Here is a 57671-nt window from a genome sequence, read left to right as displayed (position 1 = left end):
TGGTCGTCAGTGCTGCCAGTGGCCAGTTCCGCCAAAGCGCCCTCCACGTCCGTTGCCGTGAAGTTGTCCGCAGCATCCGTTACCGATACCTCCGTCGCCGTTTGGTCGTCCGTGCTCACACCGCTCAAATCCACGGTCTGTGTACCGCCGTTCTCCAGGGTGAGCGTCAATATGTTCGTGGTGTTGTCCAAACTGAACGCCGTGATCTGTTGGTCGTCCGTATTGTCCAGGTACGGGGTCAAATCGACCGTACCGCCGTCTTCCAATGTTAAGATGTTTCCTGCTGCCAAACTCAAGGCCTGGTCGTCAGTGCTGCCAGTGGCCAGTTCCGCCAAAGCGCCCTCCACGTCCGTTGCCGTGAAGTTGCCCGCAGCATCCGTTACCGATACCTCCGTCGCCGTTTGGTCGTCCGTGTTGATAGCTGATAAATCTAAAACCGGATTATTACCTAGTTCATTTGTATAAGTCAATTCATTGGTAGCTCCATTAAAACCTAATGTTGTATTAGTTTCCGATATGGTTACCGAAGCAACGTTCAAGTATAAGGCACCATCCGTTCCCGATGAAATATCGTTATTTGCGTCAGTACTTATCAAATTGACCGATTCTGTTCCTCCTCCATCTGTAATTTGGACACTTCCAGCTGTAATACCACTACCGGTATTGTATTCGTTTCCGATTACTGAATCAGCATCATTTACATTCAGGGTAATAGTATTACCATTCTCAACTGACAAATTTCCGGAAGTACCGTCCGTCGAAATAGTTTGGTCGTCCGTTCCCGCCGCTGCCAGTACCGTGCTGAAGTCGACCGTCTGTGTTCCGCCGTTCTCCAGGGTAAGCGTCAATATGTTCGTGGTGTTGTCCAAACTGAAGGCCGTGATCTGTTGGTCGTCCGTGTTGTCCAGGTACGGGGTCAAATCGACCGTACCACCATCTTCCAAGGTCAAGATGTTCCCCGCCGCCAGGCTCAACGCCTGGTCGTCAGTGCTGCCCGTGGCCAGTTCCGCCAAAGCGCCCTCCACGTCCGTTGCCGTGAAGTTGCCCGCAGCATCCGTTACCGATACCTCCGTCGCCGTTTGGTCGTCCGTGCTCACACCGCTCAAATCCACGGTCTGTGTACCGCCGTTCTCCAGGGTGAGCGTCAATATGTTCGTGGTGTTGTCCAAACTGAACGCCGTGATCTGTTGGTCGTCCGTGTTGTCCAGGTACGGGGTCAAATCGACCGTACCACCATCTTCCAATGTTAAGATGTTTCCTGCTGCCAAACTCAAGGCCTGGTCGTCAGTGCTGCCAGTGGCCAATTCCGCCAAAGCGCCCTCCACGTCCGTTGCCGTGAAGTTGCCCGCAGCATCCGTTACCGATACCTCCGTCGCCGTTTGGTCGTCCGTGCTCACACCGCTCAAATCCACGGTCTGTGTACCGCCGTTCTCCAGGGTGAGCGTCAATATGTTCGTGGTGTTGTCCAAACTGAAGGCCGTGATCTGTTGGTCGTCCGTATTGTCCAGGTACGGGGTCAAATCGACCGTACCGCCGTCTTCCAAGGTCAAGATGTTTCCTGCTGCCAAACTCAAGGCCTGGTCGTCCGTTCCCGCCGATGCCAGTACCGTGCTGAAGTCGACCGTCTGCGTACCGCCGTTCTCCAGGGTGAGCGTCAATATGTTCGTGGTGTTGTCCAAACTGAACGCCGTGATCTGTTGGTCGTCCGTATTGTCCAGGTACGGGGTCAAATCGACCGTACCACCATCTTCCAATGTTAAGATGTTTCCTGCTGCCAAACTCAAGGCCTGGTCGTCAGTGCTGCCAGTGGCCAGCTCCGCCAAAGCGCCCTCCACGTCCGTTGCCGTGAAGTTGCCCGCAGCATCCGTTACCGATACCTCCGTCGCCGTTTGGTCGTCCGTGCTCACACCGCTCAAATCCACGGTCTGTGTACCGCCGTTCTCCAGGGTGAGCGTCAATATGTTCGTGGTGTTGTCCAAACTGAAGGCCGTGATCTGTTGGTCGTCCGTGTTGTCCAGGTACGGGGTCAAATCGACCGTACCGCCGTCTTCCAAGGTCAAGATGTTCCCCGCCGCCAAACTCAAGGCCTGGTCGTCCGTTCCCGCCGATGCCAGTACCGTGCTGAAGTCGACCGTCTGCGTACCGCCGTTCTCCAGGGTAAGCGTCAATATGTTCGTGGTGTTGTCCAAACTGAACGCCGTGATCTGTTGGTCGTCCGTATTGTCCAGGTACGGGGTCAAATCGACCGTACCACCATCTTCCAATGTTAAGATGTTTCCTGCTGCCAAACTCAAGGCCTGGTCGTCAGTGCTGCCAGTGGCCAGTTCCGCCAAAGCGCCCTCCACGTCCGTTGCCGTGAAGTTGCCCGCAGCATCCGTTACCGATACCTCCGTCGCCGTTTGGTCGTCCGTGCTCACACCGCTCAAATCCACGGTCTGTGTACCGCCGTTCTCCAGGGTGAGCGTCAATATGTTCGTGGTGTTGTCCAAACTGAACGCCGTGATCTGTTGGTCGTCCGTGTTGTCCAGGTACGGGGTCAAATCGACCGTACCACCATCTTCCAAGGTCAAGATGTTTCCTGCTGCCAAACTCAAGGCCTGGTCGTCCGTATTAACTCCAGCAGTAATATCAGCAAGCGGAACAGAAACGACATTTCCGTCAACAATACCCAATTCTAAATTTGCGCCGTTGACTTGAAAATTCTCCAGATTTTGATTATCGGTATTTACAAGACTAGCAATATCGGCTATAGGAATAGAAAAACTATTTGAATCACTATCTGTTAATACTAAATTTGTGTTTGAGCCGTCTATCGCAAAAGAAGTAATTGTTGTATTCGTATCTACTTGGGCCGCAATGTCCGCTAAAGGAATAGAAATTATATTGTTATCACTATCCGTAATTACTAAATTAGGGCCAGCAACTTCAATACGATTATTGGTCGTATTCGTATCTACCAAAGTATCCTGCAAGTCAGAAAGATTAACTGTTACGGTTCCACCATTCTGTAAATCGAGACTCAAGATATTTGTAGCTGCGTCAAATGTAAAATTTTGAAGTTGTTGATTGTCTGTATTGGCAGCAGTGGTCAATTCCCATGAATCACCGTCCCAGAAGAATATTGTACCCGTAGTGGTGTTTACATACAAATCACCCAAATCCGCACCGCCTGGTGTTGTTACACCGGGAGCAGATACGTCCGTACCTTGAAGAACCTCGCAATTACATTGATCTTCTAACGTAACCGTTGTTTGGGCAAATGTAAAACTTGATACTAAAAATAGTATCCATAGAACTCTTTTGTCCATATGTAAATTTTTATTAATAATATTCACTTGTGTCCTCTTCATCTTTGTAAATCCTAAGTTCAAAACGTTTATAATCAATTTCATCATCTCATGTTCTAAAATGCCTGTAAAAACCTTACAGCATACTATTACTTTACAAAATTAACTTTAAGCCCTGCCCTGAGAAATAAATGTTGTGTAACCATTTAAAAGTAATGTCTAGTGCGTCAAACATGAGGTTTCTCAATAGTTGCTCGATGAAATACCACACCATACTCCTTAAGGAAAACCAGTAAAAATTAATCTTTGAAACAATTGATTAATTGATAAAAATGACCAATATCTTTAATTAACACATACGATTTTACCCTGTTATTTGCATTATATTCTTGTACGTCAAGAACAATTTATACGAACTCTCCATTACAGTAAACGAATTACTTGCAATAGCCTAATCGTTTAGTAATAGCACCCTTACCTCTACTCCGTAATGGGTCCTACGATAGGCTAAACAAAGGTTTCATTATTATTAAATAGGTACAGGTCTGAACGAAAGGTGTATTTCTTAGGAGTGAATTCAATTGCCAGCTTACGAATTCTATTTCATAATTATTGAATCACTACTTTATGGAGATAATAATATTCAATCTATTTGAAAATTTGAATAACAGATTTTTCTATATAGGAACAGCTTGAAAATAAGATTCAATTGGAGTTGAAAACCAATAGCATAAAGTGTATGATTGGTAGGGCCTTTAGAGTAACTAGAATAAGGTATAGGACAAAACAAAAATCTAAAACCACTTAGCAAATGTGCTTATAGGGCTTTGAGGGCGATTGCATGTGTATGTCGAGAAGAAGAAGAAGAAGAAGAATGTTTTGCGGAGCACACCCTAGAGACAATTAATTTTTCTTTATGCGATAGGTAATCCTGCGATTGGTAATCACCGTAAAGGTCTTTAATGTACTCATAGGTGAGAACTCTGAAGTAGAATTCGCAACTGTGGCTGTAGCCGTAATATCCTTTCCTGAAGTTACTCCCAACGGAATACTAAAAGTAAATGTAAATTGATTGGTATTGTCCGTATTATTATCCAAATCTAAATAAGATGATGTTTTTGAATTCGTATCAGCACCACTACCCTCTACAAAGGAGCCAACAAATACCTGACCCTCACCATAATCCGTTGATAAACCTAGTTGATTAGCTCCAGCAACAGCGGTTCCTTCAGAAATATCAGTTAGAAAGAACTCTATGGTTGCTCCGGGTATAGACCATCCGGTAACAATAATGCTTGTACTGTTAATATTTGCTGTTTCTATAATTGGAAAGTTAATCAAATCATTGGGGCCTGTATCGGAATCATTTAGATCATTGATGGTAACGCCATCTGCCACAGTGCCAGAGGCCACTAAATCAATTCCTAATGCAGCGCCATCTGTTCCATTATTATAAAAGGAATTTTGCGATATTAAATTTCCATTCTCCCCTGGGTTTCCTACCATTACCAAGCCAGCTCCTCCATTATCAAAAATAATATTATTACTTATCTGAGAATCGTTACCTGATAATCGAACGCCATAGTTTTGAACAGTACCGGAACATGCTCCACCGTTTTGACCTGAACCAGTTATCGTATTGTTTAGAATGGATACGTCACCTGATATATTCACTGCATCTATTCCCATAGAGGCAGAATTTTCAATTAAATTATTTTGAATTACAATCCCAACTCCTGATTTAATCTCAATGCTATCGTCACATGCTGTAGCTCCATTGGATAAAAAGTGATTGTCTTCTATTACATTAGAACTACCCCCATTTATATAAACTCCTGCATCTGTGACCGTTGCAATATAGTTGCGGCCTACCAAAATATCCCCGGCTTGATTTTCTACTCCAAAATCAATGCTGCCCGCATTATTGCCCAATGCGTTTACACCTAGCAGATTTTCAAGTATTTGCGCTGAACCACCATTAATGCGTATGGCTGCATTGTTATTGGCATAAACGGAAAGATTTCTAATCGTAACATTATCCCCGCTGGTCCGAAATACATCACCTCCATTTCTATGCACTTGTATTTCCGGTAGATTATAATCAGGTAAGATGATACCAGTAGTCCCAACAGGCGTTCCTCCAGACCCTATTGTTCCCGTATTGGTATTTCCTGAATATGCCGTTTGTGTTCGTCCATCGATTATAGTATTGTCCGAAGTTATGGCAGTTAAAGGATTTCCATTGGAAATAAAAATATCAAAATAACCTGCAACATAATTACTGTCGGCCGGTCTACCTTGAGGATCACTTGTTGTCGGAATCATAAATACAGAGGTATCCATTCCTGGAGCAGGGTCAAAAATAACATTAGCATCTATGTCCAGTCCTGTCTCATCCAAATTGTTTGAATTGACGATAAACTGTTCTAAGGAACCCTGACCATCTTCATTGGTATTTACTATGGTATTGAAGTTAAAGCCAAAATCGACATCAATAATTCCGCTCGCATTGATAAATATAGTCGATACCGACTGGGCACCAGTCAAAGTGCCTAGCGGAGTATCTTCGCCTGCTGGATTCGCTCCGCCTACTTCATCAACAACATCGGTAAGACCAGCACCAGTATCAAATCTTCTAAATGTTTGAACAGGGTAACATGATGAGCATGCAGCTCCACCACCTCTATTTGAAAAAACAGTAGAATTAACCACACGCAATGAATATGTATCGTTAGGAATTCCTCCAAATACATATAGTCCGTTCCCATCGGTTATTTGAGTGTCTACAAGACTGCCGGATGAATTATATAATTCTACGGATACCCCTTCAACCGGTATTCCACCCGCTGTAGTGATATCTCGACCAGTGCCACCTGGATAATTTACATCCTCAAAGACAGTTCCAGTGATCAAATTTGACGGTACCTTAATAACCACACCGTTAAGCAGAACAAAATCTCCTCCCATTTCTACATTCGTAGTTACTGATGACTCAGCTGGGGCAATAAATGAAGATATATCGTAAGTATCTAAATCAAGACCATAGGTAGTGGTATTATTTATATTTGGAAGTACCGTATTATCAAAAATTGTAGAATTGTACGGATTGTCCACGGTTACTCCGTCGTTATCCCCATCGCCTGCGAGCTTATTGGTACCCAAGGAGGTGGTTATAGAAAGTTGTTCTCCGCCGGTAATCGATTGATCTCCCTCCCAAGACAAAATGGTTGTCTTAGCTCCAGAAGCAGCGATTGCATAGAATCCATCAAGTGTAAAACTTACAGGTGTTGTCGTATTTTGGTATCCCTGAAAACCTTGATATAGGTTTAGTGATACCGCAGGTAACGAAGCTTCTTCATAAAAAATCATCAAACTCCATCCACCCAATGTCACTTGACCCGAGCAATAAGAACCAGTATTATCTACGTTCAAACCTGAAAAATCAAAAGTATTGGTACTTATACTACCTATAGGAATACCTTCCACGAGAGTTGTAACATCCGCAATCATCGAATAAAAGGAAAGTGCACCTATGAAGGACTCATTTGCGAAATCTGCATTAATATTCTGCCCTTCAAGCGTAACCTGTAAATCGGGGCTGGTACCAGAATGTGTCCAGAATAAAAAGGCCTGCTCTATCTGTGCGGTGGCGGGCACAGTGGTGGTTAGCGTATTGCTAGATGTCGTTACTATAGAACAGGTATTACCACTATTATCCTGGTCACGCATACTGCCACCAGTAAGAGCATAATCATAATACCCATTATATTCCCTAAATAGTGACAAGGGCGTATTTGACTGCACCTCATTATCTTCGATAGTAATAGTAGCCGTATCCGTAAAATCCACTATTGGGTCAGAACTTGAAACAAATTCAATTCTAAAATCTTCAGGTCCTTCAATAAACGTATCATCTAAAATTGACACGGTTATGGTTTCCGTATCACCTACAGTCCCATTAAAATTCAAAGTCCCGGAAGATAGAGCATAATCGGTTCCCGCCGTAGCCGTAATATCGGCTGTCTGATAATTTACTGTAAAAGGACCGGTAGCAGCATTACTGGAGTGCGTGGCTGTTATAGAGACCATGCCGTCCGTTTCATTAAACGTAACGTCGTTTACGGTAACAGTTGGACTATACTGAGCGGTAAATAGGACGTTATCTACGAAGATGGTTTCCGTATTTCCCCAATCATTATTATCACTAAAAAAAATGATTGCCGGATTAGAAGCAATTTCGTCACTTGTTAAATCATACGTAATTGTTCCCGAATCGGAGGTGTTTATTGAACCTACCAAATTCCAAACAAATGTGTTTGAGTTATAGATGTAAACATCTAATTGTTCATCTCCCCTGGAAGTGGCGTTGTAGTCCAATGTTAATGTTACTGAAGATGCGCCAGCTATAGGAACAAATCTATATATCCACGCATCATCCATATTCCTGAACCTGAGCTGATTGGAATTTATTCTAATATCTCCGTTAGAAGGACTCCCATTATCATTTTGCTCAATCCAGTTTGAACTAAAATTTTGAGTACCGTTATTGTTACTATAAGAAACGACATTAAAATTATCTAGAAACGTATCTTGCGCATTTACATTTGAGATAATGATTGTAGTTAAGACAAAAATTAAAGGATAAATCCTATTCAACATAACAGATTTTAATCGTCTTGGTTAAGTAAAAACCATAAAATCAAATGTAATCTTGAATAAATTGTTAAATTATTTATTGTTGTGAAAGCGGTAAAAGGTATAGGCGAAATAACGGAATTCTGTGGTTGTGAGAAACTTATAATTTCTAAGAACCGGGCTATTAACTAAAAAAAGATTATGATTTTTTTGTTTGGAAAAGGAATTTACTATACTATTCCATTATAATAAACTCAGAACGTCTGTTCAAATCGTGCTTTTCGGATGAACACTTAATTCCATCTTCACACTCATTGATAAGTTTTGTTTCTCCAAATCCTTCACTCGCTAACCTGTCCTTTGAAATACCATTTGTTATCATATAATTAATGGTTGATTCCGCTCTTTTTTGGGATAACCAGAGATTATAAGCTGCAGGCCCTCTACTATCAGTATGGGAGTTGACCTGTATCTTAAGACTCGGATATTTCTCCATGGCAGCGATTACCTTTTCTACCTCTATTTCAGAATCTTTGCGGATATTGTATTTATCAAAATCAAAATAAATAGTACTCAATTGCAGTAACTTGGCCAAATCGTCTCCAAAACCAGCTGTAATCGTATCTCTTTCCAAGTAAAAATCAATTATTTTGGGCTTACCATCAGAGATGCCAACATATTCTTCAAATGGTATATAACCCTCCATCAGGGCCCTTACAAAGTTTCCTTGATTACAATCTAAAACTAAACTATAATTACCGTCAGAGTCCGTTATGGTAGAAAATATCTCCTCATTCTCCTCATTTATGACCTTTACCGTAGCACCTACCAAGACTTCATTTGAAATTTTGTCCCTCACCGTTCCAGTAACTTTTTGCACACATTCAAAAACAAGTGGTTCTTTTTCAACCAATGCGTAAATATCGTCAGCTCCTAGCCCATCTTCCCTGTTCGAAGCCAAATAACCTTTTCTAGTTTCCTCATTGAAGATAAAAGTAAAGTCGTCCTTATTACAGTTCACGGGTTCCCCGACATTCATGACATTACCAGTAAAATCCTGTCGTTTTATTTTCGTAGCAAAAACGTCCAATCCTCCGAGTCCGGGATGACCATCAGATGAGAAATAAAGAATTTCCTCACTAGTCACAAAAGGAAAGGTTTCCCTTGCTTCCGTATTGATATTGGATCCTAAATTTTCTGGTGTTCCAAACGTTCTATCATTATTAATGGATGTTTTAAATATATCCGACTCTCCAAGCGTACCCGGCATGTCTGAAGCAAAGTACAAAGTCTTCTCGTCGGGACTTAGCGCTGGATGCGCCACGGAATAGGAATCACTATTAAAGGGAAGTTCCTCAATTTCAGTCCAATCACCATCAATCAACTGTGCCCTGAAAATTTTCAATCGTATAATCCCTTTTTCGTCCTTCTTGTACTTTCCTTCTACAAAATTATTCCTGGTAAAATATATTGTTTTACCGTCTTTGGTAACTATTGACGTTGACTCATGTAAGCGCGTGTTAATCCTATCCTTCCGTTTTCCCAAATCATCGGAAGTAGTTGTATTCCCATTATCTAAAGGAATTGATTCTTTTTTTCCTTTGAGGTCTATTTTTACTACATTATTAAGCGATACACTATCCGCATTTACCCTATATAAGTCTAAAAAATCCTTGGAATTCCAAGTATGTCTATATCGTGCAAAGTTGCCGGTATCCCTATCCGATGAAAAAATAAGCCCTTCTTTATAATAAGACGGAGCAAATTCCGAGTAAACCGAGTTATATTCAAAAGGCTTTAATTCATACCGCCCGGAGTTAGCCTTAATCTCTGCCAAATAGTCTTTTTCACTCTTGAATACCGAAGCTCTGTTATCTCCCGAGGTAAGCATGGTGAATTTGGACATCACTTCGTTAGACCCATCATAATCGCCGAGCGTTTTTAGTGTCTGAGAGTACTTAAAATAATCCTCAGGGGTGATATCATTTGGGTACTCCGAATCTAATTTCTTATAGGTTTCAGCGGCTTCCTTGTACTGCGCGTTATAGTAATAGGAATTTCCTAATTTTTTCAATAAATCCGCTGAAGTATATCCCTTCTCAATTACTTTTTTATAAATATCAATGGCCGGACTAAAAGAATACTCTTCATACTTCTCATTTCCTTTATTGATAAGCCTTTCCTGCGCTTGGGAAAATTCCAAACCACATATCATTAAAAGCAGAACCAAAAGCTGTAATTTTTTCATCATGGTTTGTCTGTTTTAGAAGAATCGGGGAGATACTAATCTTTGGAACGATTTTACCAATTCAAATCGTAAAAATACTTCAAAAGACCCATCGTTGAACTGTGTTCCGCCCAAATCAGTAGTCTCTTTATCGTAGGCTAGGCCCAACATAAACTGGTCAGAAATCTGGAAACCGGCCATAGCACTTAAGGCGGCATCCCAACGATAAGCCGCTCCAAAAGTAAATTTCTCATTGAACATAAAGTTAGCTGAAAAGTCAACTTGTAACGGAGCTCCGCCCACCATCTTGGTCAATAATGCAGGTTTGAACTTTAGATTGCCATTTAAATCAAAAACGTAACCGGTTATCAAGTAGAAATTAATACGCTCCTTGGAAAGAAACTGTACCGTATTCGCATCTCTCTGGGAATTATCAAAATGCTCTGTTTGTAATAAGTTAGGAGCGGATAGGCCCGCGTAAAACTTGTTGGAATGATAATACAGTCCTAAACCCACATTTGGCGAAAACCTATTCTCTATGTTATCTGAATTTACAGGCTCTGCATCAAAATTCCTTAACTTATTAAAATCTAGATTTAATAAATTACCTCCTGCTTTTAATCCAAAAGACAATTTACCCTCTCTGGACACATCAATAGTATATGATATGATTCCGTCAAAATAAGTTTCTTGAACTACCCCATCCCCTATTTCGTCATTTACTATGGACACACCATAGCCTAATTTACTATTCCTGATAGGAGAGTGAAGGTTTAGCGTTTGCGAAGTCGGAGCGCCATCGAGACCGACCCATTGCGCCCTGTACAAAGCAGCAATACTAAGTTGCCCACGAGAACCTGCGTAAGCCGGGTTGACACTCATGGTATTGAACATATACTGCGTATACTGAGCGTCTTGCTGGGCATTGACCAATCCAATAAAAACAAAGGATAATAGCGTAACAATAGTAAACTTATTCCTGATATTCATATGGTTATAGTATTATCTGCTGATGTAAATATACTCACTATCAACTTTATTTTCCCCATCCAAGGTAGTATAGTCAAATATATAATAATAGATACCCGAAGGGAGATAGTCTTCAACACTTAAGGTTGATCTTCCTCGTGAGCGTCCATCAAAAACATTATTTTGATTGTTATAATTCTCTCCCTCGTACACAGCAACTCCCCATCTGTTGAATATTTTTAAAGAACTGGTTCTAATACCTTCCACTCCTCTTATAAACAAGAAATCATTCTTTCCATCTGCGTTTGGAGTTACCATTTGGTTGACCTCAATCTCTAATATTTGAGGTTCATTGACGGTCACAGTTATGATTGCCGTATCGCAAGTGCCTGCTGCATCACATACGGTGTACTCAAAAGTGTCCGTACCACTAAATCCTGTATTAGGAGTATAGGTAAAGAAATCATCAGTAATATCGTCGGGTGTTCCTCCGTCATTTAGTACCACTGTGCCGTTGGAAGGGTCAGTGAAAGTGATAGTTCCATCTGCCGGAATATTACTATCATTATCTAACATTGTAATATCTACGGAAATTTCAGGGTCCGTTGTAAACGAATCATCTACCACATCCAAAACAGGAGGAGTTCCCACTGTTATAGTAACTATAGCCGTATCGCAGTTTCCAAGCGCATCACAAACGGTATACTCAAACGTGTCCATACCATTGAATCCGTCCTCTGGCGTGTAAACCAGAAAGTCGTCCGTGATATCATCCGGAGTACCGCCGTCGTTCAATACCAGGGTACCGTTGGAAGGATTGGTGAAAGTGAGTGTTCCGTCTGCCGGAATACCAGTGTCATTGGCAAAAATATCAATATCAACTGGGGTATTCTCAAGTGTGGTAACGCTATCGTCTATTGCATCCAAAACACCACTATCAGGATCAAGGTAGTCGGGGGTGCCGTCACCGTCCGTATCATCATTTGTCGGGTCGCCGTCGTTGTCCAAATCCTCGTCGGGAGTGTCGATGCCGTCTCCGTCGTCGTCAAGGTCACGGTAGTTAACGTCCTCCGTACCGTCCGTATCCGGTAAATCGTTCTCTGGGTCGTCTATCTCGTCGTTCACGTCGAAACCATCATCGACATCGCTACCCTCGTAGCCGTCGTCAAGACCGTCACCGTCCGTATCCACTCCCGTAAAGGTCTGGTCCGGTACTCCGTCGAAATTGAAATCGTTACCCTCGTTGTTGTCAGGGACCGTATCGTTGTCACTGTCGTCGTCCAGATAGTCCGGACTGTCAGTACCGTCCGTGTTCACAGGGGTAAGACCGCCGATGTAGGCACTGTTCACCCCATCGTTCGACGCGTAGGTGGCCGCATCGTCGTCGTTGGGAGCTATATAACCTGCCGTCGTTTGACCTTCAACATTGTCCGGAATACCGTCGTTGTCGCTGTCTATGTCCAAATGGTCGGGCTTGCCGTCACCGTCCGAATCCAGGGGATCCGTCAACGGGTCGTTGTCACCATCCACGTTCGGGTCCTCCGTCGTATCCAATATACCGTCGTTGTCGTCATCTAGGTCAACACTATCGGGTACGCCGTCGCCGTCCGTATCGGGATCGTTATCGTCCGGGTCAAGGTAGTCGGGGGTGCCGTCACCGTCCGTATCATCATTTGTCGGGTCGCCGTCGTTGTCCAGATCCTCGTCGGGAGTGTCGATGCCGTCTCCGTCGTCGTCAAGGTCACGGTAGTTCACGTCCTCCGTACCGTCCGTATCCGGTAAATCGTTCTCTGGGTCGTCTATCTCGTCGTTCACGTCGAAACCGTCATCGACATCGCTACCCTCGTAGCCGTCGTCAAGACCGTCACCGTCCGTATCCACTCCCGTAAAGGTCTGGTCCGGTACTCCGTCGAAATTGAAATCGTTACCCTCGTTGTTGTCAGGGACCGTATCGTTGTCACTGTCGTCGTCCAGATAGTCCGGACTGTCCGTACCGTCCGTGTTAACAGGGGTAAGACCGCCGATGTACGCACTGTTCACCCCATCGTTCGACGCATACGTGGCCGCATCGTCGTCGTTGGGAGCTATATAACCTGCCGTCGTTTGACCTTCAACATTGTCCGGAATACCGTCGTTGTCACTGTCTATGTCCAAATGGTCGGGCTTGCCGTCACCGTCCGAATCCAAGGGATCCGTCAACGGGTCGTTGTCACCATCCACGTTAGGGTCCTCAGTAGTATCCAATATACCGTCGTTGTCGTCATCTAGGTCAACACTATCGGGTACGCCGTCGCCGTCCGTATCGGGATCGTTATCGTCCGGGTCAAGGTAGTCGGGGGTGCCGTCACCGTCCGTATCATCATTTGTCGGGTCGCCGTCGTTGTCCAGATCCTCGTCCGGAGTGTCGATGCCGTCTCCGTCGTCGTCAAGGTCACGGTAGTTAACGTCCTCCGTACCGTCCGTATCCGGTAAATCGTTCTCTGGGTCGTCTATCTCATCGTTCACGTCGAAACCGTCATCGACATCGCTATCCTCGTAGCCGTCGTCAAGACCGTCACCGTCCGTATCCACACCCGTAAAGGTCTGGTCCGGTACTCCGTCGAAATTGAAATCGTTACCCTCGTTGTTGTCAGGGACCGTATCGTTGTCACTGTCGTCGTCCAGATAGTCCGGACTGTCAGTACTGTCCGTGTTAACAGGGGTAAGGCCGCCGATGTACGCACTGTTCACCCCATCGTTCGAGGCGTACGTGGCCGCATCGTCGTCGTTGGGAGCTATATAACCTGCCGTCGTTTGACCTTCAACATTGTCCGGAATACCGTCGTTGTCACTGTCTATGTCTCTGAAATCAGGTTTTGAATCGGTATCGCTATTAATTGGTATCAATCCATCACCTCCATATACACTATCTAGCCCATCATTATTTCCATCCACCCCAGAAGGAATTATGAAATTATCGATTGACTGAGCTTCCAAATTATCGATAAGACCATCGTTATCACTGTCAATGTCCTGAAAGTCAGGAATACTATCACTATCCACATCAATTGGATGTAATCCTTCTTCGTAAGAATCATCGATTCCATTTCTATCACTATCACCACTAGGAGGAACATAATCCTCCGAAGTTTGGGCTTCCACTTTATCCTTTATACCGTCATCATCAGAATCAAAGTCACGGAAATCAGGAAATTCATCCATGTCTGAATTTATGGGATCTATTCCAAAACCAAAACTCCCTTCATAAGCATCATCCAAACCATTTTGGTTTAAGTCAATTTCCAAGGGAGATACATAATTTAAAAAGGGTTGGGATTCTACATTATCTCTGATACCGTCTAAATCCGAATCCAAGTCGATATAATCAGGCAAAACCGACCTGTCAGAATTAATTGGCATTATTCCAAAACCATACGAACCTTCATAAGCATCATCAAGACCATTATCATTATTATCAACTCCTGAAGGACCGACATAGGCAGACGTTAATTGACCCTCAACATTATCAAGAATACCGTCATTGTCTGAATCAATATCCAAATAATTGGGAATGGAATCACCGTCGCTATCGGTGGGATTTGTCAAATGATCGTTATCACCGTCCAAATTAGCGTCTTCTGTAGCATCTAGTATGCCATCATTATCGTCATCAATATCGTCTATATCTAGAATACCGTCGCCATCCATATCCTGAAAAACAAACGCATATGAAAAATTATGAGCATCTACCCTATTAACCGATATAATGAAACAAACTAAAAATCCGAACAGAACCTTATCGAGCAAAGAAGTTAAACTTCTACTTATTAAACAGGTACTTTTTTCCATAAATGATAGTTTTTATTGAACTATACACCATGGCGTGTAGGAAATTACAGTAGTAAGACGTGGGGCTATCTATAAAATACTATGCAAGATAATTTTAAAATTGCAATACTCAAATTCTTAACTACATATTAAAGCTCGAATGCCTTTAAATTCATAATTAATCGATGAACTGCAATTGTCATGACCGTTATCTTAGCATTTTAGACACAGAAAACAACACCAAGTCACAAAACTATGATTGTTATTTTTAAGTCTAAACAGACTCTAGTTTTAGACTGAGCAAGTTATTTGACTTATTTTTGTTCAAATTTTTAGTATGAATTTTAAAGATGAAATTGAGAGACGAAGAACTTTCGGTATTATTTCTCATCCCGATGCGGGAAAGACGACACTAACAGAGAAATTGCTGTTGTTCGGAGGTGCAATTCAAGAGGCGGGGGCTGTAAAGAACAACAAGATAAAGAAAACGGCAACCAGTGATTTTATGGAGATTGAGCGGCAACGAGGAATTTCAGTAGCTACTTCTGTTTTGGCGTTTATTTATAAGGATAAAAAAATTAATATACTTGATACTCCTGGACATAAAGATTTTGCGGAAGATACTTTTAGAACTTTAACCGCGGTAGATAGTGTCATCGTGGTAATCGACGTTGCCAAGGGTGTGGAAGAGCAGACAGTAAAACTTGTTGAAGTTTGTCGTATGCGAAATATTCCAATGCTGGTTTTTATAAATAAGCTAGATCGCGAGGGTCAGGATGCCTTTGATTTGCTAGATGAATTAGAACAGAAATTAGGACTTTCCGTTACCCCTCTGAGCTTCCCTATTGGTATGGGATACGATTTCAAGGGTATATATAACATTTATGAAAAAAATATAAACCTTTTCAGTGGGGATAGCAAAAAGAATATTGAAGAAACCATCGCATTTGACAATATAGATAGTCCCGATTTAGAAAAAACAATCGGGTCTAACGCTGCAGAAGAACTACGTGAGAATCTAGAATTGGTTCAAGGAGTTTATCCGCAATTCGATAAAGAACTATATCTGGAGGGTAAACAACAGCCTGTTTTCTTTGGTTCTGCTCTTAATAATTTTGGAGTAAGAGAATTACTGGATTGCTTCATTGAAATAGCACCGTCTCCTAAATCCAAGAACGCGGAAGAAAGGCTTGTTAAAGCTAATGAGAAAGAGCTCACGGGATTTGTTTTTAAAATTCATGCCAATATGGACCCAAAACACAGGGACCGTTTGGCTTTTATAAAAATAGTCTCGGGCACTTTTGAGCGTAACAAACCTTATTTACATGTACGCCAAGGTAAAAAACTGAAATTTTCTAGTCCAAATGCTTTCTTTGCCGAAAAAAAAGAAATCGTGGATATCTCCTACCCAGGCGATATTGTTGGCCTACATGACACAGGTAATTTTAAAATTGGTGACACACTAACCGAAGGTGAGTCTTTACATTATAAAGGCATACCAAGCTTTTCGCCAGAACATTTTAGGTACATCAACAATGCGGACCCTATGAAGTCCAAGCAGTTGTACAAAGGAATAGACCAGTTAATGGATGAGGGTGTAGCACAGTTATTCACGCTAGAATTAAATGGGCGGAAAATCATCGGTACCGTTGGCGCCTTGCAGTTTGAGGTCATTCAATATAGGTTAGAACATGAATATGGTGCTAAATGTAGTTACGAGAATTTCCCTGTTTATAAGGCTTGTTGGATAGGCAACGAAAATAGAAAGACTGATGAATTCAAGGATTTCGTGAGGGTCAAACAAAAATTTCTAGCCAAAGACAAAAAAGGTCAGCTGGTGTTCTTGGCAGATTCTCAGTTTTCGCTACAAATGACACAAGCAAAATATCCTAAAGTAAAGCTTCACTTTGTATCGGAGTTTGAATAAAAAAAGCCCAGCATAATAATTTTAGCTGGGCTTTTTTTTACGCTTCTCCTGTTGGTCCAAAATTTAATGGAATTGGAGGTTGTTCATAATCCTTTATGGTTCCATGAGCTTTTTCAAAGCGTTGAACGTTATCATTTAAGGCCTTTAAAAATTTCTTGGCATGTTGTGGTGTCAAGACAATTCTGCTCTTGACTTTAGCCTTAGGCGCACCGGGCATCATACTAATAAAGTCTACCACAAACTCTGAAACTGAATGATTGATAATGGCTAGATTGGAATAAATTCCCTCTGCGGTCTTTTCATCAAGCTCTATATTAATCTGTTTTTGCTTTTGATTCTTGTTGTCACTCATTGAACTAAAATTATAAAAAAACCCCCAATGATTGGGGGTTTCTAAATTAAAATCTCAAGGCCTCTTTTCTGGCCATAATCTCATCATATTCTTCTTTGGACCCTACGATTATGTTTTCATAATCACGCATACCGGTACCAGCCGGGATTTTATGACCTACGATAACATTCTCTTTAAGTCCTTCTAAAGTATCTACCTTACCACTTACAGCGGCCTCGTTCAACACCTTAGTTGTCTCTTGGAAAGAAGCAGCGGAGATAAACGACTTCGTTTGAAGCGATGCTCTTGTAATACCTTGAAGTATTGGAGTTGCAGTTGCAGCAACGGCATCCCTGGCCTCTACTACATTTTTATCATTACGCTTAAGAAGTGAATTCTCGTCTCTAAGCTCTCTTGGTGTTACTATTTGACCTGCTTTCAGGTTTTCAGATTCACCAGCTTCCATGACAACCTTCTTACCGTAGATTTCATCATTCTCTCTGATAAAATCATCTTTATGTATTAATTGGTTCTCCAAGAAGATAGTATCTCCTGGATCTACAATCCTTACTTTACGCATCATTTGCCTAACTACCACTTCAAAGTGCTTATCATTAATCTTCACACCTTGTAGACGATATACTTCTTGAACTTCGTTCACCAAATATTGCTGTACGGCAGATGGGCCTTTTATCTTTAGAATATCTTCTGGAGTTATGGATCCATCGGATAAAGGCATACCGGCTCTGACATAATCGTTTTCTTGAACAAGAATCTGATTGGATAGTTTTACCAAATATTTCTTTATCTCACCTAGTTTAGACTCGATGATAATCTCACGGTTACCTCTTTTGATTTTACCAAAGGAAACTACACCATCAATCTCAGAAACTACAGCTGGGTTCGATGGATTACGAGCTTCGAATAATTCCGTTACTCTCGGAAGACCACCGGTAATATCACCCGCTTTTGCAGATTTACGAGGTATCTTCACCAAGATTTTACCTTCTTTTATCTTATCACCATCATCTACCATAATGTGAGAACCTACAGGTAAGTTGTAGGAACGTAATGTCTCACCCTTGGCATCTTGTATAAGAAGTGTTGGTATCAACTTCTTATTTCTAGATTCAGAAATCACCTTTTCTTGGAAACCGGTTTGCTCATCAATCTCTACTTGATAAGTTACCCCTTGTTCAATATTCTCATAAGCGATTTTTCCAGGGAATTCTGAAACAATAACACCGTTATAAGGATCCCATGAACAAATCACATCTCCCTTAGCTACCTTAGCGCCATCTTTAATGAACAATTGAGACCCATAAGGAATGTTATTGGTACTCAAGGTAATTCCGGTCTTAGCATCTACAATTTTTATCTCTGATGTTCTGGATATAACAATATCAGCTGGCTTCCCTTCGGAATCCTCGCTTTTCACCGTTCTCATATCCTCGATTTCAGCAATACCCGCAAACTTAACCTCTAACTTGTTCTCTTCAGAAATGTTACCTGCAATACCACCCACGTGGAATGTACGCAAGGTCAACTGAGTTCCAGGCTCCCCAATAGACTGTGCGGCAACTACACCTACAGCCTCTCCTCGTTGTACCATTTTGTTGGTAGATAAATTTCTACCGTAACATTTGGCACAAATACCTTTTTGAGCTTCACAAGTCAGCGCTGAGCGTACTTCAATACTCTCCACAGGTGACGCCTCTACCCTCTTTACATCAGACTCCATTACTTCCTGACCAGCGGATAGTATTAATTCCTGTGTTAAAGGGTTATAAACATCGTGTAGGGAAACACGTCCTAAAATACGTTCCCCTAATGTCTCAACTATTTCTTCATTCTTCTTAAGGGCTTGTACTTCTACTCCCCTTAAGGTCTCACAGTCCTCAATATTGATAATTACGTCTTGGGAAACATCAACAAGACGTCTAGTCAAATAACCAGCATCCGCAGTTTTCAAAGCAGTATCCGCCAAACCTTTACGAGCACCGTGTGTTGAGATAAAATATTCAAGAATTGACAATCCTTCCTTAAAGTTGGAAAGAATTGGGTTCTCAATAATCTCACCGCCACCGGCGGTAGATTTTTTAGGTTTCGCCATTAATCCACGCATACCTGTCAATTGGCGAATTTGCTCTTTTGAACCCCTTGCACCAGAATCTAGCATCATATACACCGAGTTAAACCCCTGTTGATCCTCACGGATACGTTTCATGGCCAGTTCCGTTAATTGTGCATTGGTTGAAGTCCATACATCAATAACTTGATTATAACGCTCATTGTTGGTAATAAGACCCATATTATAATTGGCCATTATACCGTCTACCTGACCGTTAGCATCAGCTATCATTTCATGTTTCTCCTTAGGAATAATAATATCACCTAAGCTAAAGGATAGTCCACCTTTGAAAGCGAATTCATACCCCATTGTTTTTATCTTATCCAAGAAATCGGCTGTAGTAGGTACATCTGTTACGGCCAATATACCTCCGATAATGTCTCTTAAGGATTTCTTGTTCAATACGTCATTTATGTAACCCGCAGCTTCTGGAACTTCCATGTTGAACAAAACTCTTCCTACCGTAGTTGGAATAATCTTATTGACCAATTCTCCTTCTTCGTTGAAATCCTTTGCCCTAACTTTTATACCTGCATTCAGGTTGACCATTCCCTCGTTAAAGGCAATCTCAACTTCTTCATACGAATAAAATGTAAGTCCCTCTCCTTTAATTGGAACTTCAGGAGTTGATTTACGCTCTTTGGTCATGTAATAAAGACCCAAGACCATATCCTGAGAAGGTACCGTTATCGGAGAACCGTTAGCAGGATTCAAAATATTGTGAGAGGCCAGCATTAATAACTGAGCTTCTAAAATAGCTTCTGGTCCCAATGGCAAATGAACCGCCATTTGGTCACCATCAAAATCCGCATTAAATGCAGTACAGACCAATGGGTGAAGGCGAATAGCCTTACCTTCGATTAGTTTTGGCTGAAATGCCTGAATACCTAAACGGTGAAGGGTAGGAGCCCTATTCAAAAGAACCGGATGTCCTTTCAATACGTTTTCAAGAATATCCCAAACTACAGGTTCTTTCTTATCTATTATTTTCTTAGCGGATTTGACCGTTTTTACAATACCTCTTTCGATTAGTTTTCTAATTACAAAAGGCTTGTATAGTTCAGCGGCCATATCTTTTGGAAGCCCACATTCGAACAACTTCATCTCTGGACCAACCACGATAACCGAACGCGCAGAATAATCCACACGCTTACCCAATAAGTTTTGACGGAAACGCCCTTGCTTACCCTTGAGTGAATCCGATAAGGATTTTAATGGCCTATTAGATTCTGTTTTAACAGCAGACGCCTTCCTAGTATTATCGAAAAGAGAATCTACCGCTTCTTGAAGCATACGTTTCTCATTTCGCAAAATTACTTCTGGTGCCTTTATCTCTACCAATCTTTTTAGACGGTTGTTACGGATAATAACCCTTCTGTACAAGTCATTCAAATCCGAAGTAGCGAAACGACCACCATCCAAAGGAACTAAAGGACGTAATTCTGGCGGTATTACCGGAATCACCTTCATAATCATCCACTCAGGATTGTTCTCTCGGTTATCTTGAGATTCCCTTAGGGCCTCAACAACCTGAAGTCTCTTTAAAGCTTCGGTTTTACGCTGCTTGGATGTTTCTGTATTCGCTTTATGTCTTAAATCATAAGACAACTGTTGTAAATCTATTCGTCCCAGTAAATCAATTAAACATTCAGCTCCCATTTTAGCGATAAACTTATTGGGGTCTGAATCTTCTAGATATTGATTTTCTTGAGGAATTTCTTCTAATATATTAAGGTACTCCTCTTCGGTTAAGAAATCCATTTTTTGAATCTCCGCTCCTTCAGGACCTTTAGCAATACCTGGCTGAATAACCACGTAACGCTCGTAATAGATTATCATATCTAACTTCTTGGAAGGTAGTCCAAGCAAGTATCCTATCTTATTGGGTAAAGAACGGAAGTACCAGATATGAGCAACGGGTACCACTAAATTAATATGACCTACCCTATCCCTACGTACTTTTTTCTCCGTAACCTCTACACCACAACGGTCGCATACAATACCACGGTAACGTATACGCTTATATTTACCACAAGCACACTCATAATCCTTCACAGGACCAAAAATACGCTCACAAAAAAGACCGTCACGTTCTGGTTTGTGCGTTCTATAGTTTATTGTTTCCGGCTTTAAAACCTCACCTCGGGATTCTGCCAAAATTGCTTCTGGCGACGCTAATCCTATTGAAATTTTATCAAACCTTTTTATTGGGTTATTATCTTTTATTCTTGCCATAATAGCGTGCTGATAATGATTTTAATTCGTTTCTAAATAGCTTTTTACAACTATAAAATTATTCTTCCAGTCTAATATCCAAACCTAATCCCTTAAGCTCGTGCATTAATACATTAAAAGATTCTGGTAATCCAGGTTCCGGCATTGTCTCACCTTTTACGATAGACTCATACGTTTTAGCTCTACCGATAACATCATCCGACTTAACGGTCAATATCTCCCGTAACGTAGCTGAAGCTCCATAAGCCTCTAGTGCCCAAACTTCCATTTCTCCAAAACGTTGTCCTCCAAATTGTGCCTTACCACCTAATGGCTGCTGCGTAATTAGAGAGTATGGTCCAATAGATCTAGCGTGCATTTTATCATCTACCATATGCCCTAATTTCAGCATATAGATAACGCCTACGGTTGCAGGTTGATCAAAACGTTGCCCTGTACCACCATCATAAAGGTAGGTATGTCCAAATCTAGGTATTCCCGCCTCATCCGTAAATTCATTTATTTGATCTAGCGTGGCTCCATCGAAAATAGGCGTAGCATACTTTCTACCCAATTTAAGACCTGCCCAACCTAATACAGTTTCATAAATCTGCCCAATGTTCATACGAGATGGTACACCTAACGGATTTAATACTATATCGACAGGAGTTCCATCTTCCAAGAAAGGCATGTCCTCCTGACGTACTATCCTAGAAACAATACCCTTGTTACCATGACGACCCGCCATTTTATCGCCTACTTTTAGCTTACGCTTTTTGGCAATATAAACTTTAGCCAGCTTCATAATTCCCGCAGGTAACTCATCACCTACAGAAATAGTAAACTTATCTCTTCTCAAGTTTCCTTGAAGATCGTTGAGTTTTATCTTATAATTATGAAGTAAGTCTGCAACTGAAGCGTTGGTGTCCTTATCAGTAGTCCAACTTCCGCCCACAAGGTGTGCAAAGTCGTCAACTGAATTTAACATCTTCATCGTGTACTTCTTGCCCTTAGGTAAAACTTCCTCACCCAAATCGTTGATAACACCTTGAGAAGTCTTTCCATTCACTAAAGTGAATAATTTCTCGACCAACACATCTTTTAGCTCTTGGAACTTTACTTCATATTCCAATTCCAGTTTAGAGAGTTCTTCTTTATCTTCTGAACGCTTGCGCTTATCTTTTACCGATCTAGAGAACAATTTCTTCTCGATAACGACACCTCTTAACGATGGTGAAGCTTTTAGTGAAGCATCCTTAACATCTCCTGCTTTGTCACCGAAAATGGCACGAAGTAATTTTTCTTCCGGGGTTGGATCAGACTCTCCTTTTGGTGTAATCTTACCAATAAGAATATCCCCAGGCTTTACTTCGGCACCGATACGAATCATACCGTTTTCATCCAAATCCTTAGTCGCCTCTTCCGAAACATTGGGAATATCATGTGTAAGTTCTTCTGCACCTAGTTTTGTATCCCTTACTTCCAAAGAGTATTCATCCACATGGATTGAAGTGAAGATATCCTCACGAACAACTTTTTCAGAAATTACGATAGCATCTTCAAAGTTATAACCCTTCCAAGGCATAAATGCTACAGTAAGGTTTCTACCTAATGCCAATTCTCCCTTTTCCGTGGCATAACCTTCACAAAGAACTTGACCTTTTTTAACCTTATCACCTTTCTTAACGATTGGCTTTAGATTAATACTAGTCCCTTGGTTCGTTTTTCTAAATTTAACAAGTTGATACGTTTTAAAATCCTCTTCAAAACTGATCAGTCTTTCCGCATCAGACCTGTTATACTTTATGGTAATCTTCTCCGCATCTACATACTCGATTACACCATCCCCCTCTGCATTAATCAATACACGAGAGTCGGAAGCTACCTGTCTTTCCAAACCTGTACCTACGATAGGGGACTGTGGTTTTAATAAAGGCACGGCTTGGCGCATCATGTTAGAGCCCATCAACGCTCGGTTTGCATCATCATGCTCCAAGAAAGGAATTAGGGATGCAGATATTGAAGCTATTTGATTAGGAGCAACATCCGTGTAATTAATTTCAGATGGGTCTACGACAGGAAAATCTCCTTCTTCTCTAGCAATGACCTTTTCCGTATCTATTTGTCCATTATCCTTTAAAGGAATATTCGCCTGTGCGATTTTCATTCCTTCTTCTTCCTCAGCACTTAAATACACATAATTATCGATGTCTACTTTTGCTTTTTCTACCTTTCTGTAAGGCGTCTCCAGGAACCCCATTGGGTTCACTTTAGCAAAAACAGAAAGAGAGGAAATCAAACCAATGTTTGGTCCTTCCGGTGTTTCAATAGGACATAGACGACCGTAGTGTGTATAATGCACATCTCGCACCTCGAAACCAGCTCTTTCTCTTGAAAGTCCTCCAGGTCCTAATGCAGACAATCTTCTTTTGTGCGTAATCTCTGCCAATGGATTCGTCTGATCCATAAACTGAGACAACTGATTGGTCCCAAAGAATGAATTAATTACAGAAGACAAAGTCTTTGCATTAATTAAATCTATTGGGGTAAACACTTCATTATCACGAACGTTCATACGCTCACGAATGGTACGGGCCATACGTGCCAAACCAACACCGAATTGAGAAGATAATTGCTCTCCAACCGTTCTTACACGTCTATTAGAAAGGTGATCAATATCATCAATCTCGGCTTTAGAGTTAATCAACTCAATCAAATACTTAATTATGGTTATGATATCTTCTTTGGTCAAGACCTGCTTGTCCATTCCAATATCCAATTGTAATTTTTTATTCATTCTATAACGACCTACCTCACCCAAATTGTAACGTTGGTCAGAAAAGAATAATTTATCTATAATACCACGTGCCGTTTCCTCATCTGGCGGTTCAGCATTACGCAATTGTCTATAGATATGCTCAACAGCTTCTTTTTCCGAATTCGTTGGATCTTTCTGAAGCGTATTGTGAATAATAGCATAGTCAGATTGTGCATTGTTCTCTTTATGCAAAAGAACTGTCTTTACATCTGCGTCAATAATCTCTTGAATGTGGTCTTTTTCCAAAATTGTATCACGATCCAATACAATTTCGTTTCGTTCTATAGAAACCACTTCTCCCGTATCCTCGTCCACAAAATCCTCGTGCCAAGTGTTCAATACCCTTGCAGCGAGTTTACGACCCAATACTTTTTTAAGACCGGCATTTGAAACCTTTACTTCTTCTGAAAGGTCAAATATTTCTAGTATATCCTTATCGCGTTCAAAACCTATGGCCCTGAACAAGGTTGTTACCGGTAATTTTTTCTTTCTATCGATATAAGCATACATGACGCCATTAATATCGGTAGCAAATTCTATCCAAGAACCTTTAAAAGGTATTACCCTAGCAGAATATAATTTCGTTCCGTTAGCATGAAAAGACTGTCCAAAGAATACACCAGGAGAACGGTGTAACTGTGAAACAACAACACGCTCAGCACCATTGATGACAAATGTACCACTAGGAGTCATGTACGGAATAGTACCAAGGTAGACATCTTGAACTATCGTTTCAAAATCCTCATGCTCTGGATCCGTACAATAGAGTTTAAGCCTAGCTTTTAATGGAACGCTATAAGTAAGTCCACGCTCTATACATTCTTGAATTGAATATCTCGGTGGATCGATGAAGTAGTCTAAAAATTCCAATACGAACTGATTTCTTGTATCAGTTATCGGGAAATTTTCCATGAAGGTATTATACAAACCTTCATCCCCTCTTTGGTCGGATTTCGTTTCAAGTTGAAAAAAATCTTGAAATGATTTAATCTGAATGTCTAAGAAATCCGGGTAGTCTGGAGTTTTCTTAGCTGAGGCAAAATTAATTCTTTCAGTCTGATTTGTGAACATCTACGGACAGTGTTTTGATCGTGAGTACTAATGGGTGGCATATCTCTTCATATACCTAATTCTATAAAAAGGCTTAGGTCTAGCCGCAAAAAGCGAAAAGACCTAAACCAAAAGTGCTATGGTTGTTGCTACTATTTAAGCTCAACTTCTGCTCCTGCTTCTTCCAATGATTTTTTGATACCTTCTGCTTCGTCTTTAGAAACACCTTCTTTCACTGCTTTCGGTGCGCTATCAACGATATCTTTTGCATCTTTCAATCCAAGACCAGTTAATTCCTTAACCAATTTAACCACTGCTAGTTTAGAACCGCCAGCTGCTTTTAGGATTACATCAAATTCTGACTTTTCTTCAGCGGCTTCACCACCTTCAGCGGCACCACCTCCGGCGGCAACTGCTACAGCTGCTGCTGCAGGTTCGATACCATACTCATCTTTTAATATATCAGCTAACTCATTTACCTCTTTTACAGTAAGGTTAACCAATTGTTCTGCGAAATCTTTTAAATCTGCCATTTTCTATCGTTTAATAAAATTTTAAAATATACTTAGTTTATAGTGCGTACTTATCTTTCAGATAATGTTTTGAGGATTCCGGCAAGCTTACCACCACCAGATTTAAGTCCAGAAATAACATTCTTGGCAGGAGATTGTAATAATCCTATTATCTCACCAATCATTTCTTCTTTAGACTTAATGCTAACTAAAGCATCCAAATTTTCATCACCTATATAAATTGCTTCTTCTACGAATGCCCCTTTCAAAAGAGGTTTATCAGATTTCTTTCTGAAATTCTTAATAAGTTTTGCAGGAGCATTACCAACCTCGGAGAACATTAAGGAGGTATTCCCCTTTAGTGTTTCTGGAAGTTCGCCGAACTCTTTTTCAGAAGCCTCCATTGCCTTTGCAAGCAATGTATTCTTAACTACAGCTAATCGTATGTTCGATTTAAAACAAGCTCTTCTTAAATCAGAAGTTGTCCCTGCGTCCAATCCAGAGATATCCGCTAAATAAATAGTAGAACTCTCTCCCAACTGCGTCGTTAAATCCTGTATAACCGTTGCTTTTTCTTCTCTTGTCATAATTGAAATTTTTAACTAGCAGTGTTTAAACTGACTTAGGGTCTAATTGAACACTTGGACTCATAGTGCTAGACATGAAAATACTTTTCATGTAAACGCCTTTTGATGCTGTAGGTTTCATCTTATTTAAAGTCTCCAATAACTCCTTGGCGTTTCCTGCGATTTTATCCGCTGAAAAGGAAACCTTTCCAATGGCCGCATGGACAATACCTGTTTTATCAACTTTAAAATCGATTTTACCAGCTTTTACTTCTGTAACCGCTTTGGCCACATCCATAGTTACTGTACCTGTTTTTGGATTGGGCATTAAACCTCTTGGCCCTAAAACGCGACCTAAGGGACCTAATTTACCCATAACGCTGGGCATGGTGATGATAACATCAACATCGGTCCAACCGCCTTTAATTTTATCCAAATACTCATCTAAACCAACATAATCCGCACCCGCCTCTTGAGCTTCTGCTTCTTTATCCGGTGTCACTAAAGCCAAAACCTTAACATCTTTACCTGTTCCATGAGGAAGGGTAACCACCCCACGAACCATTTGATTTGCCTTTCGTGGGTCGACCCCTAAACGAACTGCTAAATCTACAGATGCATCAAATTTTGTATTAGTTATTTCTTTAATTAAAGCGGAAGCATCATCAACAGAATAAAGTTTGTCTTTTTCTATTTTAGCGTGCGCTTCTTTTTGCTTCTTTGTTAACTTTGCCATTTAATTGCTCTTTAAGATTTTAAAAAGGTCTTTTACCTGCTACTTTCATACCCATAGAACGTGCAGTCCCCGCAATCATACTCATTGCAGATTCTACCGTAAAGGCATTAAGATCAACCATCTTATCTTCGGCGATTGCCTTGATCTGATCCCAGGTTACACTCCCTAATTTTACTCTGTTAGGTTCGCCAGATCCTTTTTTAATCTTAGCTGCTTCCAATAGCTGAACTGCCGCTGGTGGTGTTTTAACGACAAAGTCGAAAGACTTGTCCTTATATACGGTGATAACAACTGGTAATACTTTACCCGGTTTATCCTGTGTACGAGCGTTGAACTGCTTACAGAATTCCATGATGTTAACACCGGCAGCACCTAAGGCGGGTCCAACCGGTGGCGATGGATTCGCTGCACCTCCCCTAACTTGTAGTTTAACTACTTTACCTACTTCTTTTGCCATTGTTTAAAATTAAATTGAAAGTGTGTCAATGGAAGCAACACAACTTTTAAATATGTAACAATTATCTTAAATCTTTTCTACTTGCATATAACTTAACTCTAATGGCGTTTTTCTACCGAAAATCTTCACCATTACCTCAAGTTTACGCTTCTCTTCGTTAATCTTTTCAACCGTACCGTTAAAACCGTTAAACGGTCCGTCTATAACCTTTACCGTTTCTCCGAAAACAAATGGTATGGCAACGCTATCTGTATTAACGGCCAACTCATCTACCTTACCTAACATTCTATTTACTTCTGATTTTCTAAGCGGCACCGGGTCACCCCCTTTAGTCTCGCCTAAGAAACCTATCACATTCGTTATAGAACGTATGATGTGAACCATCTCCCCTCCTAAATTGGCTTTCACCATTATATATCCAGGAAAATAGACTCTTTCTTTATTTATTTTCTTCCCGTTACGTATCTGAATTACTTTTTCCGTAGGGACCAACACATCTTCTAAATAATCCGCGAACCCGTGTCTTTCAACCTCACTCTCTATGTAGCCTTTGATTTTATTCTCTTGACCACTTACAGCTCTCACCACATACCACTTTTTTTCTAATACTTCTGACATAGGGCGATTATTAATTAAGAACGTTATTGAAATATAGTTTGATGATCTTACTAAATACAGTGTCCACACCCCAAGTTGCTAAAGCGAATAAAATTGAGAAGACCGCCACGATAACCATAAGGTTAGAGGATTCCGCTCTAGTAGGAAGTGTTACGTTATTCCTTAACTCCTCAACAGATTCTTTGATATATGTAAACATTCCTAATTATTTTTCAAGTTCAACAACTAAAAAGGATTTTTTAAACCCTGCCTTTGGTGCTGTAAGAGAGACTTCCTTGGGCTTCGCCTAGGATGTACTTCTCGTCTCACTCACATTGTTCCAAAATTCGCACGGGAGGAGAGACTCGAACTCCCGACACCTGGTTTTGGAGACCAGTGCTCTACCAACTGAGCTACACCCGTTTATATTTACATCGAAAGGTATCCGCCAATGGCGGACACCCTTTTGATGTAACACTATTTTAAACTATTCTTAAAAGACTATAAAATCTTTGTAACCTGACCAGCACCAACGGTTCTACCACCTTCTCGGATCGCAAAACGTAAACCTTCGCTAAGTGCGATTGGCTGAATCAATTCTACAGTAATAGTTAAGTTATCTCCAGGCATAACCATTTCAACTCCACTAGGAAGAGAAATGTTTCCTGTTACATCCGTTGTTCTTACGTAGAACTGTGGACGGTAATTATTATGGAATGGTGTGTGACGACCACCTTCTTCTTTTTTCAAGATATAAACCTCAGCTTCAAATTTATCATGTGGCTTAACGGAACCTGGCTTACAGATAACCATACCACGGCTAATTTGAGACTTTTCAATACCTCTTAACAAGATACCTACGTTATCTCCAGCCTCACCTCTATCCAATATCTTACGGAACATTTCAACACCAGTAATGGTAGAAGCTAATTTCTCAGCACCCATACCAATGATATCAACAGCATCACCAGTATTTGCGATACCAGTCTCAATACGACCAGTTGCAACCGTACCACGACCTGTAATCGTAAATACATCCTCAACAGGCATTAAGAAATCCTTATCAACATCTCTTTTTGGAAGTTCGATCCATTCATCAACAGCTGTCATAAGCTCCATAACGGTATCAACCCATTTTTGCTCACCGTTCAAGGCACCTAATGCAGAACCGGCTATAACAGGCCCATTATCACCATCATACTCATAGAAAGAAAGCAATTCTCTAACTTCCATTTCCACTAGCTCAATAAGCTCCTCATCATCTACCATATCCACCTTGTTCATGAATACAACAATTCTAGGAATACCAACCTGGCGTCCTAAAAGGATGTGCTCACGTGTTTGTGGCATAGGACCGTCCGTTGCTGCAACAACCAAGATAGCACCGTCCATCTGAGCGGCACCAGTAACCATGTTCTTTACGTAATCCGCGTGACCAGGACAATCAACGTGTGCATAATGACGATTAGCCGTAGAATACTCAACGTGAGAAGTATTTATTGTTATACCTCTTTCTTTTTCCTCAGGTGCGTTATCGATAGAATCGAAACTTCTAAGTTCTGATAATCCTGCGTTAGCCAATACTGTAGTAATAGCTGCAGTCAATGTAGTTTTACCGTGATCTACGTGTCCAATGGTACCAATATTTAAGTGCGGTTTGGAACGATCGAAAGTTTCCTTTGCCATGTTTATTAAATTTTAATCTTAGTTTATATTAGTGTACAAATTTATACCTTAATTGAGCCAATGACGAGATTTGAACTCGTGACCTCTTCCTTACCAAGGAAACGCTCTACCCCTGAGCTACACCGGCGTAAAGTGTTGAACCTACTTTTCATAGTAGATTCCTGCCTTCGCAGGAATGACTTTCGTCAAAAATATAGAGCGGGAGACCGGGTTCGAACCGGCGACATTCAGCTTGGAAGGCTGACGCTCTACCAACTGAGCTACTCCCGCTTATAATTTCAATATATGAATACTATTTTTAAGTTAAAGTGGGGAGAGCAGTCCCGACGCTTCGGGAGAACCTTCAAAAGATTCAATTTCCGAACGGGAACAATCACCACCTTTTTCCTTTTGAGAAAAAGTGGGGAGAGCAGGATTCGAACCTGCGAAGACGTAGTCAGCAGATTTACAGTCTGCCCTCGTTGGCCGCTTGAGTATCTCCCCTTTAACCAGTATTTTAAGAACGTATGAGCCGATGGAGGGACTCGAACCCACGACCTGCTGATTACAAATCAGCTGCTCTAGCCAGCTGAGCTACATCGGCAATTTTATACCTTTTAAAGCATAAAAAAGTCCGCTATTTCTAACGGACTGCAAATGTATTGATTTATTTGATTATTCAAAATAAAATATCAAAAATTTTCTTCATGTTTGTAAACGTAATTTTTGCTTTCGTTTTATCAACTTTCTTTCTAATGAGTTACAGGCAGAATCCACAGCTTCTTCAAAGGACTTGCATTGTTTTTTTACCATGTATTTATCCCGGGGTATGTTAAGTTTTATCTCAACTACCTTATTCTCCTTTGCACTTGTATTCTCTACCTTTAGATAAACGTCCGAGCTAATTACTTTGTCATAAAAAGTCTCTAGCTTATCAAGACGATTTTGCAAGAAGTTTATCAGTTTTACGTCTGCATTAAAATTTACCGATTGTGTGTTTACTTTCATAAGCTGAAAATTTAAACCCTTAATATACCGGGCACGTTAAACGAATACTATTATTTGCCTCCCCGAGGATGAGCCGTAGCATGTACTTTTTTTAACTCTGCTATACTGTTGTGCGTATAAACCTGTGTTGAAGCCAAACTTGAGTGACCCAATAATTCCTTGACAGCGTTTAAATCCGCCCCCTTGTTCAACAAATGGGTCGCAAAGGTATGCCTAAGAATATGTGGACTCTGCTTTACCTTAGAGGAAACCTCTCTAAAATACTTATTTATTATCCTATAAACAAGGGTCTCATATATTTTATTTCCAGATTTGGACAAGAAAATAAATTGGGGGTCATTGATTTCTGCCAACTTAGACCGCTCGGCCTCATAGGACAAAAAATAGTCTCTTGTTTCGGTAAGCATGGGAATGATTCGTTCCTTGTTTCTTTTCCCAAGAACCTTAATCGTCTTACGTTCCAGATCAAGGTCCGTCAATTTTAGATTGATAAGCTCCGCCCTTCTCATACCCGTTGTATAGAGTATATTAATTATAAGATTATCCCTTTTTCCTTCAAAAGTCTCAGGGTATATAATCTTGGACAAGACCGATTCCATTTCCGTTTCCGAAAAAGGTATCTCGATTTTTTTCGAAGTTTTAAGCGCTTTATGTTTCGCCAACGGACTTGAAGCGATCTCCCCTATCTTCTGTAGAAACTTATAATAGGCTTTGAGTGATGCCAATTTTCTATTAATGGACCGGTTAGACAAACCGGCTTCAGATAACGCAACTACCCAACTCCTGATTATTGAATAGGGTATTTCTTCAATTTGCACTATTTCAAACTCAGATTCACAAAAGGAAGTGAACGTTTCAATATCGGATCGATATGCATTCGCAGTATGTGAAGAGTAGTTCTTTTCTAAAGTGATATAGGAAATAAATTTATCCAGAGCCATACCCAAAGTTACCAAAGTCTTTGATTGACCAACCTACTAAAAACAAAAAATCCCGTTTTACAACGGGATTATAGTATTTCAAATAGATAAAAGCCTAAATTTCTTCTTGATCTCTGAGACCTTGAATGTACTGTGCTTTTTGTATCTGCGCTCTGCGCTCTACAGAAGGTTTCGTGAACTGCTGCCTTTTACGCAACTGTCTCATTGTACCTGTCTTATCGAACTTTCGCTTAAAGCGCTTTAAAGCTCTATCTATGTTTTCTCCTTCTTTTACCGGTATTATTAACATGGGCTACAACCTCCTTTCTTTAGTGATTAAGGGCGCAAATATATAAACTTATTTAGAATTAACAACCCAATTTCAGAAATAACTATAACTTATTTAAGAGCTTACTGATTACAAGTATCAATCTATTGCTCAAGGCTTGCTCAAAGACCCTCTTACAATTAGTCAGCAGAAGCCAAGCTACTTCGTATATGGCTAGTTTTTCAAATATCGGGGTTCGATTTTCGCCAAACCGCAATTGAATTCAGTTCGTAGCAGGTTTGTAGTCCTTTTTGTCAATTACCATTTTGGCGAATCGGGGTTCCATTTTCGCCAAACCGCAATTGAATTCAGTTTGTAGCAGGTTTGTAGTCCTTCTTGTCAATTACTATTTTGGCGAATCGAGGTTCGATTTTCGCCAAACCGTAATTGAATTCAGTTCGTAGCAGGTTTGTAGTCCTTCTTGTCAATTACTATTTTGGCGAATCGGGGTTCGATTTTCGCCAAACCGTAATTGAATTCAGTTCGTAGCAGGTTTGTAGTCTTTTTTGTCAATTACCATTTTGGCGAATCGGGGTTCGATTTTCGCCAAACCGTAATTGAATTCAGTTCGTAGCAGGTTTGTAGTCTTTTTTGTCAATTACCATTTTGGCGATAATTTCCCTTAAAATTTCAGAAGTGCCACCACCAATAGGCCCAAGTCTACTATCTCTAAATAATCTAGCCATAGGATAATCCTCTACGTAGCCGTAACCCCCTAAGAACTGTAAGCACTCATAGGCGACCTCATCCGCAATTTTAGTCGATTTCAATTTAGAAATAGTCGCTTCCTTTACTACATATTCACCTTTGTCCAGCCTGTAGGCCACGGAGTAGTTGTACTCTTTACACATATCAATATCCGCATAAAGATCCGCGATACGATGGCGCAACGCTTGAAAAGTATTTATCCGTTTTCCAAAAGCTTCTCTTTCTGACATGTATTGCAATGCATATTCCAGCGCAAATTCTGATCTTGCGTGTGCATTAATCCCCATTATTAAACGCTCCAGAGCAAAATGCTCCATAATGTAGGAGAAACCCTTGTTCTCCTCTCCCATTAGATTTGAAGCGGGCACTATAACATTGTCAAAAGCAAGCTCTGCGGTATCCGATGCTCGCCAACCTAATTTATTCAGTTTATTGGCAGTAACACCTTTACTCTGTCTATCCACAACAAAAATACTGATACCCTTATTCCCCAAAGTCGGATCTGTTTTTGCCGCTACGATCATGTAATCTGCATAGACACCGTTTGTGATAAAAGTCTTTGAGCCATTGAGGATATAAGAATCGCCCTTTTTAACGGCCGTACTGCGCATACCTGCCACGTCACTGCCTCCAAATGGCTCTGTAACACATAAACAGCCCACCATTTTACCTGCTACACTTGGTTCTAGATATTTTTTCTTAATAGCTTCATCTGCCTCTTTATTGAGATGGGTCATCGCCAAATAGGTATGTGCCCAAATAGCTGCCGCAAAACCACCCGAGTTTATTTTTTGAAGCTCTTCCAATAAAATTACGGTATAGAACAAGTCTACATCTAAACCCCCATCTTTCTCCGGAGTAGCCAGACCAAAATAGCCCATCTCTCCAAACTTCTCCCAAATGAACTTATCTATAGTACCGGTTTCTTCCCATTTATCTATGTGGGGAACTACTTCTTTTTGCAAAAAATCTTTGAGACTTTGTCGAAATAATTGATGTTCTTCAGTGAAGTACATACTTTGCATAGCATTATTTTTTGAGGGACAAATATAGGGCAATTCTCTGAACTTTATTAGCCGGAAAATCCTCGATTCTTGACAATTCGTCAAAGGAATTGATACTTCCGTTGATATCCCTATAGTCGACGATACGTTGCGCAACACTTCGCGATATATAGACCAGTTTGGCCAGTTCTTCAACGGACGCCGAATTAACGGGGATTTTATCGATATCCGGTGGATTTTGAACCTCAAAAATCTCAAATGCCCTGTCCACTACATCCGTTTCAAGACCATAAACATCATATAATTGTTCCCTTACCAAAAAACCTCCAAGTCTATCTCTGAATTTAATAATCCTTGCGGAGAGTTTTTCACCAATACCATTAATTTTTCTAAGCTCCAGTGCCGTTGCGCTGTTCAAATCCTTTTTAATAATTTTTTGAATCGGCACGACCGGATTACTTGATTTATTTTGAAACGATTTCTTATTGTTCTGATATGATTTCCCTTGAGTTACCCAATCAGGGAATTTGAAATAAGGAGAAATTTGGTGTAATAACGAGTCTGATACCAATGTTACTTTTTGAAACTCCTCTTTAGTGTTTACAAATTTTTTGGTTGCCCTAAATTGATGTAAACGGTCAATTTCTTCCAAGGACATCCCCAAAGTGTATCCCTTGTAATCTGTAATAAAATTTGGGTTAAAGGGATACAAGGTTATCGAATCTTTTTCAAGTTGATTCTTTTTAAGTTCGTCTATCTCCGCTTGGGTTTTAGCATCAGGAACTAACAAAGAATCCCCGTTAGCATTAGATTTATCAATAAAGAAACGAATTACCTGAACAGCTACTAAAATTAACAGCAAAAATAAAATCCCACTTCGTTCCTGTTTACTGAACTTAAAGTGGGATTTAAAATTTTTCAATTTATCGCTTAATTAGTACACCTTTTTTATGGCATCAATATACCTGCTAAGACTCTTCTTCACCTTAGGGAAAAGGATAAGTAAGCCTATCATATTAGGAAAAACCAAGGCAAGAATCATTGCATCAGAAAACTTGATGACCGCGTCTAACGTTGCGGCAGCTCCAATCACAACAAATAATAAGAACATTACTTTATAAACGATATCAGCTGTTTTACCTCTACCAAAAAGATATTTCCAGGATTGAAGTCCGTAATAAGACCATGATATCATTGTAGAAAAAGCAAACAATATAATCGCAATCGTCAAGACATATCTAAACCCGGGAATAACGGAGTCATAGGCCATTGAGGTTAAATCTACACCACCAACGTATGCTCCGGTATCATTAAGCAACACCGTACTACCTACACCGTTGCCGTAATCAAAAGCACCGGCATCCATGTTAAAGAATATGATCACTAAGGCAGTCATGGTACAAATAACAACGGTATCTATAAAAGGCTCTAATAAAGCAACGATTCCTTCACTTGCAGGGTATCTTGTTTTAACGGCAGAATGCGCAATAGCGGCAGAACCCGCGCCCGCTTCATTGGAAAAGGCAGCTCTTTGAAAACCGACAATAATTACACCTACAATACCACCAATCGCGGCGTCTGGAGCAAAAGCGCCGGCGAAAATCATACCAAAAGCATCTCCTATATATTTGATATTCGCAAAGATGATAACCAAGGAAGCCAATACATAAATACCGGCCATAAATGGCACTATTTTCTCGGTTACACTGGCAATTTTCTTAATTCCACCAATGATAACGATACCCACTAGAATAGCAAGAATTACACCGATGATAACTCCCGTGGCACCTCCTTCTAAGTTTAACATGGTAGTAAGTTGTACTGCCGCTTGGTTGGATTGAAATGCATTACCACCACCAAAAGAAGCACCAACACATAAGATTGCAAAAATGGCCGCAAGAACTTTTCCTAAAATCTTGAAATTATTCTCACTTAAACCTTTGGACAAGTAATACATAGGACCTCCGTATACGGTTCCGTCCGGACCAACATCGCGGTATTTAACTCCAAGCGTACATTCTACGAACTTGGTAGACATACCGATCAAACCACAAACTATCATCCAAAAGGTGGCTCCCGGTCCGCCTAATGCGATGGCTACCGCGACACCTGCAATATTACCTAGACCAACTGTTCCAGAAACAGCTGTGGCCAATGCTTGGAAATGACTCACTTCACCCTCTTCACTCTCATCCCTAATAGTATCGGGGATATCGCCATCCTCCGTCATGTGCATTTCTACCTTCTCGAGACCATATTTTTCAATCTCTTCATATTTACCTCTAACGACATTAATGGCTAAAGGAAATTTGGTAATCCCGGGAAATTTAAAATAGATGGTAAAAAAGGTAGCACCCAAAATAAGAAGTATCAATACAATAGGAATATCATATCCTGCAATAGGGATAGATGTTAAGACCGTGTTTTCCCACCATGTCGCAAAAGGCATAAAGGCATCGTTCACTATTTCATCTAACCCCTTCTCTTGTGAAAAAGTGATAAATGGAACTAATAGGGTAAGAAAAGTTAGAAGTCTATACTTCATAATTTTTGGTTTTTTTAGTAATTAATTAGTTTGTAAGTCTGGCAATATCTTAAAAATAATGTATGGAATCAAATATATCTTCAAAAGATACTAGGCTATGTGAAACATCTCGTTCAATCTTTTAATCTGTTCGGGCCTACCTAGAACAATTACTTTACTTTTTGGTTGCAATTTTAAATCTGCCTCAGGGTTAATGATATACTCACCATCGGGAGCAATATAACCTATAATGGTACAACCCGTCTTCTTACGCAAATCCAAATCCCTCAACGAATTACAATCTACCTGATCTGCGAAATCCTCTATGGCCACTTCCTCCAAATTAGTGGTGTCCCCACCTTCCATAGAAAGTTTGTCCATGAAGGTTATTAAATCTGGCATTACGACCAAAGAGGCCATATGATCACCACCTATCTTATCTGGCATAATTACTTTATTCGCTCCGGCCAAGACCAATTTTTTTTGAGAATTCACTAAGGATGCCCGGCTTATAATGAACAACTTTTCATTGAGTTGTCTGGCAGATAATACGACAAACAAGTTGGTGGCATCGTCCGGTAAGGCGGTGATTAAAAATCGTGCCCTGGTTATTCCTGCCTCCAGCAGAACCTCATCATCATTTGCATCGCCCTCTATGAAAAGAATTTCGGCATCATGCTTATCTATGAGTTCCCTGTCTTTTTCTATAACGACAAATGGTGTTTTGTAAGCTTTTAAACGTTCTGCGGACTGCATTCCGTTACGGCCAAATCCACATACCACAACATGGTCAGATAGTTTTTCAATGGTATTTTTCACTCTTTTCTTTTTTAAAAGTTCTAAGGAATTTCTACTTAAAATATACTCCGTGATAACCGATATTGCAAAACCTACTATAAATACACTGGTGATAATAAGTAAAACGGTAAATATCTTGCCCTCTGGCCCCATTGGGCGTACCTCAGAAAAACCTACTGTGGTTACCGTAATTATGGTCATGTAGAAAGCGTCTATCCAAGAATAATCAGAAATAAAGCGGTATCCCAGTACCCCAAAAAAGAGTACCAGTAGCATTAGAACCAACGCTATATATATTTTTGAACGGAATAATTTAATCATAATTACAAATCAAAAACAGAGGTCCTCTTTGTATACACCAAATCTTTTATCTTAAGCCAAAAGGCCAAAAAAAGATAAAGCGCAAAACCAAATCCTAGGGTTACGAACGTAAGGTAAATAAATGAAGTACGAACAACACGGGCGCGAATACCTAAACGTTCTGCAATTCTCCTACAAACCTCAAAACCTCTCTTTTGAAGGTAATGCAACAAATTATATAAGGCATTCATTAGTTAAATTTAATGCTTTAAAGTTAATAACTCCGTGCCAACGGCACATTGTAGACAATTGTTTTTTTCGCAATAATTATTGTAGAGCTCAAGCAGCGCCTGTGTATCTTTTGCACTTTTTACAGTAACTCCTAAATCTAAAAAAATTTGCACGATTGAGTTACCTTCTTTGTCTATGCGTTCTATGCTCTTTGTAAAGGAATCCGACAAGGGAATTCCATTATGCTTTTGATAGCAGAATTTTAAAGGCATTACCGTATTGATTATTAAAAGATCAATAAACTTTTTTGAAATTTTCTTTACCCGATTATTCGAAGTTTTTCCAAACGTATAATGTGTATCCCAATAAATACTTGCCTTAACATTGAACAGCTCATAGAGATCCCTTCCCTCCAATTGCATCAAATCCTGAAATAGTTGATTGTTCGAAGCATACAAAGCTGCAAACTGGGAGATTCTTATCGTAGGGAAATTGAGCGGTCTTAATTTGAAGAATTCTGCTTTTTTTGATATTTCTGCTGATAGTTCGTATTTATGGACTAAAAAGTCAAAGGACTGCTTAAGTTCCTTTTGATAGGGCTCCATTTCGTTTTCATTGATAAGCAATCCCGCTAGTCCAAAAAGTAAACTTTCTAGCTCATGGGGCTTGTTGTAAAGTTTGCGAACTATTGAAAAATCTAAGTTCTCGGCTATTTCAAAGAAATGAGTCCCATTTATTTTAGACCCGAAATTCTTAAATAGAAGTACAAAAAGTACTTTTTCCCAATCGTTCTTTGAATCCTCTAAAAGTTTAGAGATTACGAGGGACTTTTTTTCCAACCTTTCAAAATATAATCTTTCCAACCAATTATGAATAGTAAAATCAGAAACCGCATTTATACCATATTGGCAGTTAATTGTTCTATTCTTGGTTCCTTCAAATAACCTCTTATAGTTGACCAATAACTCGTTCGGAATATAATTACGGAGCTCAAGGGTGGGTATTTCAGATCCATCTGCCCTAAAGACCGCAATATCATCTTCCCAGACCACATGGAGAATAACATTATTATAATTAGCGTCTTTTTCATGGTTATGGGCGTACCAATCTGAAGATTTTATATGAATTTCTACATTACCGGCCCAAAGTTGCCCATCAATTTCCACACTGGCATTGAAGAAGTCCGGACCGCTTAACTTATTATGTACGCCAGCGGATTTAATTAAAACGGTGTTCCCGGATGTTGTCCTTAACCCGGCATTTGGATATTTTTTATACTTCCATATAAAGTGAAGAAGGTCTTCTTTCATTGGTTAAAATTAAAAAACCTGCTTTACGGCAGGTTCTATAATTTGATTAATTTTTAGCTATTCCTGAATATCACCTTCCCAGTTCATAAAACCACCTTCAAGATTATACGTGTTTTCAAAACCAATACTGTTCATGATAGCGCAGGCCTGTCCGCTCCGGTTTCCTGATCTGCAATACACATAATAATTTTTTGACTTGTCCAGTTTTTCCAATTGGTTCATAAACTCTTGCCCCAAATAGATATCAATATTTTCAGCTTTAGGAATTATTCCATCCTCTAACTCCTCTTCGGTCCTAACGTCCAAGATAAAGGCATTAGAATCCTTCTCCAATTTGGATGCCCATTCTTCTTGTGATAAATCTGCCATAATTGTTTTTTTCAAAAATAAATGATTTTGATGAAAATCCCTTCCTTAATTTTTTAACAAAAATTTAATTAATCCAACGTTTAAACACGGAATATTACATATACATTTGTATATACAACTATTGTAAGTACATGAATGTAGAGGAGGTCATAAAAACGAAAACAGAGATTCCGTTAAAAAAGCGGACGCTTATTCACCTTTCCCTGGTTCAGAACAAAGTGAACGACCAAATTTCCTGCTTTCTTAAACCTTTTGAAATCTCTTTACAACAGTTCAACGTACTAAGAATATTAAGAGGTCAGAAAGGGAAACCAGCTAACCTATCCACCATAAACGAGCGTATGGTAACCAAAATGAGTAATACCACACGCTTAGTAGATAAACTTATTTTAAAGGGATATGTAATTAGAAGCGTTTGCCAACACAATCGTAGAAAAGTTGAAATAAAGATAACTACTGAAGGTCTAAATTTCCTAAATGAAATTGATGGCATGTTATTTGAAAAGGAAGAACAAATTCTAAATAACTTTTCTGAATCAGAACTAGAACAATTAAATAGATTATTAGATAAATTTTAAAATGAACAACACCTTAGAAAATAGAAAATGGCGTTATGCCACCAAAAAATTTGATAGCTCAAAAAAGATTTCAGATGAAAATCTAGAAATACTACTAGAAGCCACACAGCTTAGCGCTTCTTCCTATGGCCTGCAACCCTATCATGTTTTCGTTATTACAGATGCAGCTATAAGAGAACAATTAAAACCTGTTTCCTGGGGACAATCTCAAATTACGGATGCCTCTCACCTACTTGTATTTGCAAATCAATCCGATTTTGGTGGAGAATTGGTCGATGATTATTTAAAAAATGTATCGGAAACCCGCAATATCCCGAGTGAAGAGCTGAAAGCCTACGGTGAATTCGCAAAATCCAAATTATTGGATCTGCCTTCATCTTCTAAAGAAACTTGGACCGCAAAACAGGCTTACATTGCTTTGGGAAATGTAATGCAAGCGGCGGCAGAATTAAAAATCGATACCTGCCCTATGGAAGGGTTCGATGCCGAGGCTTACAATAAAATTCTAAATCTTAACGGTAAAAACCTGAACACGGCTGTTGTGCTCCCTATAGGATACCGATCAGCAGAAGACGAAACCCAGCATTATGCAAAGGTCCGCAAATCAAAACAAACTTTATTTACACATATATAATTTAAACAGACACAATAACATTAAAACTAAAAAGATGAAAAAAACAGTATTTAGCATAGCATTAGCGCTAGTTTTCGGATTTTCCGCCACTGCGACAACACCAGTGGATGGCGAAAAAAAAGAAGTAAACGTCTCACAAAGTACGGTGACTTGGAAAGGGTATAAAGTTACAGGTTCACACGAAGGTAAAATCAATCTTAAGTCAGGCTTTTTGTTGATGGAAGGTGAAAAGCTTACCGGAGGCGAATTTGTTGTGGACATGACAAGCATTACCAACACGGATATGACAGCAGGTAACGGAAAAGAGAAGCTAGAAGGCCATTTGAAGTCTGATGATTTCTTCGGGGTAGCAAATCACCCGACCGCTAAATTGGTTTTTACTTCCGTAAAGCCTTTTGATAAAAATTCAAAGTCCTATAGCGTCTCTGGAGACCTGACCATAAAAGGAATTACAAAGCCCGTGACCTTAGTGGTATCCATGTTCGAAAACAAAGCTACGGCAACAATTAAGGTAGACCGTTCTAAATTTGACGTGAGATATGGTTCTGGTAGCTTTTTTGATGATTTAGGAGATAAAGCTATTTATGACGAGTTCGATTTAGTGGTAGACCTCGCGCTATAAATACTAAGAGTATTTGAAATTTAGAGAATCCTACAAAAATCCCGTTGAAAGAAATTTCAATGGGATTTTTATTTTTAAGTAAAGAAAATTGGTGACTTTAAAATTCCTTTTTATATTTGAACCAATGAAATCAATGAATAACACTTGGTGGTGGAATAATTTGCGACAACATTCGTGAACTAGTCCCTATTGAAAATATATAAAGGCTTGTCATCACGACAAGCCTTTTTTAATTTATAACTTTTACTATGTCATTTCAACTTCAAACGCATTCTAAAAAAATCCTGGCAGATACCATTACTCCCGTAAGTGTTTATCTTAAAATCAGGGATAAGTTCCCGAATAGTATTTTACTGGAAAGTAGTGACTACCATGCCAATGACAATAGTTTTTCCTATATCTGCTGTAATCCGATAGCTTCCATAAAAGTACAGAACGAAGTCATCACCAAAGAATTTCCTGATGGTACCAAAGAAGAAATTCACATCACTAAGGAAACAGAGGTCACTAAGGAAATAGACAGTTTTGGCATACAATTTAAAATAGAGAAGCAAGACTTTAAGTTTATCACAAACGGTCTTTTCGGATTTATGGCCTATGACGCCGTTCGTTATTTTGAATCTATTGAAATTACTAAGAAGGATAATTCGGTTGCAATACCCGACATCTATTATGCCGTGTATCAAAACGTAATTGCAATTAATCACTTCAAAAACGAAGCCTATCTATTTGCGCATTGTTTTGAATCTGAAAATAACATTCCGCAATTAGAACAGGTTTTAAAGGTGAGGAATTTTGCCTCCTATAATTTCTCCAAGGAAGGAGCTGTTAGAACAAACTTAGAAGACAATGCTTTTAAAGAACACGTTGCGCTCGCAAAAAAACATTGCCAACGAGGAGATGTTTTTCAATTGGTATTATCCAGAAGATTCTCCCAGGGTTTTAGAGGCGATGAATTTAATGTTTATAGGGCGTTGCGCTCCATTAATCCCTCCCCTTATCTTTTCTTTTTTGATTATGGCGATTTTAAAATTTTCGGTAGTTCGCCAGAGGCACAAATCATTGTAAAGGATGGTAAGGCGGAAATTCACCCAATTGCAGGCACCTATAAAAGAACGGGAAATGACGAAAAAGACGCTGAACTTGCAAAGCAACTTGCAAAGGACGATAAGGAAAATAGTGAACATGTAATGTTAGTGGATTTAGCTCGGAACGACTTAAGTCGTAATGGAAATCTCGTGAACGTAGAAACCTATCGTGAGGTGCAATATTTCTCCCATGTAATACATCTCGTATCCAAGGTTACAGGGATGAAAAAAGCCGACATATCTACCTTAAAAATTGTAGCGGACACTTTTCCTGCCGGAACATTGAGTGGGGCCCCAAAACATATGGCCATGCAGCTTATTGAAAAATATGAAAAAACAAACAGGGGATATTATGGCGGAGCAATTGGCTTTATGGATTTCAATGGAAACTTTAACCACGCAATTATGATTAGGACTTTTTTAAGCAAAAACCATGAATTACACTTCCAAGCAGGTGCAGGATTAGTGGCTGCCTCAGATGCGGAAGACGAATTGCAAGAGACCTATAACAAACTTGGAGCGTTGAACAAGGCGCTAGAAATTGCTGAAACTATCTAAAAGCCTCCCCTAACCCCTCCCAAGGAGGGGAATAAAAACTAAAAAATGAGCGATATTATCACGAGGAAAATTAAGTCCTATTATGAAACACAAAAAACAATTGTACATATAATCTTCTCCCTTGGAAAAATTCTAAAAAAAATTCAAAATGGGCACTAATAATAACAAGAGAAAAGGTGCTCCCCTTATGGGGGAGTCAGAGGGGGCTTCTATTTTAATGATTGACAATTACGATAGTTTTACCTATAATTTGGTACACTATCTTGAGGATTTAGACTGTGAAGTTGTTGTAAAACGTAATGACCAACTAAACTTGGAAGATGTAGACAATTTTGAACTTATTGTACTTTCTCCAGGTCCGGGAATTCCCGATGAAGCAGGTTTACTCAAATCCATTATTAAAAGGTATGCCAAGACCAAACGTATTTTTGGGGTATGCCTTGGGCAACAAGCGATTGCGGAAGTTTTCGGAGGAAGTTTAGTAAACCTGGATCAAGTGTATCACGGGGTTGCATCTGAAATAGAAATTGTACAGGACGATTATATTTTTGAAGGATTACCAAAACGAATAGCGGTAGGCAGATACCATTCTTGGGTGGTTAACAACAATATTCCAGATTCTTTAGTGGCTACCTCCTTTGACACCAACGGACAGATAATGTCCCTAAAACACAGAGATTTTGATATACGAGCCGTACAATTTCATCCAGAGTCTGTATTGACTCCAAATGGAAAACAAATATTAAAAAATTGGGTAGAAGGTAAAAGCCCTGATAGCCGAGCGCAGTATTGAGCCCCAATAATCATTTATAAGCTCAATACTAACATCCAAATAACATCAATAATGAAAGAAACTTTAAATAGACTTATAAATCACGAGATCCTTCACAAAGAAGAAGCCAAGCAAATATTGGTGAACATGGCCAAGGGAGACTATAATATGAGTCAAATTGCCGCTTTCCTTACTGTTTATATGATGAGAAGCGTCACTATTGAGGAATTAGAAGGTTTTCGAGATGCCTTATTAGAACTCTGCTTAGCGGTAGATTTATCCCACTATAACCCAATTGACTTATGTGGTACTGGTGGGGACGGAAAGGATACCTTCAATATTTCTACTTTATCTTCCTTTGTAACGGCCGGTGCAGGCATCAAGGTCACCAAACATGGTAATTATGGTGTTTCATCTAAATGTGGTAGTAGCAACGTGATGGAATTTTTAGGCATTAAATTTAGTAATGAGGCAGATTTCCTAAAGAAATCCATAGATAAAGCAGGGATATGTGTTTTACATGCACCTTTGTTTCATCCTGCTATGAAAAACGTAGCTCCCATTCGGAAAGAACTCGGCGTTAAAACATTTTTTAATATGTTAGGACCCATGGTGAATCCGGCATTTCCAAAAAACCAAATGGTAGGTGTTTTTAATCTGGAGCTAGCAAGAATGTATGGTTATCTCTATCAAAATACAGATAAGAATTTTACGGTATTGCATGCTTTGGACGGGTATGATGAAATTAGTTTAACAGGAGACACAAAAACCATATCCAATGGCTCCGAAACTATTTTGAAACCCTCGGACTTTGGCGTAACGGAAATTGATGCAGACGCTATTGTTGGGGGCGATGACATTCCTACTTCCGCGCAAATATTTATGAATGTCCTCAATGGTAAAGGAACCGAAGCGCAAAATAACGTTGTCTGTGCCAATGCCGGTGTGGCCATTGCTACGGTGGAGCATATTTCACCAAAAGAAGGTTTTGAAAAGGCCAAGGAATCATTGTTGAGTGGTAAGGGATTGGCAGCATTAAAAAAATTACAGGAAATCAGTGCAGCATGAATATTCTAGACAAAATAATAGCGGATAAACGCAAGGAGGTAGATTTAAAGAAATCCATTATTCCCAAATCCCAATTAGAACAATCCGTTCTTTTTGACCGGACCGGTAATTCTTTGGCAAAAGCATTACGGAATAGTACTACGGGAATCATTGCGGAGCACAAGAGACGTTCCCCCTCAAAAGACACCATAAACCAAAACACCAATGTAGGTCTTGTGGCCAGAGATTACCAAAACGCAGGTGTAAGCGGAATGAGTGTCCTAACGGATATCAAGTACTTTGGAGGTTCCCTAGAGGATTTACTTCTTGCAAGAGCCTCCGTGATGATGCCATTATTACGAAAGGAATTCATTATCAACGAATATCAAATTTTGGAAGCGAAGGCTTTTGGCGCTGATGCCATTCTCCTGATTGCCGCGGTACTTACCAAAGCTGAAATAAAAACCTTTTCCGAGTTCGCAAAAAGTTTAGGCTTAGAGGTCTTGCTCGAGGTGCATAACCAAGAAGAATTACGAAAATCCGTTATGCCCAGTTTAGACATGTTAGGGGTAAACAATAGAAATTTAAAAACCTTCGAGGTAAGTCTTGAAACCAGCAAATCACTATCGATCCAAATTCCCGATGATTTTGTAAAGGTTTCTGAAAGCGGAATCAGTTCAATTGAAGCGATTAGAGATTTAAAGCAGTACGGATACCAAGGTTTTTTGATTGGTGAGAATTTCATGAAAACCGATAATCCTGGAAAAAGTGCCTTAGAATTCATTAAAAAGTTAAATTAACAAGTGGACTATTATTACTCCAATAGCGATAAGGACAAAGGTCAAGACGGTAACCATCCATTTAGGCTGAAGGTTTGCGGCATGAATAAAAATACTACCGAGGTTGCCGCTTTGAAACCAGATTATCTAGGCTTTATTTTTTGGAAGCCTTCCAAACGCCATTTTAATACAGCTATGCCACATCTACCCCATAGCGTTAAAAAAGTAGGTGTATTTGTAAATGCCGAGTTGGATGAGATTAAAAGCGCAGTAGAGCTGTACGGACTTCTATTGGTCCAATTACACGGCAAAGAGAACCCTGCTTTCTGTAAAGCGTTAAAGAAAGAAGTTCCCCAACTTAAAATCATAAAGGTTTTTTCTATAAAGGACAATTTCGATTTCAATGAATTACTACCGTTTGAATCCGTTTGCGATTTCTATTTATTCGATACTAAAGGAAAACTTCCTGGCGGCAATGGTTATACTTTCAATTGGAATCTACTAGAGAATTACCCTTCTACAAAACCATACTTTTTAAGTGGTGGAATAGGGTTAAATGAAATAGCATCAATCAAGGAATTTGCAAAAAGGCCCGAATCTAAATATTGTCATGCCATTGATGTGAACAGTAAATTTGAAATAGAACCTGGGCTAAAGCATATAGGGAAGCTTGAAAAGTTTAAGAATGGAATCAGTAATTAGATACAGAATAAAACAGTATTTGCTATTGGAAAATATATTAAAAATTAACTCAGAACCGTCAACTTAAAACTGACAACAATGAAATATCACGCAGACGAAAAAGGATATTACGGAGAATTTGGAGGAGCTTTTATTCCTGAAATGCTGTACCCAAATGTAGAGGAGTTGCGCCGTAATTATCTAAATATCATGTACGAGGATTCTTTTCAAAAAGAATTTCATCAATTATTGAAAGACTATGTAGGAAGACCGTCACCACTCTATTTTGCAAAACGCCTGTCTGAAAAACACGGGGCCAAAATATACCTTAAACGAGAAGATTTAAACCATACGGGCGCACACAAGGTTAATAATACCATAGGCCAAATATTAATGGCCAAGCGACTAGGAAAAATACGAATTATTGCCGAAACGGGTGCCGGCCAACACGGTGTGGCAACCGCTACTGTCTGCGCGCTTATGGGCATAGAATGTATCGTTTACATGGGTGAAATTGATATAGCACGGCAAGCACCCAATGTAGCCCGTATGAAAATGCTGGGTGCGGAGGTAAGATCGGCACTTTCTGGAAGCCGTACACTTAAGGACGCAACCAACGAAGCTATTCGGGATTGGATCAATAATCCCGTTGACACCCATTATATTATAGGTTCGGCCATTGGGCCACATCCCTACCCGGACATGGTCACTAGATTTCAATCGGTTATATCAGAAGAAATCAAATGGCAATTAAAGGAAAAAGAAGGACGTGAAAATCCGGATTATGTTGTTGCCTGTATTGGTGGTGGCAGTAACGCCGCAGGTACGTACCATCACTTTTTAGATGAACCTGAAGTGGGTATTATTGCCGTTGAAGCTGCTGGTAAAGGTGTAAATACCGGAGAAAGTGCTGCTACCTCCGCATTAGGTAAAGTTGGTATTATCCACGGCTGTAAAACCATGCTAATGCAGACTGGAGACGGACAAATTACCGAACCCTACTCCATCTCGGCAGGGTTGGATTATCCCGGAGTTGGGCCGATGCACTCCCATTTACATAAATCAGGTAGAGCAGAATTTTATTCAGCCACGGATGATGAGGCGATGACCGCAGGATTAGAGTTATCGCAACTGGAAGGTATAATCCCCGCTATAGAAACCGGTCATGCTTTCGCCATTTTTGAACATAAAAAGTTTCAACCAGACGATCTGGTGGTGATAAGCTTATCCGGTCGAGGCGATAAGGATTTACAGACGTATATTGACTATTTTAAACTATAAACTTGTTGGTCATTTTCGCGAAGGCGGAAATCCGCCCAAAATGATTTAAATCAATTAAATGCACCGCTATTATGTCTACATACTTACCAACAAGAATCACTCCGTTCTTTATGTAGGGTTTACCAATAATTTAAAAAGGAGGTTAAAGGAACATCGATCAAAAAGTAATAGTGGCTTTACAGGCAGATACAATGTTCATAAACTGATTTGGTTTGAAACTTCGTCCTACGTAATCAACTCGATTAAGAGGGAGAAACAGCTAAAAAAATGGAATCGAAAATGGAAAGAAAATCTTGTAAACGATATGAATCCAGACTGGAAAGACCTTACTTGGATGCTCGCAGATTAGACCATAAATGATAAAAACACGTTGACATATTAAACTGATTCCCGCCCTTGCGGGAATAAAAATGACCGCTTAACATGAACAGAATAAATCACAAGATGCAGGAGAATAAAAAGCTCCTATCCATATATTTTACAGCAGGATATCCTGCCTTGGAAGATACCGTACAGATTATTGAGGACCTGGAAAAAAATGGCGTAGATATGATTGAAATTGGCCTTCCTTTTAGTGACCCCTTGGCAGACGGCCCAACCATACAGGAGAGTTCTACGACAGCCTTAAAAAATGGAATGACAACGGCAATACTATTTGAACAATTAAAGAACATCCGAAAGACCGTCTCCATCCCCTTAATAGTCATGGGCTATTTCAACCCTATGCTACAATATGGCGTGGAAGCTTTTTGTGAAAAATGTCAGGAAATTGGTATCGATGGGCTGATCATGCCAGATTTGCCCTTGGATGTTTACGAGGCTGACTATAAAGTGATTTTTGAAAAATATGGTCTTATCAATATATTTTTAATTACGCCGCAAACAAGCGATGAACGTATTCGCCAAATCGATGAAGCCTCTGACGGATTTATATATATGGTAAGTTCCGCTAGCGTCACAGGTTCAAAATCCGGCTTTGGAAATGAACAAGAAACATATTTTGAGCGTATTGCCAACATGAACTTAAAAAATCCACAGATAGTTGGTTTTGGTATCAAGGATGCGGAAACATTTGATCAGGCCACAAAAACTTCAAAAGGTGCCATCATTGGTTCTGCTTTTATTAAATATTTGACTGCCAATGGCGTAAATGAAGTAAATTCATTTATAAAATTAATTCGATGAAGATTAAACTACTTGCACTAATTCTTTTTTTAGTAAACATCTTAGCTTTGAATGCTCAAGATTTTCCCAAAGGGATTTATATGAGTATAGATGAAGTCCAAAATAAAGAACCTTCTCTGGCTTACACTCTATTATCAGAAAGAAGAACTATAGGCGAAATAAAGATGTCTGGCGGAAATGACTATCGAATATCCTCTACTACAAAACTTATCTCAAAAAAGGATATCAAGAAAAATATAGCAGCTTATTCAAATGGAGATACACTATTTTTAAACTGTTTCAAATATAATATCCAGCTTCACTATACGCCAGTTTTAAAACATGGTCGGTATTTATTTTTTGTGGCTGGCATTTCCCAAGATGAAAACATGTACAATTATCAAATTCAAGAAAGCGAAACTTCTACTTTCTGGAGCAAAGTGGGTGGAGGTATCGGCGGAGCTATTTATGGTGCCAAAGTTGCACAATTACGTTTTCCTTATTTAGTAGACTTAGAATCCAATGAACTAACCTATTTAAATGATTTTGGTTTAGAAGAATTACTTGCTAAGAATAGCTTAGCTCTTCTAAAACGATATAGAGAAGAAAAAAATAGGAATGACATTCCTAAAAGTCAGTTAGTGTTAAAGTATGTAGACAAGTTAAATGAACTGGAATAACAATAAAGAAACGTTCCTTAATCATACCAAAAAAACACTTATTCTATTAGCATAAAATACTCTGTTCTTTTTGAACCAAACTTAATTCCATTAGAATAATAGTCTTAAGTCTTTTCCATCTTTAAACTTGTTTTCATCTAATACTCAACTCGTGCAAAAGTTGCCATTATTAGTTTGGCTTTTATTAAACATATTATGACTAGTAATATAGAAGCTATTTTCTATATTTATTCCATTTAATAGCGCCTTTTCTTAATAACCAGGGTTTTGAATTATATCTGGGTTAGAGTTCACTTCAGAGGATGGAATTGGCCAAATATATTCGTGCGAATCAAATTGTTTTTGTGCACTTTGATTGCGATTATTAAAATCTAAGATGGTAGTTTCTAATAATTCATTTCGTATTAAATCATCCTTATACTGTCCCTCAAAGCATAATTCCAGTCTTCTTTGCTGCAAAACTTCCAAAAGGAAATCCCTTTGACCTAAATTATCTGGTAACTGCCTGCCATTTGAAATAGACCTACTCATTACCTCATTCAAGGCTTCATATGCTTTTTGAGTAGGACCATTTAAAGCGTTTTCTGCTTCAGCCAACATAAGTAATACATCTGCATATCTTAAAAGTGGAAAATTCTCAGAAGAATTATTGATTTTGGGAGAAATCGAGTAATCTGTTATAAATTTGGTCGGTCTCCAATTATTCCTGTTAGTATCATTCTCTGTATTCTCTGCAATAACTTTGAAAGAGGCAATATTATTCTGAAACCGAGAATCGGTAATATCTAAAGGAAACTCAATTGGCTCTTCTAACTCTTCCAGATTACTAAAGAACCCTTCAACAAAAGAGTCATCTAAAAGTAGCATATCACTCAAAGCATATCCTAGAGGGCCCCATCTCACTCCACTATTCCCACCTGTTTCATTATCTCCAGATTCAAATGGAATCGTAAAAATAATTTCAGAGTTCATACTTTCATTCTCGGTGCTGAATACATCACTATAGTTCTCCTCCAAGAAAAATTGACCAGTTATCTTTTCAAATTGGTTTATTGCCAATAGATATTTATCATTTTGAAAATTTGGAAAACCTCCTAAATACAGATAGAATTTGCCTAATAAGGCTTGTGCAGCATAAACAGATGCAGTTTCAGAAATTTTTGATTTTGTTAAATAGTTTTCTGAAAATTTTAAATCGTCCTCTATAAGATTTAATACGCCTTGTTTATCCTGTAAAAACTTAGCGTCTAGTTCAAAAACAGAAGAAGTCACCAAGACAGGATTACCGTACAATTTGACAAGATTAAAATATAACAATGCCCTTAAGAATCTAAATTCTGCTTGCAATTCATTCTCATCTCTATTGGACGGAGAACTATAATCAGATTGTTTAATGGCGTCTAGGGCTAAGTTAATAGACCATATAGCCTGATAATGTGCTGACCAAACTTTGTCTATGATTTGATTCGAAGGAGATATGTCATAGCTATCCAATTTTAAAAAGTCTTGCATTGTAGATTTAGGATTTATAAATGATAAATCAGCACCTATATCTCCCCAATACAAAGAATACCCTTCGCTATTATAAAAGGCATCTTCCTTTAATACATTATAGGTCCTACTCAATAAAAAATCAATATCTAAAGATGCCTCCTCTAAAGGTTTACTTGATTCTATTAGCGTAAATAAAATGGACTCCATTCCATCTTTAATTATCTCTACACCTTCAACTTCATAGATAACGTTTGGGTCAAAAGATTCAGAAGAAGGTGATAAATTGACAATAACTTTATATTTTCCTACCGGAATGTTATTAAATAGAACTTTTCCTGTAATATCCGTGGTCAGATTTACCGTACTAGGTTCAGTCTTCACGACTGCATTTTGCTCTGGTATGCCATCCGATGAAATGATTTTTACCTCTAAATTCCCTAAAGATTCAAATGATGGAATATCTTTGTTGCAGCCAACACAAAATAAAAACACCAAAAAGCCAAGGAATGAATAATATTTTAACGGAGATGAGAATGGTTTTAAAAATAATCTACTTTTATTAGGCATATAAATGAAAAAGATTTCGATATTAGTTACTATAAATATAAGCACATATGAAATTAAACGGTTGTTTCCTTTTTTTATTGATATTCAATAACGTTTTTTCTCAAGATTCAACCGCAATTAAATCCCAAGTAAAGCATAGTATTGATGAACTAGTAAATTTTGTAAAAATCCCTAACGACGCCCTTAATGCAGATGACATAGACTCCAACCTTATCTGGTTGCGTAACAAGTTTAATAATAGAGGCTTCAATACCAGTATCCTAGAAACGGAAAACCTACCCTTGTTCTTTGCTGCCTTACCCATGGACGATAGTAAACCTACGATACTATTCTACATGCATTTGGACGGACAGTCTGTTGATGCCACCAAATGGGACCAACCAAACCCTTACGAGACCGTTTTAAAATCTAAAGACGGTGACGTATGGAAGACGGAAGCCTTTGAGGACTTAAACGATGATATTAATTATGACTGGCGCCTTTTCGGTAGGTCAACTTCAGATGACAAAGGACCCATCGTCATGTTACTGAACGCTATTGATCTCTTAAAGAAAAACAATGTAGCAATACCCTTTAATGTTAAAGTAATTCTGGACAGTGAGGAAGAAAAAAGTAGTAAGCCCTTACCCGAAGCCGTAAAACAGTACAGGGAACTTTTAAAGGCCGATTTTCTGGTCATTAACGATGGTCCTGTACATGCTTCCGGCAAACCTACTGTAATCTATGGCTGTCGAGGAATAACAACATTATCATTGACGACATTTGGTCCCATACAACCTCAACATAGTGGTCACTATGGAAATTACGCCCCTAACCCTGGCTTTCAACTTGCACAGTTATTGGCCAACATGAAAGATAAAGAAGGGCGTGTACTCATTCCTGGGTATTATGACGGAATTACTCTAGATGAAGCTACAAAGACCGTTTTAAAAAGTGTCCCGGACAGCGACGATTTGATTTCCGAGAAACTTCAATTTAAAACAGCGGAGAAAGTAGGTGCGTTCTATCAAGAAGCATTACAGTATCCTAGCCTAAACATCAGAGGCCTGGGCTCTGGTTGGATTGGAGAAAAAGCAAGAACCATAGTTCCTGCCACAGCAACCGCCGAACTAGATTTAAGACTGGTTCCAGAATCCGACGGAACACGTCTTAAAAATCTGGTCAAGAAATATATTGCCAATGAAGGTTTCTATATTACAGATACCATGCCAACCGAACAGGAACGTATGGATCATGATAAAATAGCCATGATTAAGGAAGGTTCTGTTACCGATGCCTTTAGAACCGACCTTAACCATAGCAACGGTGATTTTATCGTTAAGGTTTTAAAAGACACGTTTCAGGACGATGTGGTGCAAATTCGGATTATGGGTGGAACCGTTCCTATTTCTCCTTTTATCAATGAATTGAAAATCCCTGCGTTTATCGTGCCTATGGTAAATCCCGATAACAATCAACATAGCCCTAATGAGAATCTAAAGATTGGCCAAATAGCCTATGGCATTCAAACGTTCTACGCCATTTTGAGTACTCCTTTACCGTAAATATTGGTCTAATTACAACTAACCCAGTAGTCTATTCTAAATTATCATGAAAGTATCACAGAAAGAACATCTTTCTGTGACCGCTTTGTTACATCCTATCTTTTCATTTGTTGTAAACTTAAAAAATAGAACAATGAAAAAAACTAATCTTTTAACCATTTTTATCTTCTTGCTACTATTAGCAAGCTGTTCTGAAGAGAACGAACAAGATCAACAACCAATTACCCCCGTTTCGGGTGCGTTAGCTGGCGGACCATTTACCTTCTGTGTAGATGGTGAAGCCGATATGGTATCTGGCATTACCCTTAACAGTGATGCTAGCATGGGCACCAACAGTACTTTCATCGTTACCGATGATAAAAATGTTATCCTTGGACTACCTCCCAATATGGAAGCCTTAGAGGGCGTTAATTTTGATGAGGCCGGCGCGGGTGTTTGTCTTATTTGGTACCTGAGGTACGAAGACGGACTTGCAGGACTGGAAGTAGGCATGAACACGGATGATTTAACCGGTACATTTGACCTTTCCAATACTATCGAGGTAGTACGAAACGAAACAGCCGCAGGTGAAATTTCTGGTGGACCTTACGAGTTTACAGTAGACGGTACTCCCGATTTTGTAACGGAACTTACGCTTAACGCGGAAAATGCAAAAGGAACGAACAGCACTTGGGTAATTACGGATGATAAATTGAACATCCTAGGCCTACCGCCAACCTTAGACGCGGTAAAAGAAGTAGATTTTGACCAAGCCGGTGCTGGTGTTTGTTTGATCTGGTACCTCCGTTTTGAAGATGGTCTGGTTGGCGCGGAAGCCGGTTTAAACGCGGCTGACCTTTCTGGTTGTTTTAGCCTTTCCAACCCTATTGAGGTAAACAGATTACAAGCCGCACAAGCTGGTGTAATTTCCGGAGGACCTTATAGTTTTTGTGTTGATGGCACGGCCGATTTCGTGACCGATATTAGCTTAGATGCCAGTGAAGCTTCTGGAAGCTTAAGCAGCTGGATCATTACGGATGACTTAGGAAATATCCTAGGGCTACCGCCAACTTTAGACGCCGTAAAAGGGGTTGACTTTGACGAAGCAGGAGCTGGAACCTGTCTTATTTGGTATTTACGATACGAAGAAGGTCTAACAGGGCTTGAACCAGGCATGAACGCTAATGACCTTAAAGGTAATTTTGGATTATCAAATGCCTTGGAAGTAGTTAGAAGCAAACCAAATGCCGGAAGCTTGACCGGTGGACCGTACACGTTCTATGTGGATGGAGAAGAAGATTTTGTTAGCGGTATTCATTTGGATAATTCTGAAGCTAGTGGTTCTCTAAGTACTTGGGTTATCACAGATGATTTAGGAAATATCCTAGGATTACCTCCAACTTTGGATGCCGTAGAAGGTGTTAATTTTGATGGTGCAGGACCTGGAACCTGCCTTATCTGGTACCTACGTTATGAAGAAGGACTACAAGGTGCTGAAATGGGAATGAACGCAAACGATCTTGAGGGATGTTTTGACCTTTCCAACCCCATAGAGGTAAATAGATTGAAAGGTGCTGAAGCGGGTACCATCTCTGGCGGCCCATATAGCTTTTGCGTAGACGGCGTGGCCGATAATGTTAGCGGAATAGCTTTGGACAGCAGTAATGCCTTTGGTAGTAACAGCACATGGGTAATTACGGATGATAAAGGAAATATTCTTGGTTTACCACCAACGCTTGATGCAGTAGAAGGTGTTGATTTTGACGGAGCAGGCGCTGGAACTTGCCTTATCTGGTACTTACGCTACGAGGGCGAAATTAAAGGTCTTGCGCCAGAAATGAACGCAGCCCATCTAGAAGGAAACTTTGACCTTTCCAACCCAATAGAGGTGGTACGTAACAAGCCAAATGCAGGAACTATTTCTGGAGGTGCGTTTGAATTTATAATTGATGGCACGCCTGATTATGTTACTGGCATCACGTTAGATAATACTGAAGCTGCGGGAGCCAATAGTTCATGGATAATTACCGACGCCAGCGGTAGAATCCTAGGTCTTCCCCCAACGCTAGAAGCTGTAGAAGGAGTTGATTTCGACGCCGCAGGGGAAGGTACTTGCTTCATCTACTACATTAGATATGAGGATGGTTTAAAAGGTCTAAAAGCGGGATGGACTTTTGACGAATTTGAAGGCTGCTTTGATATTTCTAACTCCATAGAAGTACTAAGAAAAGTTCATTAGTAGTGTATTTAGTTGATTGTTAATAAAAATGGCAAGGATAATTATCCTTGCCATTTTTTAGTAATACACATTTTTTTTTAGTAGTCTAAGCTGAGTTTCTACTAGCATTAATATTACCGTAAAGGGAACGGGTTACAATTTTCTCGTAGAGTGCTTTATGGGCATTACCCTCTCCTATTTTTTGTAAAGCATACTGCTGTATTACCAATAACGGTAGTACTATATTTTCCCTAATCTTAATAGATTCTCTTGAGATGGTTTCTTTCTCCATTAAGATTTCCATACCGGAAAGCTCTAAAAGCATTTTTTTAGAAAGCTCGTACTCATCGTGCAATATTTGCCAAAAGTCGCCATACTCTTCATTCTCCCTCATGTAACTTGTCAATTCAAAATAGCATTTAGATAAGCTCATCATACTATTCATCATCAAAGCTTGGAAAAAAGGAACTTCATTGTACAGTGTCTTTGCCTCATCGAACCTACCGTCGTCCGCCAAATACTTCAAAGCCGTACCTATTCCAAAATAACCAGGAACGTTTTGCTTTAACTGACTCCAGGAACCTACGAAAGAAATCGCTCTTAGATCGGATAACTCCAGTTTTGCCTTATTCCCCCGTTTACCGGGCCTACTGCCAATATTAGCTTTCGTATAGTACTTTAGGGTACTCATGTTTTCCAAATAAGACATGAAATTCTCATGATGTTTCAAGGCGTCATATTTCTCAAAACTTAGTTCTGAAAGTTCTTCAATCAAGGCACGTGAATCTTCTGAAATGGTAATTTCCTTCCCCAATATCGTATTAGACAATCCTGCTGTTAATAGTTGTTCGCTGTTATAAATAAACTGCTCCTTTGTACCGTAGGTACTTGTAATGGTTTGTCCTTGAATTGTCAATTGAATCTCGTTATTGGCCACTTTATTGGTCTGTGCCGCATAGAAACGGTGTGTTTTACCTCCACCTCTTGCCGGTGGACCTCCTCTTCCATCAAAGAAAACTGCTGCAATTTCGTTAGCATCACATACTGCCGATAGTTCTTCCTTTGTCTTAAGAATGGACCAATTGGCCTTTAAGTAACCCCCATCCTTGGTACCATCGGAAAAACCGAGCATTATGGTCTGTTTATCTCCCCTATTGGCCAGATGAGTTCTATACGCTTTTAAATTAAACAGTTGTTGCATGGTAGCTTCCGCATTATCCATACCCTTCATGGTCTCAAAAAGTGGAACAATATCAAAGGTTATCTTTTTATCTGCCCAACCACACCATCGGAACAAAGCATAAACAAAGAGAATACTGAATACATCTTCTGAATTACTTATAATGTACCTGTTACATCCTTCTTCGCCATTCTTTGCTTGAATGGTTACTAGTTGTGACACGTTCTTAATCGTGTCCTTTACTATATCCTCCTTATAATCATCCGGTACTAAGGACAACTTCTCATTTAAAAGGATATCAATCAATTTTGATTCGGATAGCTCGTTCAAATCCTCTTTTATAAACCCATTCTTTATCAATACCGCATTCATCACTTTGGTGTGCATACTGTGATCCTGCCTAATATCTATAGTGGCAAAATGCGTTTTGAAAATTTTAACTTTGTCTATGAACAAGTCCAAATCCTTCAAATATAAGTCATGATACTTATCTATCAATGCGGCTCGTATCTGCTGTAAGGGTCCTATAATGTCCTCGTAGCCAACATCCTTGGTAGGGTCGAACATGGCCTTGTATAAATTAGCCCGCAATTTGTTCAGAGGATCCTGCACTTCCCTAAAAGTTAGTTTGTGCTGTAAGCGCTTTAAATCGTTATAATAACATTTCATTAGGGTAATACGTAGCTCATCCATTACATCTTTGGTAATATCTGCGGTTACAAAGGGATTACCATCTCTATCACCTCCCGGCCAAAAACCTAATTTTACAATATCATGATTTTCAAAACCTCTACTACCCGCGCTTCTCTTTATATATGCATACATATCTCCAATAGCATCATAATAAACATTTCTAAGGGTATATATGATATTCTTGGCCTCGTCCAAGGGTGTAGGTTTTTTGGCATTTACCAAGGAGGTTAATCCTAACTGCTGTAGGGCTACATCTATTTCATCTATCTTATCCTCTAAAATAAGCGTCCTTAAATTGGTGATAATATCTAATACCGCGGGTGTATAGAACTGCGTAGGGTGTGCCGTGAGTACTATTCTTGCGCTAAAATTGTCTAGTTTATCGGCAATGGAATCCCAAGCGTTGTTCTTCTCGACCAACTGAAAATAGTCTTTTAAAGACAATGAACTACTGTGCTTATGTATTTTTGGAAATGCGGCATCCTCCACACTATCATATAACACCACCTGACGCTCTACGTACTGAATAATTCGGAACATGAAGTCTATACGCTCTTCCTCCGTATCGAGATTGGCAAATCTTTCAAAGAAATCCTCTATGATTTCCTTAGGATTCAAGCCCGATTGTAGACCTTTCTGGGATTGGTCCATTAACAGGGGAATAAGCATTCCCACGTTTTCTA

42 protein-coding genes and 5 tRNA genes (2 of these 47 cut by a window edge) are annotated in these 57671 nt (G+C 39.6%); 15 read left to right on the top strand and 32 right to left on the bottom strand.

The window, feature by feature from the left end; genetic code table 11:
• From EJ994_RS01690 to EJ994_RS17570, 5 genes are all read right to left on the bottom strand, one after another.
• Positions 1 to 3308, bottom strand: the start of a protein-coding gene (locus EJ994_RS01690; RefSeq protein ID WP_126590919.1) for a hypothetical protein. The gene continues 8017 nt to the left of window position 1, outside the view; 3308 of the gene's 11325 nt are visible here — the first part of the coding sequence; the start codon lies at positions 3306 to 3308; the stop codon falls past the left edge of the window.
• A gap of 882 nt (positions 3309 to 4190) precedes the next feature.
• Entirely contained in the window at positions 4191 to 7946 is a 3756-nt protein-coding gene (locus tag EJ994_RS01685) for a beta strand repeat-containing protein (protein ID WP_126590918.1), read from the bottom strand.
• Positions 7947 to 8157: 211 nt separating this feature from the next.
• On the bottom strand, positions 8158 to 10173 hold the full coding sequence (locus EJ994_RS01680) for an OmpA family protein (RefSeq protein ID WP_126590917.1): 2016 nt from the start codon (positions 10171 to 10173) through the stop codon (positions 8158 to 8160).
• 12 nt (positions 10174 to 10185) lie between these two features.
• A complete protein-coding gene (locus EJ994_RS01675) occupies positions 10186 to 11139 on the bottom strand; it encodes a type IX secretion system membrane protein PorP/SprF (RefSeq protein ID WP_099574332.1) in 954 nt (317 codons plus the stop codon).
• A gap of 12 nt (positions 11140 to 11151) precedes the next feature.
• The gene (locus tag EJ994_RS17570) at positions 11152 to 14946 is read right to left on the bottom strand and encodes an Ig-like domain-containing protein (protein ID WP_241240827.1); all 3795 of its coding nucleotides are present in this window, start codon (positions 14944 to 14946) and stop codon (positions 11152 to 11154) included.
• 316 nt (positions 14947 to 15262) lie between these two features.
• Here EJ994_RS17570 and EJ994_RS01665 point away from each other — a divergent pair, with 316 nt between their 5' ends.
• Positions 15263 to 16852 carry a peptide chain release factor 3 gene (locus tag EJ994_RS01665; protein ID WP_126590916.1) on the top strand — a complete coding sequence of 530 codons (1590 nt, stop codon included), beginning with the start codon at positions 15263 to 15265 and terminating at the stop codon, positions 16850 to 16852.
• 37 nt (positions 16853 to 16889) lie between these two features.
• On the opposite strand, the gene EJ994_RS01660 is transcribed toward EJ994_RS01665, so the two are convergent.
• The 25 genes from EJ994_RS01660 to EJ994_RS01540 all read right to left on the bottom strand — a co-directional run bounded on the left by EJ994_RS01660 (position 16890) and on the right by EJ994_RS01540 (position 39429).
• Positions 16890 to 17204, bottom strand: a complete 315-nt coding sequence (locus tag EJ994_RS01660; RefSeq protein ID WP_126590915.1) for a DUF3467 domain-containing protein — start codon at positions 17202 to 17204, stop codon at positions 16890 to 16892.
• A gap of 46 nt (positions 17205 to 17250) precedes the next feature.
• Positions 17251 to 21549 carry a DNA-directed RNA polymerase subunit beta' gene (gene rpoC, locus EJ994_RS01655; protein WP_126590914.1) on the bottom strand — a complete coding sequence of 1433 codons (4299 nt, stop codon included), beginning with the start codon at positions 21547 to 21549 and terminating at the stop codon, positions 17251 to 17253.
• Positions 21550 to 21607: 58 nt separating this feature from the next.
• Positions 21608 to 25417: a DNA-directed RNA polymerase subunit beta gene (rpoB, locus tag EJ994_RS01650; RefSeq protein WP_126590913.1), complete on the bottom strand. Its 3810-nt coding sequence runs from the start codon at positions 25415 to 25417 to the stop codon at positions 21608 to 21610.
• Positions 25418 to 25548: 131 nt separating this feature from the next.
• Positions 25549 to 25929: a 50S ribosomal protein L7/L12 gene (gene rplL, locus EJ994_RS01645; protein ID WP_099574509.1), complete on the bottom strand. Its 381-nt coding sequence runs from the start codon at positions 25927 to 25929 to the stop codon at positions 25549 to 25551.
• 50 nt (positions 25930 to 25979) lie between these two features.
• Positions 25980 to 26495: a 50S ribosomal protein L10 gene (gene rplJ / locus EJ994_RS01640; RefSeq protein WP_126590912.1), complete on the bottom strand. Its 516-nt coding sequence runs from the start codon at positions 26493 to 26495 to the stop codon at positions 25980 to 25982.
• A gap of 25 nt (positions 26496 to 26520) precedes the next feature.
• On the bottom strand, positions 26521 to 27210 hold the full coding sequence (rplA, locus tag EJ994_RS01635) for a 50S ribosomal protein L1 (RefSeq protein WP_099574511.1): 690 nt from the start codon (positions 27208 to 27210) through the stop codon (positions 26521 to 26523).
• Between the two features lie 19 nt (positions 27211 to 27229).
• Positions 27230 to 27667: a 50S ribosomal protein L11 gene (gene rplK, locus EJ994_RS01630; RefSeq protein WP_099574512.1), complete on the bottom strand. Its 438-nt coding sequence runs from the start codon at positions 27665 to 27667 to the stop codon at positions 27230 to 27232.
• A 66-nt stretch (positions 27668 to 27733) separates the two neighbouring features.
• Positions 27734 to 28285, bottom strand: coding sequence for a transcription termination/antitermination protein NusG (gene nusG / locus EJ994_RS01625; RefSeq protein ID WP_099574513.1), 552 nt, complete (start codon positions 28283 to 28285; stop codon positions 27734 to 27736).
• 10 nt (positions 28286 to 28295) lie between these two features.
• Positions 28296 to 28484, bottom strand: coding sequence for a preprotein translocase subunit SecE (secE, locus tag EJ994_RS01620; RefSeq protein ID WP_126590911.1), 189 nt, complete (start codon positions 28482 to 28484; stop codon positions 28296 to 28298).
• A gap of 130 nt (positions 28485 to 28614) precedes the next feature.
• Positions 28615 to 28687: transfer RNA gene (locus EJ994_RS01615), tRNA-Trp, on the bottom strand.
• A gap of 78 nt (positions 28688 to 28765) precedes the next feature.
• Complete coding sequence (gene tuf / locus EJ994_RS01610) at positions 28766 to 29950, bottom strand: elongation factor Tu (protein ID WP_099574515.1); 1185 nt, start codon at positions 29948 to 29950, stop codon at positions 28766 to 28768.
• 55 nt (positions 29951 to 30005) lie between these two features.
• Positions 30006 to 30077 (bottom strand) — tRNA-Thr (locus tag EJ994_RS01605).
• A 70-nt stretch (positions 30078 to 30147) separates the two neighbouring features.
• Positions 30148 to 30220, bottom strand: a tRNA-Gly gene (locus EJ994_RS01600).
• 131 nt (positions 30221 to 30351) lie between these two features.
• A tRNA-Tyr gene (locus EJ994_RS01595) sits at positions 30352 to 30433 on the bottom strand.
• 26 nt (positions 30434 to 30459) lie between these two features.
• Positions 30460 to 30533: transfer RNA gene (locus tag EJ994_RS01590), tRNA-Thr, on the bottom strand.
• Between the two features lie 101 nt (positions 30534 to 30634).
• The gene (gene hpf / locus EJ994_RS01585) at positions 30635 to 30937 is read right to left on the bottom strand and encodes a ribosome hibernation-promoting factor, HPF/YfiA family (RefSeq protein ID WP_099574516.1); all 303 of its coding nucleotides are present in this window, start codon (positions 30935 to 30937) and stop codon (positions 30635 to 30637) included.
• A gap of 50 nt (positions 30938 to 30987) precedes the next feature.
• The gene (locus tag EJ994_RS01580) at positions 30988 to 31878 is read right to left on the bottom strand and encodes a tyrosine-type recombinase/integrase (RefSeq protein WP_126590910.1); all 891 of its coding nucleotides are present in this window, start codon (positions 31876 to 31878) and stop codon (positions 30988 to 30990) included.
• Between the two features lie 94 nt (positions 31879 to 31972).
• The gene (gene rpsU / locus EJ994_RS01575) at positions 31973 to 32167 is read right to left on the bottom strand and encodes a 30S ribosomal protein S21 (RefSeq protein WP_047244701.1); all 195 of its coding nucleotides are present in this window, start codon (positions 32165 to 32167) and stop codon (positions 31973 to 31975) included.
• Between the two features lie 581 nt (positions 32168 to 32748).
• The gene (locus EJ994_RS01570) at positions 32749 to 33918 is read right to left on the bottom strand and encodes an acyl-CoA dehydrogenase family protein (protein ID WP_126590909.1); all 1170 of its coding nucleotides are present in this window, start codon (positions 33916 to 33918) and stop codon (positions 32749 to 32751) included.
• A gap of 4 nt (positions 33919 to 33922) precedes the next feature.
• Positions 33923 to 34819 carry a ComEA family DNA-binding protein gene (locus EJ994_RS01565; RefSeq protein ID WP_126590908.1) on the bottom strand — a complete coding sequence of 299 codons (897 nt, stop codon included), beginning with the start codon at positions 34817 to 34819 and terminating at the stop codon, positions 33923 to 33925.
• Positions 34820 to 34831: 12 nt separating this feature from the next.
• Entirely contained in the window at positions 34832 to 36442 is a 1611-nt protein-coding gene (locus EJ994_RS01560) for an alanine/glycine:cation symporter family protein (protein WP_126590907.1), read from the bottom strand.
• A 90-nt stretch (positions 36443 to 36532) separates the two neighbouring features.
• A complete protein-coding gene (locus tag EJ994_RS01555; protein WP_099574522.1) occupies positions 36533 to 37540 on the bottom strand; it encodes a potassium channel family protein in 1008 nt (335 codons plus the stop codon).
• Between the two features lie 2 nt (positions 37541 to 37542).
• Positions 37543 to 37770 (bottom strand): PspC domain-containing protein, encoded by a 228-nt coding sequence (locus EJ994_RS17565; protein ID WP_099574523.1) that lies wholly within the window; start codon positions 37768 to 37770, stop codon positions 37543 to 37545.
• A 9-nt stretch (positions 37771 to 37779) separates the two neighbouring features.
• Positions 37780 to 39060, bottom strand: coding sequence for a DUF2851 family protein (locus EJ994_RS01545; protein ID WP_126590906.1), 1281 nt, complete (start codon positions 39058 to 39060; stop codon positions 37780 to 37782).
• 57 nt (positions 39061 to 39117) lie between these two features.
• Positions 39118 to 39429, bottom strand: a complete 312-nt coding sequence (locus EJ994_RS01540; RefSeq protein ID WP_126593627.1) for a rhodanese-like domain-containing protein — start codon at positions 39427 to 39429, stop codon at positions 39118 to 39120.
• Positions 39430 to 39560: 131 nt separating this feature from the next.
• On the opposite strand from EJ994_RS01540, the gene EJ994_RS01535 reads away from it, so the two are divergent.
• The 12 genes from EJ994_RS01535 to EJ994_RS01480 all read left to right on the top strand — a co-directional run bounded on the left by EJ994_RS01535 (position 39561) and on the right by EJ994_RS01480 (position 49313).
• The gene (locus EJ994_RS01535; RefSeq protein ID WP_099574526.1) at positions 39561 to 40007 is read left to right on the top strand and encodes a MarR family winged helix-turn-helix transcriptional regulator; all 447 of its coding nucleotides are present in this window, start codon (positions 39561 to 39563) and stop codon (positions 40005 to 40007) included.
• Position 40008: 1 nt separating this feature from the next.
• Positions 40009 to 40641: an NAD(P)H-dependent oxidoreductase gene (locus tag EJ994_RS01530; RefSeq protein ID WP_126590905.1), complete on the top strand. Its 633-nt coding sequence runs from the start codon at positions 40009 to 40011 to the stop codon at positions 40639 to 40641.
• 34 nt (positions 40642 to 40675) lie between these two features.
• Entirely contained in the window at positions 40676 to 41263 is a 588-nt protein-coding gene (locus EJ994_RS01525) for a YceI family protein (RefSeq protein WP_126590904.1), read from the top strand.
• A gap of 248 nt (positions 41264 to 41511) precedes the next feature.
• The gene (locus tag EJ994_RS01520) at positions 41512 to 42909 is read left to right on the top strand and encodes an anthranilate synthase component I family protein (RefSeq protein ID WP_126590903.1); all 1398 of its coding nucleotides are present in this window, start codon (positions 41512 to 41514) and stop codon (positions 42907 to 42909) included.
• Between the two features lie 187 nt (positions 42910 to 43096).
• Positions 43097 to 43702 (top strand): anthranilate synthase component II, encoded by a 606-nt coding sequence (locus EJ994_RS01515; RefSeq protein ID WP_126593626.1) that lies wholly within the window; start codon positions 43097 to 43099, stop codon positions 43700 to 43702.
• A 51-nt stretch (positions 43703 to 43753) separates the two neighbouring features.
• Complete coding sequence (gene trpD / locus EJ994_RS01510; RefSeq protein WP_126590902.1) at positions 43754 to 44749, top strand: anthranilate phosphoribosyltransferase; 996 nt, start codon at positions 43754 to 43756, stop codon at positions 44747 to 44749.
• Complete coding sequence (trpC, locus tag EJ994_RS01505; protein ID WP_126590901.1) at positions 44746 to 45528, top strand: indole-3-glycerol phosphate synthase TrpC; 783 nt, start codon at positions 44746 to 44748, stop codon at positions 45526 to 45528. The genes trpD and trpC overlap by 4 nt, the downstream gene beginning before the upstream one ends.
• A 3-nt stretch (positions 45529 to 45531) precedes the next feature.
• On the top strand, positions 45532 to 46209 hold the full coding sequence (locus EJ994_RS01500; RefSeq protein WP_410504164.1) for a phosphoribosylanthranilate isomerase: 678 nt from the start codon (positions 45532 to 45534) through the stop codon (positions 46207 to 46209).
• Between the two features lie 78 nt (positions 46210 to 46287).
• Entirely contained in the window at positions 46288 to 47469 is a 1182-nt protein-coding gene (trpB, locus tag EJ994_RS01495; RefSeq protein ID WP_126590900.1) for a tryptophan synthase subunit beta, read from the top strand.
• 58 nt (positions 47470 to 47527) lie between these two features.
• A complete protein-coding gene (locus EJ994_RS01490) occupies positions 47528 to 47818 on the top strand; it encodes a GIY-YIG nuclease family protein (protein ID WP_126590899.1) in 291 nt (96 codons plus the stop codon).
• Positions 47819 to 47892: 74 nt separating this feature from the next.
• Complete coding sequence (trpA, locus tag EJ994_RS01485; protein WP_126590898.1) at positions 47893 to 48654, top strand: tryptophan synthase subunit alpha; 762 nt, start codon at positions 47893 to 47895, stop codon at positions 48652 to 48654.
• The gene (locus EJ994_RS01480) at positions 48651 to 49313 is read left to right on the top strand and encodes a DUF6563 family protein (RefSeq protein ID WP_126590897.1); all 663 of its coding nucleotides are present in this window, start codon (positions 48651 to 48653) and stop codon (positions 49311 to 49313) included. The genes trpA and EJ994_RS01480 overlap by 4 nt, the downstream gene beginning before the upstream one ends.
• A gap of 252 nt (positions 49314 to 49565) precedes the next feature.
• On the opposite strand, the gene EJ994_RS01475 is transcribed toward EJ994_RS01480, so the two are convergent.
• Entirely contained in the window at positions 49566 to 51374 is a 1809-nt protein-coding gene (locus EJ994_RS01475; RefSeq protein ID WP_126590896.1) for a RagB/SusD family nutrient uptake outer membrane protein, read from the bottom strand.
• Positions 51375 to 51421: 47 nt separating this feature from the next.
• Between EJ994_RS01475 and EJ994_RS01470 the strand changes: the two genes are divergently transcribed.
• The gene (locus tag EJ994_RS01470; RefSeq protein ID WP_126590895.1) at positions 51422 to 52918 is read left to right on the top strand and encodes a M20/M25/M40 family metallo-hydrolase; all 1497 of its coding nucleotides are present in this window, start codon (positions 51422 to 51424) and stop codon (positions 52916 to 52918) included.
• Between the two features lie 133 nt (positions 52919 to 53051).
• On the top strand, positions 53052 to 55136 hold the full coding sequence (locus EJ994_RS01465; RefSeq protein ID WP_206507167.1) for a hypothetical protein: 2085 nt from the start codon (positions 53052 to 53054) through the stop codon (positions 55134 to 55136).
• An 85-nt stretch (positions 55137 to 55221) separates the two neighbouring features.
• Here the strand turns inward: EJ994_RS01465 and EJ994_RS01460 are convergent, their stop codons facing one another.
• Positions 55222 to 57671: the 3' portion of a phosphoenolpyruvate carboxylase gene (locus EJ994_RS01460; protein ID WP_126590894.1), read on the bottom strand. The gene runs 97 nt beyond the window's last position; only the last 2450 of its 2547 coding nucleotides appear in the window; the start codon falls outside the window, past its right edge; its stop codon occupies positions 55222 to 55224.

It is taken from the genome of Maribacter sp. MJ134, assembly GCF_003970695.1.
Taxonomy (GTDB): domain Bacteria; phylum Bacteroidota; class Bacteroidia; order Flavobacteriales; family Flavobacteriaceae; genus Maribacter.
Note: the sequence above shows the minus strand (reverse complement) of the source record. Positions and strands in the feature narration are given on the sequence as shown.

Excerpts from the sequence above, each read along its gene's own strand:
- EJ994_RS01675 (WP_099574332.1), bottom strand. The coding sequence starts at position 11,139 with ATGAATATCAGGAATAAGTTTACTATTGTTACGCTATTATCCTTTGTT.
- EJ994_RS01520 (WP_126590903.1), top strand. The coding sequence starts at position 41,512 with ATGTCATTTCAACTTCAAACGCATTCTAAAAAAATCCTGGCAGATACC.
- EJ994_RS01480 (WP_126590897.1), top strand. The coding sequence starts at position 48,651 with ATGAAGATTAAACTACTTGCACTAATTCTTTTTTTAGTAAACATCTTA.
- EJ994_RS01660 (WP_126590915.1), bottom strand. The coding sequence starts at position 17,204 with ATGAGTGACAACAAGAATCAAAAGCAAAAACAGATTAATATAGAGCTT.
- EJ994_RS01470 (WP_126590895.1), top strand. The coding sequence starts at position 51,422 with ATGAAATTAAACGGTTGTTTCCTTTTTTTATTGATATTCAATAACGTT.
- EJ994_RS01535 (WP_099574526.1), top strand. The coding sequence starts at position 39,561 with ATGAATGTAGAGGAGGTCATAAAAACGAAAACAGAGATTCCGTTAAAA.
- EJ994_RS01570 (WP_126590909.1), bottom strand. The coding sequence starts at position 33,918 with ATGCAAAGTATGTACTTCACTGAAGAACATCAATTATTTCGACAAAGT.
- EJ994_RS01685 (WP_126590918.1), bottom strand. The coding sequence starts at position 7,946 with ATGTTGAATAGGATTTATCCTTTAATTTTTGTCTTAACTACAATCATT.
- EJ994_RS01665 (WP_126590916.1), top strand. The coding sequence starts at position 15,263 with ATGAATTTTAAAGATGAAATTGAGAGACGAAGAACTTTCGGTATTATT.
- EJ994_RS01545 (WP_126590906.1), bottom strand. The coding sequence starts at position 39,060 with ATGAAAGAAGACCTTCTTCACTTTATATGGAAGTATAAAAAATATCCA.
- trpB (WP_126590900.1), top strand. The coding sequence starts at position 46,288 with ATGAAATATCACGCAGACGAAAAAGGATATTACGGAGAATTTGGAGGA.
- EJ994_RS01490 (WP_126590899.1), top strand. The coding sequence starts at position 47,528 with ATGCACCGCTATTATGTCTACATACTTACCAACAAGAATCACTCCGTT.
- EJ994_RS01525 (WP_126590904.1), top strand. The coding sequence starts at position 40,676 with ATGAAAAAAACAGTATTTAGCATAGCATTAGCGCTAGTTTTCGGATTT.
- nusG (WP_099574513.1), bottom strand. The coding sequence starts at position 28,285 with ATGTCAGAAGTATTAGAAAAAAAGTGGTATGTGGTGAGAGCTGTAAGT.
- rpoB (WP_126590913.1), bottom strand. The coding sequence starts at position 25,417 with ATGTTCACAAATCAGACTGAAAGAATTAATTTTGCCTCAGCTAAGAAA.
- hpf (WP_099574516.1), bottom strand. The coding sequence starts at position 30,937 with ATGAAAGTAAACACACAATCGGTAAATTTTAATGCAGACGTAAAACTG.
- rplL (WP_099574509.1), bottom strand. The coding sequence starts at position 25,929 with ATGGCAGATTTAAAAGATTTCGCAGAACAATTGGTTAACCTTACTGTA.
- rplA (WP_099574511.1), bottom strand. The coding sequence starts at position 27,210 with ATGGCAAAGTTAACAAAGAAGCAAAAAGAAGCGCACGCTAAAATAGAA.
- rplJ (WP_126590912.1), bottom strand. The coding sequence starts at position 26,495 with ATGACAAGAGAAGAAAAAGCAACGGTTATACAGGATTTAACGACGCAG.
- EJ994_RS17570 (WP_241240827.1), bottom strand. The coding sequence starts at position 14,946 with ATGGAAAAAAGTACCTGTTTAATAAGTAGAAGTTTAACTTCTTTGCTC.
- EJ994_RS01540 (WP_126593627.1), bottom strand. The coding sequence starts at position 39,429 with ATGGCAGATTTATCACAAGAAGAATGGGCATCCAAATTGGAGAAGGAT.
- trpA (WP_126590898.1), top strand. The coding sequence starts at position 47,893 with ATGAACAGAATAAATCACAAGATGCAGGAGAATAAAAAGCTCCTATCC.
- trpC (WP_126590901.1), top strand. The coding sequence starts at position 44,746 with ATGAATATTCTAGACAAAATAATAGCGGATAAACGCAAGGAGGTAGAT.
- EJ994_RS01530 (WP_126590905.1), top strand. The coding sequence starts at position 40,009 with ATGAACAACACCTTAGAAAATAGAAAATGGCGTTATGCCACCAAAAAA.
- rpsU (WP_047244701.1), bottom strand. The coding sequence starts at position 32,167 with ATGTTAATAATACCGGTAAAAGAAGGAGAAAACATAGATAGAGCTTTA.
- EJ994_RS01680 (WP_126590917.1), bottom strand. The coding sequence starts at position 10,173 with ATGATGAAAAAATTACAGCTTTTGGTTCTGCTTTTAATGATATGTGGT.
- secE (WP_126590911.1), bottom strand. The coding sequence starts at position 28,484 with ATGTTTACATATATCAAAGAATCTGTTGAGGAGTTAAGGAATAACGTA.
- EJ994_RS01465 (WP_206507167.1), top strand. The coding sequence starts at position 53,052 with ATGAAAAAAACTAATCTTTTAACCATTTTTATCTTCTTGCTACTATTA.
- rpoC (WP_126590914.1), bottom strand. The coding sequence starts at position 21,549 with ATGGCAAGAATAAAAGATAATAACCCAATAAAAAGGTTTGATAAAATT.
- EJ994_RS01515 (WP_126593626.1), top strand. The coding sequence starts at position 43,097 with ATGGGGGAGTCAGAGGGGGCTTCTATTTTAATGATTGACAATTACGAT.
- trpD (WP_126590902.1), top strand. The coding sequence starts at position 43,754 with ATGAAAGAAACTTTAAATAGACTTATAAATCACGAGATCCTTCACAAA.
- EJ994_RS01555 (WP_099574522.1), bottom strand. The coding sequence starts at position 37,540 with ATGATTAAATTATTCCGTTCAAAAATATATATAGCGTTGGTTCTAATG.
- EJ994_RS01560 (WP_126590907.1), bottom strand. The coding sequence starts at position 36,442 with ATGAAGTATAGACTTCTAACTTTTCTTACCCTATTAGTTCCATTTATC.
- EJ994_RS01475 (WP_126590896.1), bottom strand. The coding sequence starts at position 51,374 with ATGCCTAATAAAAGTAGATTATTTTTAAAACCATTCTCATCTCCGTTA.
- tuf (WP_099574515.1), bottom strand. The coding sequence starts at position 29,950 with ATGGCAAAGGAAACTTTCGATCGTTCCAAACCGCACTTAAATATTGGT.
- rplK (WP_099574512.1), bottom strand. The coding sequence starts at position 27,667 with ATGGCAAAAGAAGTAGGTAAAGTAGTTAAACTACAAGTTAGGGGAGGT.
- EJ994_RS17565 (WP_099574523.1), bottom strand. The coding sequence starts at position 37,770 with ATGAATGCCTTATATAATTTGTTGCATTACCTTCAAAAGAGAGGTTTT.
- EJ994_RS01580 (WP_126590910.1), bottom strand. The coding sequence starts at position 31,878 with ATGGCTCTGGATAAATTTATTTCCTATATCACTTTAGAAAAGAACTAC.